Consider the following 57,671-nt stretch of genomic DNA (forward strand, 5'->3'; position numbering starts at 1 on the left):
CAATAAAAACATCAGAAAAAGCGAAAAGCCACGGTTATTGGGGTGCCGTGACTTTTCATACGCTTATAAAAGGAAAGAGTTAGGAGTGCTACATTTTCATGTAGCACTTCTTAACGCTCTTATAATGTTATCACAATTGTCTGACCAATTCAAACATTTTCAGAGTTTTTCGAAAACTGGCATGTACTCAATTGGAGCACTTACCTTCACAGTTCTTTCACCTGCAAATTCTTCACCAGTACTTGTCAATTTCCAATTTCCCTTTGGAAGATAAACTTCTCTCTCAAACTCGTTCAAATGAAGAATAGGAGCTACAAGGTATTTTTCACCAAACATGTACTGATCCTGAATATCCCAGCACTTCTCGTCCTCAGGGAACTCATAGAACATTGTTCTGATAAGTGGTGAGCCATTTGTAGAAGCCTCGTTATAAAGAGATTTGATATATGGCTTTAACTCTTTTCTGATGTCATAGTACTTCTTCATGATCTTGAAGTTGTCATCGCCATAACTCCACATTTCGTTGTCCTGGCCTGTATGAAGATATCCGCCGCCCCAATCTCTGTCATCAAGGGCTGGAATATTGTAAGGACCACGATCGCCATGAAGTCTGAATACAGCAGTATAAACAGCAAACTGATACCATCTGATAAGAAGCTGTCTAAAGTCTGGATCGTTTACATCGTCTGTCATAAATCCGCCGATATCTGTTGTCCACCATGGAATACCTGCAAGTCCCATATTAAGTCCGCACTGAAGCTGATCCTGAAGAGCCTCAAATGTACTTGGAACGTCTCCTGACCATACTACGTTGCCATATTTCTGGCTTCCTGCCCAGGCACATCTTAAAAGGTTCACAGGGTTTTTCTGTCCCTCTTTTACCATGTTATCGTAAAATACACGGCTATATTTCTGTGGGTAGAGGTTACTTACTTCAAGAGCTGAACCATCAATATATCTGAAGTTTTCAAAGTCATATACCCCATAATCAGGCTCAGAGTTATCAAGCCAGAATCCATCGATTCCAAAGTCATAGTAGTTCTTTTTGCAAACTTCCCATACATATTTACTGGTCTCAGGATTGAATACATCGATTTCTACGCAGTCGCCCTGATAATCGTAAGTCTGGAGCGCACCTCTCTCAGTTTTGATGAGAAGGCCTTTTTCAAGCATAGGATAGAAATTCTCACTCTTTCTGTCTACAGAAGGCCATACAGATACGATAACCTTGATACCCATGCTGTGGAGCTCATCTACCATAGCCTTTGGATCTGGCCAGTACTTCTTGTCGAATTTCCAGTCTCCCTGATATGTCCAGTGGAAGAAGTCGATTACGATCTGATCGATATGGATTCCGAGTTCTTTGTACTTACGCGCTATAGAAAGAACCTCATCCTGTGTTCTGTATCTTAATTTGCACTGCCAAAGTCCCATAAGTTCCTCTGGGAACTCACCTGCGTAGCCTGTTGCAGATGCATAGTTTGCTACGATCTCCTTTGGAGTATCAGCTACTGTGATGTAGTAATCCATCTCTTTTGTTGAGTGCATATCCCAAAGTGTCATATTGTTACCAAAAGTAACCTGTCCAACACCAGGGTTATTCCATAACATACCATATCCAAGAGAAGATACAGCAAATGGTACTGAAATCTGTGAGTTTCTCTGAGCTAGTTCAAGAGTGCAGCCCTTAAGGTTCATATTCTGCTGCTGATACTGTCCCATACCAAAAAGCTTCTCACCAGGATTGCTGTCAAAACGCACCTTAAGCTTGTAATTGTCTGAGCCCTGAACTCCCTTCCACTCTCTATTAACGATTTTAAGGCATCTGCTCTCTCTAGAGATAGTTCCATCATAAGAGCGGAAATATTCTCTTAATATAAGCTTATCCTTCTTATAAAAAGACATAACGCCTGCAAAATTCACTTCACAGGAAATATCACCATTAACAATCTTACCGTGAGTTCTGTCTACATCTGTTCCCTCACCAGTTCTGTAAGTAACGTCAAAGGTCTTAACCTCTGCGCTTGTTTCCTTCACTTTTTCTGTTAATGCCCAATCATTGCCTGTGAAATCCTTGAGCATAGTAGCTCTCACTCTAAGTGAATTCTCACCCCAAGCTTCAACCCTAAGTGTCTCACCCTGTCTCTTACAGATAAGGGCATTCTTTTCAGTAATAAACTCCATACAATACCTCACTGTCTTTCTCTTCTGTTAGAAAACTTATTTTTCCTTTTCCCTAAGTAATTTCCTTATAGTTCACATGTTTCTTAATTGTTTCACTTCACCATCTTATCATTGATGGACTACACATACCACAGCTTATTTATGTTTTCTTCGCTGTAATAATGTTGTATGCATAAATGCTTCTCGCAGTAGTGTTAAAAAACGTCGGTACTTAGGTGCTGTTTTTTAGCACCTTAGTATCCGCTACGTTTTTTATCAAGCGAGAGCGTCTACAAGAGGAACATTTATGTATACAACATTTCCCTTCAGTGAAGCCAACACTTTTAAAAAAGCCATGGCATCGTAGATGCCATGGCTCTTATTAACCCATTGTTAGGTGATCAAATTACTTTGAAGCCTTCCAATCGTCGTACTGCTTCTGGAACTCAGCAAGTACATCCTGGTAACCAGCCTCGTCAAGAGCTGCCTGGTACTTCTCAAGTGTAGACTCAACGTCTGCAGGAGCAACACCACCGTTCTCAAGAGCAAATCCGTATGTATCAAATACACCAGCGCAAGCTGTGTACTGAGCCTCTACAGGAGACTTGTCAAATCTGAATCCAGCTGCTGATGATGTGTTAGCACCACCGTTGAACTCATTGTAAAGCTCTGCCTTGTTAGCTGGCTCGTTGTCAAGTGGAGTAACGATTGTAGCATTAGCTGACTCCCACATTGAGTGGTTGTACTTGTCAGATGTCTGTGTTACCTGATGATTTGCATCGTATGTGAAGTCTTCACCTTCGATACCGAATGTGTACATATCAGCAAGTGTTGAATCTGTGTAAAGAAGACCAAGGAAGTCTACACAAGCCTTAGCCTGCTCAGGTGTTGAGTTAGCTGTTACACAGTAGCATGATCCAAGAGCTGATGTTGAGTGAGCCCATCTCTGTGTAGCTGGAACCATTGTTACATCCTGGCCATAACGAGCATCTGCTTCGTCATTAACTGGGATATCTGTCCACCATGAAATAGCCCAATCCTGTGTCTGTGTTGTTGTATCTGTTGTAACCTTTGTGAAGTCATCCTCTGAGATGTATCCCTTGTCTGCCCAATCAGCGATGAGTTTGCAGAACTCAAGGTACTCAGGAGTCTGAATTGTATCAACAACTTCATCTTTTGCTCTATCTACAGCAAAGAAGTTTGTAGCTGAATCTGCTGTGAAGAAATCAAACTTATCAATGTACCATCTGTAGAACATAGCTGTCTTCTGTGTAAGGAATGGATACTTAAGGCCATCTGCCTTAGCGTCAGCGAGCATTGGCTCAAGGTCCTTAAGCTCTTTTACGCTGTTAATATCCCAGTTGTGCTTGTCTACAAGATCCTGACGGAACATGAAGTCATATCCCTCAACGTTGTCCTTGTATACAGGTACGAAATAGATCTTTCCATCATACTTAGCTGCTTCCCACTGTCCTTCAGCCATTGAGCTGTAAAGAGGTGTTCCAGGAAGGAGGTCTGTAAGATCATATACAGCGTTTGCTGGATAAAGATCGTTAGTACCGATTGTTCCTTCCCATGAAGCTGTCCAAAGAAGGTTGATCTCGTTGTTTGCAAGTGCAAGGTTTGCCTTATCTGTGTATTCACCAGATCCGATATCTGTAAGCTTGATCTTTACAGGGATCTTGTCTGCGATATACGCATTGATTGCATCCTGAACCTTCTGAACCTGAGCTGAATCAGGGTTTGCAAGGTTGAATGTGCATCTGTAAACGCTGATTTCTGTTACATCACCGCTTGCTGCAGGTGCTTCTGCTTCTGCTTCTGCATCTGAATTTGAATCAGCTGCTGGTGTCTCTGTAGCTGTTGAATCATTTGACTCTGTAGCTGCAGGAGCTGTGTTTCCGCATCCAGCAAGTAATGAAAGTGACATTGCTGATGCCATAAGTACTGAAATAACTTTCTTCTTCATATTTTCCTCCTTTAATTTAAGAAAATAAATGTATGTGATCCCCCGTTGTTGGAGTTTCAACCAAAATAACCCGCCGCTTTGAACTTTTATACATATTTACAATTTAATAGCAAGGATGTTCTGCTCTCGCTTCGCCTCAAATGGAATTCCTTTTTTAAAGGAAGTTCTGCTCTCGCTTCGCTCGCCAGAATGAACTTCGCTTCTAAGCTCGAAAATACCTCGCTAAGAGCTCAGTTCAGCCTTTAACTGAGCCAACTGTAAGACCCTTGATGAAGTACTTCTGGAAGAATGGATATACTACCATGATAGGTCCGATAACTACTAAAACAGTTGCCATTGTTGCAGAATACTGTGGAATAGTTCCACCCATAGCTGCTCTTGCTGATGCAGGAACGTTTGAGTTGTTGAGAAGGAACTCAATACTCTTCTGAATGTTGATAAGAAGTAACTGCAAAGGCTTCTTAGCATCAGAATCGATGTACAGAAGTGCATTCTGCCAATCGTTCCAATATGTTGTTGCCATCATGAATCCGACTGCTGCAAGTGATGGTTTCATAAGAGGAAGAGTGATTCTGAAGAATGTGTAATACTCTCCTGCGCCATCGATCTTGGCTGCTTCCATAAGCTCTGCCGGAATACTGTTAGCAATGTAAGTTCTCAAAATGATTACGTTCATTGTTGTTACGCAAAGTGGAAGGATAAGGAGCCAGAGACTATCTTTCAAGTGATAGTAACTTGTGAAGATGATATATCCTGAAAGTGTTCCACCATTGAACAACATAGGAATAAGCAGATAGATTGATAAAAATTTTGAAAGCCAGAAATCTTTTCTACTTATTGAATATGCATACATACTCATGAACAAAAGTCCAAGGAATGTACCAGCAACAGTTACGAAAATTGTAACTGCATATGATCTAGCAAGCTGCTGGCCATATCTAAGTACTGTTCCCATACCTGCCAGTGACCAGTCCTTAGGCCAGAACTTAAATCCGTTCTGTACGATACTCTTTTCATCTGTAAAAGCAGCTACGAATGTAAGCTCTACAGGAAGAAAAGCAAATAATGTAAATGCTATAAGAATAATTGCAAGTATAACCTGTCCTACAGTTACCCTCTCTTGCCTGGAAGGCGCTATATCAAGTTTGTGATTTTCTTTCTTTACCGACATCTTTGCCATTTGATTTTACCTCTCTTTTCTAGTCCAATTAGAACAATGCGTTCTCTGGTGCAATCTTACGAACTGCTGTGTTAGCAAAAAGCATAAGCAAAAGTCCGACAATCGACTGGAAGAAAGAAGTTGCGGCAACGAATCCAAAGTTTGAATTCTTGAAGATCGCATTAAGTACATAAGAGTCGATAACCTGTGTTGTCTCATACAGGATTCCACTGTTACGTGTTACCTGATAGAAGAGACCTGTGTCTGAGTGCATTACTGATCCAACTGAAAGAAGAAGCATTACAGTGATCATTGGGATCAATGAAGGAATTGTAATGTTTGTGATCTTCTGCCATGAGTTAGCACCATCAATATCTGCTGCCTCATAAAGTTCTGAATCAATTCCTGCAAGTACTGACATATAAAGAACTGAACCATATCCAGTATCTTTCCAAATCTTAACTACAAGTAAGATGATCGGCCACAGGTTAACAGCTGAATAGAACTTTGTGCTGGAACCAAATGTATGATTGATGATACCTGTATCTGAACTGATAAATGCATATACAATGAACTGAACAGCTGCATAAGAAATGAAGACTGGGATGATCATAAGTGTCTGCATTGTCTTAGCAAGTTTCTTGAATACAAGCTTATCGATCATGATCGCAAGTGTTACATTCAAGAATGTTCCTACTATGGTAAATAAGAGATAGTAGAGAACGGTGTTCCTTGTTATCTGAATGAAAGTAGCCTTTGATGCTAAAAGGAACTTAAAGTTTTCAATACCGTTCCATGGACTCTTCCAAATACCGTCTGCGTAATTGAAATTCTTGAAGGCCATTACAAGACCTGCCATTGGTACGTACATAATAAAGAACAAAATCAGAAATACTGGCAGAGCCATTACTACGTGTGCTCTGTGTTTCCAAGTATTATGCAAAAAAGCTTTCATAATATTCCTCCCGGTCTTACTTAATTTTTGTTTGCAATATTCAGAATTGATTCGCCTTCATCAAGTTCCCCTTCAACTGTTATATGTTCTATAAGAGTTCCTTTAGGGTTATTGATCAGGTCTATCAGTTTGGTAGCCGCCAGGCTTCCTATCTCTTCGGTATCCTGTACCACAGTAGTAAGTCTAGGACTAATCCTTCGGCTTATGTCAATTCCGTCATATCCTGCTACAGATACGTCTTCCGGAATCCTGAGCCCTCTCTGTCTAATTGCATTCAACCCTCCAAAGGCTGCAAAGTCATCAGGATAAAGGATACAAGTTGGAGGATCTTTTAAATCAAGCAATTTGTTGGTCATGGCAAAAGCTGAATCAGTATCTCTATACGGGCTTGCCACTACATACTCATCAGGAATCGTCACTTTGAAATCCTGCAAGGTCTTATAGAAACTTGATAATCTCCCCTGGGTTACCGCAGATTCCAAACCGTGAATGTAAGCAATCTTTCTATGACCTCTTTTATATATGTAGGAAACGAGTTCCCTCATACCGCTAACATTATCAGAAACAATTGAAATCCTGTTACTAAACATATAGTCAATTGTCACAACAGGAATATTGCTCTTGATAAGTTCCTCTACCTGTGGATCCGTAAAATCTACGCAGGCGATCATGACACCATCAAATCCTCTATAAATTGCGTGAGATAAATATGACATGTTGTTAGCTCTTGTCTTATCTCCATTTATAAAAGTGATGTCGAAGCCACTTCTCTCAGCTCTTTTCTTGAAGCTATCAAGCACATGTGAAAAGTAGTCGTGAGTCAAGCCACTGTTCGCCTCATCTACAAATAGGACGCCTATGTTATTAGTTTTATTTGTCTTAAGCGCCTGTGCAGCAGCATTAGGATGATATCCCAGCTTTTCAGCAACTTGTCTAACGTTTTCTTTGGTCTCTTTGCTTATATCGCTGTGATCATTAAGCGCCTTGGAAACCGTAGCTACTGAAACCCCGCAAGCCTTAGATATGTCCTTTAGTGAAACCATTCTTTTTGTCTTACAACCTTTACTTAAATCACTTAATCGTTTTCGCACTTTCAATATACATCAATTTGACACCAAAATCAAGTATAGCTGTTATTTTTTTGTGCATGTTTTATATTTTTGTTTGGTTTGAACAAATTACTTGTCGTTTTTTCATATATATTCCCAAATTTAGTCATTATTTATTAATATTTGATTTAAACGTTTTCGATATGATTCAGCAAACATCAATGTTTTAAGGAAACGTTTATCAGGAAGATGGTTTTTCCGCATAGAATCGCGGTTTTTTAAGGGTTTATTTTTGAAATTTTTCTATTGCGCAAAAGATTTATCCCATATATAATGTGTCTAGAAATTTATCTTAAACGTTTAAGTATTAGGAGGTTTATATGAAGTACGGTTTTTTCGATGATAACGCCCGTGAATACGTGATCACCACTCCCAAGACTCCATTACCCTGGATCAACTATTTAGGTAATAAAGAGTTCTTTTCACTCATATCTAATACATGTGGTGGTTACACATTCTATAAGGACGCCAAACTTCTCAGACTTACCAGATATCGTTACAACAATGTTCCTTATGACAACAATGGTAAGTACTTTTACATCAAAGACCTGAATGAGAATGGTCTTGTTTGGAACCCGGGATGGCAGCCGGTCAAGACAACTCTTGACAGCTATGAGTGCCGTCATGGTCTTGGATACAGTAAGTTTTCATCTTCCAAGAGCAACGTTAAAGCAGATCTTTTAACCTTTGTTCCTATGAATGACAACTGCGAAGTATCTAAGCTTACTATTACTAATAATAAGGATACAGTTGCTAAGCTTTCACTCTTCTCTTATGTAGAATGGTGTCTCTGGAATGCAGATGATGATATGAAGAACTTCCAGAGAAACTTAAGCACTGGTGAAGTTGAGATTGCAAACGGTGGTTCAGTTCTTTTCCATAAGACCGAGTACAGAGAGCGTAGAAATCACTATGCTGTATATGGTGTTAACACAGAAGTTAACGGCTACGATACTAGCAGAGATGCATTCCTTGGTGCATATAACGGACCTGATTCTCCAGACGTTGTTGCAAACGGCAAGTGCACAAACTCTGTAGCAAGCGGATGGTCACCAATTGCTTCACATCAGATTGATATCGAGCTTGCTCCATCAGAATCCAAGACTTTCATATTCACTCTTGGTTACATCGAGAACCCAGAGGATCAGAAGTGGGAATCTTACGGCGTGATCAACAAGAAACCAGCTTTTGCTATGCTTGATAAATATAAGACTGTTGAAGCTGTTGATGCAGCACTCAAGGAGCTTAACGATTACTGGTCAGAGCTTCTTAGTATCTACCACATCAAGTCTTCTAATGAAAAAGTAGACAGAATGGTAAATATCTGGAACCAGTATCAGTGTATGGTTACATTCAACATGTCCAGATCTGCTTCATATTATGAGTCAGGTATTGGACGTGGAATGGGATTTAGAGATTCTTGTCAGGATCTTCTTGGATTTGTACACCTTATCCCAGATAGAGCAAGAGAAAGAATCATCGATATTGCTTCTACTCAGTTCCAGGATGGTAGCGCATATCACCAGTATCAGCCACTTACCAAGAAAGGTAACTCAGACATCGGTTCAGGTTTCAATGATGATCCACTTTGGCTCATTGCTGGTACTAGTGCTTACATCAGAGAGACTGGTGACATTTCAATCCTTAACGAGATGGTTCCTTTCGACAACGATATGAGCGTTGCTAAGACTCTTATGGGACACCTTAAATGCTCATTTGATTTCACAGCAACTCACAAGGGGCCTCATGGTCTTCCACTTATCGGACGTGCTGACTGGAACGACTGTCTTAACCTTAACTGCTTCTCAGAGCATCCAGGTGAGTCATTCCAAACATTCGGTCCTTCAGAAGGTCCTGTAGCTGAATCAGTATTCATCGCTGGAATGTTTGTAAAATACGGTGAAGAGTATGCTCAGCTCTGCGAACTCCTTGGAGATGACGCTGAAGCTAAGCGTGCACGTGAGGAAGTTCAGAAGGTTTATGATGCAGCTATCACAGCTGGCTGGGATGGTGAATGGTTCGTAAGAGCTTATGATGCTTATTCCAATAAAGTCGGTTCAAAAGAGTGTGAGGAAGGTCAGATCTACATCGAGCCTCAGGGCTTCTGCGTGCTTGCTGGTATCGGTGTTAAGGAAGGTCTTGCAGAAAAGGCTCTTAAGAGCGTTAAAGAGAGACTTGATACCAAGTACGGTGTAATGATCCTTCAGCCTGCTTATACAAAATATCACTTAGAGCTTGGTGAAGTTAGTTCATATCCACCAGGATACAAAGAGAATGCTGGTATTTTCTGCCACAACAACCCTTGGATTTCAATCGCTGAAACAGTTCTGGGACACGGTGACAGAGCATTCGATGTTTACAAAAAGACATGTCCTGCTTACATCGAAGACATCAGTGAGATTCACTGCACAGAGCCTTATGTATATTCACAGATGGTTGCTGGTAGAGATGCTAAATTCCATGGACAGGGTAAGAACAGCTGGCTCACAGGTACAGCTGCTTGGACTTTTGTAAACATCTCTCAGTACATCCTCGGTATCTATCCTACTCATAAGGGACTTTCAGTTGATCCATGTCTCCCTTCTGACTTTGGTGATTTTGAATTAACAAGGAAGTACCGTGGTGGTGTATACAACATTTCTGTTAAGCAGAATGGTTCTCAGAAGGGCGTTAAGAAGCTCATCGTCAATGGAAAAGAGCTTTCTGGTAACGTAATTCCTTATGAGGAAGGTGTAAAAGAGTATAACGTTGAAGTAATTATGTAATTACATATTTATGTAAACGAAATAAACCAGTATAAAATCCCCTGCAAACCGCATAAATTGTGGCTTGCAGGGGTTCTTGCATACTTTGTGGCAATTATGATAAAATAGCTTGTTAGTCGGAGGTGAATATGAGCGCAGAACAAAAGCCCAGAAAGCACAGACACAAGAGGCACTATACCTTTATGGTTATCTCAGGTGACTCAGACGGAACAACAAAGCGTCTCCATCTGAATCATTTTAAGACACAGCTTCTTGCTTACACTGCTTTCGTAGTAGCATTAGTGCTTCTTTGCTACATAATCTTTTCAGCAATGACCATACATAATCTAAAGACAATACAGGCTGAACAGAAGTTCCAGATTGAAGATCTCCAAACTCAGAACAGCACTCTGGAAGCTTCAAACGAAAAACTTGTCACAGAGGAACAGCAATTAAGAGCAGCTCTTAATCTTAGACTTGAGAATGAGCAGCAGTCTGCTGAAGAGGCCGAAACCCTTGCTATTCCATCAGGATTTCCTTTAACAGGAACCGCTTCTATGACAAATGCTGTAGACGACACTAATTCAACTACTATTACAAAGATCACAGATGATAACAAAGACGATGCAGTAGGTAATCCTATCGTTCTTTTTGAAGCAGCATCAGGAAGCAACATCATCGCTGCCGGTACCGGTACTGTTTTGTCTGTGACAACCGATGCCAAATTTGGCAATGCAGTCACTATAGACCACGGAAATGGCTATATCTCTATATATAGGTACTCTGGAGATCCTTTAGTTTCTGAAGGTGATGAAATAGCTAGAGGCAACATTCTTTTTGTTGTAGGCAATGATACCACTTTAGGTTATCAGATAATGCAGGATGACAAGTATGTGGATCCTGAAGAGCTTATAGAGATCAACGGTTAAAATTGGAGGAAATAAAATGTTCGGAAACAAGAAAGACTCTACTGAGGATAATACTCTTTTAGAGCAGGTAGGAACCATCATTGGCCCTGGCGCTGTAATCGATGGTCCTCTTACAACAAAGGATTCAACAAGAATCGATGGAACTATCAAAGGTAACGTAACAGTAAGCGGTGCTCTTATCATTGGCCAGGAAGGCAAGGTTATTGGTACAATTTCAGCTCTTAACGTATATGTAGCTGGTGAAGTTAATGGTAACATCACAGCATCACAGGGCAAGATCGAGATCAGTGACACAGGAAGAGTTATCGGTGACATCACTTGCAAGGGTATCATCATCGACGAGAACGCTGTATTCCAAGGCAAATGTGAAATGACCGGAATCGACAAGAACTCAGCTGAAGTCGCCAAAGAACGTGCCGTAGCTGACAAAGAATCATCTAACGCTTCAGCTTCTGAGGAAGAGAATAAGTAATTTAGGTAGTGATACCGGACGTGTGATATGGTTTAAAAGCTCGTCTTGAGCTCCATAGTATTTTTTGTAGGATACATAAAGCATTCAAAATCCCCAGATAGATTTATTTCATGTTATTCAAAACATAAATCTATCTGGGGATTTTTCATGCCATGTATCAACTACAAAAAATAAATCACTCAATCCAAGCTTTTAAACCATATCTCACTGTTCGCTAGTAATACTATAAATTATCAATTCCCTTGTTTGGTACCACTAGCATTCACCTCAACAATACTAATCCTCAATTTCTCGCTTGATTAGTATCACTCGCCATTTATTTGAGCAATACTAACCCTCACTTTTATTCTTGTTTAGTATTACCTCCATCAATTCAGGTAATACTATTCATCAGTCTTTTCCTTGTTTGGTACCACAGCCATCCACTCCAGTAATACTAATCATTGTCGTTTTACACATTTGGTACCATCACTATCTAATCTAAAAATGCAAAAACTTGTTCAAGCGTTTGATGAGTATAAAGGTTTAGCGTGAGCGATTTATTTTTTGCAGCTGATGCATAGCATGAAAAAAGACTGGGAAAATTTGCATTCTGAACGAATGTGAAGCAAATTTTCTCAGTCTTTTTGAATGTTTTATGCATCCTGCAAAAAATACTATAGAGCGAAGGATAAACCTTCATACCATCAAACTCGTAAACCAATCACTGCATTCTTTCGAAGACTAATTCGTAGCCGTCGTCGCCGTAGTTAAGTGAACGGTTAACTCTACTAATAGTAGCTGTAGAAGCTCCTGTTTTTTCTGCAATCTCAAGATAAGTCTTGTGATCTCTGAGCATTGATGCAACTTCAAATCTCTGTGAAAGAGAAAGAAGCTCATTTACTGTGCAAAGATCTTCAAAAAAGCTATAACAATCCTCTTTATTTTGAAGGCATAGTATTGCGTCAAACAGGTGATCTACTGCATCTGTTCTAATCTTCTTGTTCATGTTGCCATTTCCTCCATTCTAGTTTTTTTACCCCATCATAATTAACAGTTTTTCGTCAAAAAAACTTTTGTGCTTAAATATTTTAACACTCTAACCTTTTAAAGTAAAGAGGCGACATAAAAAACTCGAAAAAGCACTAAAAATTGTAATGAATGTACGCAAAATACCAAAAAATGCGCTTTACTTTTGGATTTAACTGTGATAATCTAAATTTGTTGTGGTAGTGTACTATTACAACAGGACGATTATTTTTTATTTTTAGTGGAGGTATTACAATGAACAAAGGTACTGTTAAGTGGTTCAACAACCAGAAGGGTTACGGCTTCATCTCAGACGAGGCTGGAAATGATGTATTCGTACATTATTCAGGACTCAACATGGAAGGTTTCAAGTCTCTCGAAGAGGGCGCTTCTGTAGAGTATGATGTAATCCAGGGCGAAAAGGGACCTCAGGCCGTAAACGTAAACAAGCTTTAATTCTAGGAATTAAGCGCTATTAATCAGACTACAAAGTGCCTTATTCTAAGTATATATATATTTTGAATTTGCAATATTGTACCAATGATTAAGAGAAAAGAGATATCGATTCAATCGATATCTCTTTTTTTCGTTACCCGAAAGGTATCAGTTTTTAGTTAAAAGCATGTCACTGGCAAGCCTTTACTATATCTTCTATTTTCAGTGAGCCGCCAAAGATTTCAAGGGCACTGCCTACTGTTACATCTATCTTGTTTTTACCAAGTTTTTTAAGCTGCTTGATATCAGAAATTGAATGTACACCGCCAGCATAGGTGATAGGAAGCTTAGCCCAATCCCCCAATATAGCTGCAACATTCTCTTCTATTCCATTTCGCTTGCCTTCTACATCAGCTGCATGAACAAGTATCTCGTCGCAGTACTCAGAAAGTGTATCAAGAGTCTCAGCACTTAGATCAACATCTGTCATCTTCTGCCATCTGTCAGTTACGATAAAATATTTATTATCCTGAGCTTTGCAGGAGAGATCAAGAACTATATGCTCTTTTCCAACTACCTTAACAAGCTTCTTTAGATTAGTAAAATTTATCTTGCCATTCTTAAACACATAAGAAGTTACTATAACGTGGGAAGCGCCTGCTTCAAGGAATTCAGCAGCATTGTCAGCTGTGATACCACCGCCGACCTGTAGTAGTCCTGGCGTAGCACCAAGTGCTTCTATAGCCTGCTTTTTGGTTCCCTCGTAGAAAGGACTATCAACCGGATTTAAAAGGATAATATGTCCGCCAGACAGTCCCAGAGCTTTATACATATTTGCATAGAACGCCGCATCCTTGGTTGCTACAAAGTTCTCTTTGGCTACATCTCCTTGGTCCTTAAGCGAACTTCCAACTATCTGCTTTACTTTGCCGTTATGTATGTCAATACAAGGTCTAAAGTTCATCTGTAGTAAATCCTTATCTCTTGTTTAAGTCTACGGTTACATTCAGGCAAGGACATCGCTCATGTCATACATGCCAGCTGATTTACCAGCAAGATACTTAGCTGCTTCGATAGCTCCTTTGCCAAAAATAGCTCTTGAATATGCTCTGTGTGAAAGTGTTACAACCTCATCATGACCAGCAAAGATAACATCGTGGTCTCCTACAATTGTACCACCACGAACAGCAGAAATACCTATCTCTTTGACAGGTCTCTTCTCTCTTCTGGTGCTTCTATCATAAACATACTCATATTCGTTATTAAGAGATTCATTGATGCTGTCTGCAAGAGCAATTGCTGTGCCGCTTGGAGCATCAAGTTTTTGATTATGGTGCTTCTCAACGATCTCAATATCAAAGCCTGCTGCCGCAAAAAGAGGTGATACCTCCTTGAGGACCTTTAAAAGAGCATTTACGCCAACAGACATGTTCGCTGATTTAAGCACTGCTACTTTTGTAGCTGTTTCTTTTACCTTAGAAAGCTGTTGCTCTGAAAGACCTGTTGAGCACAGTACAACAGGAATATTCATTGCTACACAGTGATCAAGAAGTCCATCAACTGCTGATGCATTAGAAAAATCAACGATAACATCTGCATCTACATTGCACTCTGCAAGGCTCTTAAATACCGGGAAATCATAATTATTCTCGCCAAAAGCATCTACACCTGCTACTACCTCGATCTCTGGATCTTCTTTTACCAGATCAATGATCACATGCCCCATACGTCCGTTGCAACCATGCATTATCATCTTTGTCATCTTATCTTACCTCCAGACCAAACTTTACCATCTCTTCCTTGAGCTTAGCCTTATTAGCCTCTTCCATCTCTGTAAGTGGAAGGCGAAGCGGGCCAGCCTCAATGCCGATCATCTTGAGGGCACTCTTTACAGGGATAGGATTAACCTCTGAGAAAAGAGCCTTCACAAGAGGAAGCGCCTTGAACTGAAGCTCTCTGGCTGCTGCATAGTCTCCATCAAGACATTTCTGGCAAATATCATGAGTCTGCCTAGGTGCTACGTTAGAAAGAACTGAAATTACGCCAAGTCCGCCAACAGCCATAATAGGAACGATCTCATCATCATTTCCTGAGTAGAGATCGATGCATCCTTCAGCAAGCTGCATCATTCTGGATGTCTGAGCAATGTTGCCTGTAGCATCCTTAATACCTACGATATTCTTGTGCTCCTTGCAAAGCTTTACAGCTGTCTCTGGAAGGATATTGCAGCCTGTTCTACTAGGAACATTATATAAAATTATTGGAATATTAACTGCATCTGCAACTGCACCAAAATGTGCAAGAAGGCCATTCTGTGTAGCCTTGTTATAATATGGTGTTACCTGAAGGATTCCATCTGCACCGTACTCTTCAGCAATCTTAGAGAGCTTTATTGCTGTTTCTGTACAATTAGAACCTGTTCCTGCAATAACAGGAATTCTCTTGTTTACCTTATCAATACAATACTTCACAACATCCATGTGCTCTTCTTCTGTCATGGTTGCTGCCTCGCCTGTGGTTCCGCAAACAATGATAGCGTCTGTTCCGTTCTTGATCTGGAACTCTATGAGTCTTCCGAACTCTTCATAGTTCACTTCTCCGTTCTCTTTGAATGGTGTTGCGATTGCAACTCCTGCTCCCTTAAAAATTGCCATTTTACCCTCCTTCTGGCTTTGGCGCACTATTTGCAATAGAAAAGGCCCATCAGATATTCTGATGGGCCGTACAAATCTAATTACAGCATGTACTAATAATAAGCTGTTTGATAGCGCCCCATCTTGCGATGACAGTCATAAAGCTATTTACTTTATGCCCAAGTACTTAGCATACAGGTACTAAGCCTTTCGGCGTATTCACCTTTTGTTCTGCTTCTCCTGTGCCTGACACATCTGCAGAATTACTCATTGAATTACGCAACCTCTATCTCTTGTCTTCAGTTTTTTAAATACTACACCAGCAGTCAAGCACCTGTCAATAGATACGCATTTTTTACCATATTATTGGCAGTTATTTTGTTACTTTTCAGGTATTGAACAGTAACGTTATTCTGCGCCAGCGATGGTTACTCCCTCAATTCTGATAACAGAAGGAACAAGATAACTATCGTACTGCTTCATTTCCTTAGAAAGCTTAACATCTTTAAGAAGCTCAGCAAGTGAGCCAGAAACAGATCCTCCAGTTACAGCAGTAACCTTATCTCCATCGTGATAGTAAGCAAGTCTGATCTCACCAGCGATATCTCCTGTGATGTCATCTACGCTGAAATCAGAAAATTCAACTGGTTCAAGGTAACAACCTGTTCTGATCTCAGACTCAGTAGTGTTTCCACCTTCAGCAACGAAGTTTCCTGCAATGAAAGAATCTTTTATTCCAGTATAGTAGCAGTTCTGACAATCTCCCCAGTAATTCTTGGCAACATTATCTACTACAATATCCATATCGTGAACTTCTGCGCCTTCTGAATCAACCGCAAAGTTCTTGGATGAATTTGGAAGCTCCTTAAGAGCCTTGATGGTGATCTTATCACCCTTAACGTCAGTGAGGATTTCTTTTCCTATCTCCCAATCTGAATAGCCTGCGTATTTGAGAGCAGCATTCATCTTGATAGCTACCCAAGCGTAGATCTTGGTTGAATCCTCTGTAGAAAATACTACAGGAGCCTTGTTAAGTGCTGGAGTTGGCTTAGTCTCAAGTCTATCCTTACCAGTTTTTAAGGTTTCTGTGATCTCTTTAACCAGGTGATCCTTGTCACAAGTTCCTGCCTTGTACATACGATAGAGCTCGATCTCATGATCCTTATTTCTGGCATTAACTACAACTTCTACCATTGAATTAGGATATGTGATAGTAACATCAATTCCCTCAGAGTTCACAAATCTTCTCTTGCAAGACTCAGCAAAGATCTCATATGAATTGATGTCTTCGCCGGATGTTTCAGGAATCTGCTGAAGGGCCTCAATATAATCTTTGGCCATCTGCTTTGGATTATATTCCTTGTTTGTAACTGCTACCTGTTTTTTATTTAGCTCATAATATGGGTTCTTAACAAAAGAAGCTCTGACGCAAAGATCTGAAATGATCTTTGCAGCCTCTTCTTCAGTTGCAGTAGGCGCGATCTCCTCAGTTGCTTTTCCAAGGAACTTGCCATCCTCAAGCTTCTTATATACAGTAACTGAGATATGTTCTACGTCACGCACTCTGTTCTGATCAAGTTCGTGTTTGATGAAATAAAACTCCCAAGCTTCTGTAACTTTATCTGTAACGCTCCAGGCATCAGCACTGGACTTTCTTAATAACTCAATAATCTTATCAGTCATGTCATCCTCCCCATTTAGCCAAGTCTTGCTACTGCCTTAAGATATGGACCACCATCTGAAACCTTTGCCCATTCCTTGTAGCCTTTGCCACAAGCTCCAGTACCAAATGAAACATAGTCATTACTTGCCATTGAGATTGATCCCAGAAGGTCAGGCACATAGCCAGTAAGAACAACTGGTGCTACAACCTTTCCGGTAAGCTTACCGTCGATGATCTCATAGCCTCTTGCGATGATACACTGGATTCCCCAATGCTTTGGATCCTCCATTCCAGAGAACATTCCAGATAAAAGATATCCCTTCTTAACTGAAGCGATCATCTCTTCCTTAGTGCTGTTTCCTTTGTCGAACATTGTGTTTGTCATTCTTGTGTAAACCTTATGCTCGAAGTTTTCTCTTTTACCATTTCCAGTAGGCTTGATTCCAAGACGAAGTGCTGCAAGTGCATCGCATACACCAGTCTTGAGGATTCCCTTGTCGATCTCGATAACATCACCAGCAAGAGTTCCCTCATCATCAAAAGCATAGCTGGCAACATCTTTTACGCAGTTCGCACCTTCATGCATTGTTACAAGGTCGGAGCCTACGCGCTTACCGATATATTCTGCTCCGAGAGCTCTCTTTTTAACAAACATATCCATCTCAACGCCATGTCCAAAAGCTTCGTGGGCAATAAGTCCTGAAACCTCTGGAGTAGTGATGATCTCATACTCGCCAGGAATAACCTTCTCTGCTCCAAGGTTATCCATAAGTTCTTTGTATGACTTATCGATCTCGGCGCTCAGATCATCAAAGATTGATGGACCTTCTCTATCAGATATGCCATTGTAAGCCATATCTGTTCTACCATTTCTAGCACCAACAAGCATGACTGCTCCTTCTGAATAAACGTAGCTCTGGCGAAGGTCTCTGTTTGCTGTAAGGAACATCTTACAAACATGTGTAGACTGTGCTCTTAATGTGCAGTCAATGATCTCTTCCGAAAGAGCTACTGCCTTGTCACTAAAGCCCTGAAGTTTCTGCATAAGTGCATTAAGATCAGTTTCTTCTGGAAGCTTTTCTGTTTCCATCTCAACAAAGAGCTCTTCCTTGTCGTCATCAAGCTTAGCAGTATCAAACACTTTAGTATTTGTAGCCTTTAATACCTCAAGCTGAAGGTCAAGAGTACTCTTTATCTTGTCTGCTAATTTATCTACATCTTCATTGTCAAACAAGTTAAAAGAATATTCGCTGTAGAGGCCATCTTTGTAAACCCTTACTACAGTTCCTCTCTCTGTCATAAGAGTATTACCTGTAATACTCTTCATTCTCTGTGATGCTGACATGCTAAATCCAACAGAATCCGTTGAAAGAACGCTTACATAATCGTAACTTTTTCCAAGAAGATCAATAAGCTTCTTAAGACCTGGTGCTATACCAGTTAAATATGATGAAAATCTAGCTTTCATTATTGTTCCTCCCCTTTCCATAAACTTTTTTCATTATATGTACAAATGATGCGCCTTAGCAATAGAATTAACACTTTTTTCAAAAAATTCTCATTAATATATAGTACACATTGTTTATTAATTTTTTTGTTGAAGAATAAAAAAACGCGTGATATACTACTTTAGTTTGGAAACAGTTTGGTTTTAATTATTTGAGGAGACAGTTTTATGAAACAGACAAGAAATGATGTAAGAAACGTAGCTATCATCGCCCACGTTGACCACGGCAAGACAACTCTGGTTGACGGACTTCTTAGACAGAGCGGTGTATTCCGTGAAGGACAGGAAGTTGTAGAGAGAGTAATGGATTCCGGCGATATCGAAAAAGAGCGTGGAATTACCATCATGTCCAAGAATACTGCTATCACATATAAAGATATCAAGATCAACATCATCGACACTCCTGGTCACGCCGATTTCGGTGGCGAAGTTGAGCGAGTTCTTAAGATGGTTAATGGTGTTATCCTTGTAGTTGACGCTTTTGAAGGACCTATGCCACAGACTAAGTTCGTTCTTGGTAAGGCTATGGACCTTGGTCTTCCAGTTATCGTATGTATCAACAAGATTGACAGACCAGAAGCTAGACCAAATGATGTTATCGACGAAGTACTTGAGCTTCTTATGGACCTTGGCGCAGATGACAATCAGCTTGATTGCCCATTTGTATTCGCATCAGCTAAGGCAGGAACATCTTCTCTTTCACTTGATGAGCCTGGTAAGGATATGAAGCCTCTTCTTGATACTATCATCAATTACATCCCTGCTCCTGTTGGTGATCCAGATTCCAGCACACAGGTACTTATCAGCACTATCGACTACAACGAATACGTTGGACGTATCGGTGTAGGTAAGGTTGATAACGGTGTTGTTAAGGTTAACCAGGAAGTTGTAGTAGTCAACCACCACGAGCCAGAGAGACGTATCAAGACCAAGATCAGCAAGCTCTATGAGTATGAAGGTCTTGGAAGAGTTGAAGTTCAGGAAGCTAAGATTGGTTCTATCGTAGCTATTTCCGGTATTGAAGATCTCAAGATCGGTGACACACTTTGCTCAGTTGATAATCAGGTTGCTATTCCATTCCAGAAGATCTCAGAGCCTACAATCTCAATGAACTTCATTGTTAATGACTCTCCTCTTGCTGGACAGGAAGGTAAGTTCGTAACTAGCCGTCACCTTCGTGACAGATTATATAGAGAGCTTAATACAGACGTTTCACTTCGTGTAGAAGAGACAGATTCAACAGACGTATTCAAAGTTTCAGGACGTGGTGAGCTTCACCTTTCAGTTCTTATCGAGACAATGCGTCGTGAAGGTTTTGAGTTCGCAGTAAGTAAGGCAGAGGTTATCTATCACACTGATGAAGCCGGACACAAGCTTGAGCCTATGGAGAAGTGCTACATCGATGTTCCTGATGAGTTCTCAGGAAGCGTTATCCAGAAGCTTGGCGAGAGAAAGGGTGAGCTCGTAAACATGGGCGCTGGTAACGGCGGATATACACGTATCGAGTTCAGCATCCCATCACGTGGACTTATCGGTTACAGAGGTGAGTTCATGACAGATACTAAGGGTAACGGTATCATCAATACTATTTTTGACGGATATGCTCCATACAAGGGAGATATGAACTATCGTAAGACTGGTTCTGTTATCGCATTTGAGACTGGTGAAGCTACTGCTTATGGTCTTTTCAATGCTCAGGACCGTGGTACACTCTTTATCAAGACTGGTGACAAGGTTTACTCAGGAATGGTAATCGGTACAAGTGGTAAGTCAGAGGACGTTGAGGTTAATGTATGTAAGACAAAGCACCTCACAAACACAAGAACATCAGCTTCTGATGAAGCTCTTAGACTTGTTCCACCTCGTGTAATGTCACTGGAGCAGTGCATCGAGTTCATTGATACAGACGAGCTTCTTGAGGTTACACCTACAAGCCTTCGTATCAGAAAGAGAATCCTTGATCCTACACTTCGTAAGAGAGCTGGATTCAAGAAGCAGTAATTTTACTTATAATATAAGCCTACACCTTAAGGGTGTAGGCTTTTTGATTGTCGTATTATCTGAAGATCAAAGTCTGTAATAATCTTTGTCCCCTTCTATTATCTGAAGCTGACCTTCACATTTTTGTGTGAGACCACTTTTTATCTTGTCGAGATCACACTCTTTTACGCAGATATCAAACTGAACATTTGCTTCATATCTGGATTCTGCAATAGAGATATCATTCTGTCCAAGATAATACTGAACATTATTGACCATGTTGTAGCCAACTTCAATAGTCAGCTTCTGAGCATAGACCATCTCTCCCACTTCGCAGTTTGCGATTCCAGCCTGGGCTGCCTGAGTATATGCTCTGACAAGGCCGCCTGTGCCAAGAAGTACCCCTCCAAAATACCTGGTTACTATAACCAGCGTATTGGTAAGTCCAGCGCCAGTTATAACTTCTAGGATTGGCTTGCCCGCAGTACCTGATGGTTCTCCATTATCGCTGCATCTGGTGTTCTCGCTGTTTTTACCAATAACATAGGCGTAGCAATTATGCCTAGCATCCCAGTATTTTTTGCTGATCTCTGCAATCTTCTCCTCAGCCTGCTGTTGACTCTCTACTGCAAAGACATTAGCGATAAATCTGGATTTCTTTTCAACGATCTCGCCAGTTCCGTCTGAAATTACTACTTTGTACGATTCTAAATTACTCATGAGCAAAATTATAACAGATTTAGCCTGCATATGTTACAAATCTTAATTTTAAAGCCCTTTTCTTTATTATATAGGGGATGTATGATATACTAACTTGGTTAAAATGGATTTAAAGTGAGGTTTTTATATGAATTTTGGTAAAAGAGGTATCGTTAAACAAGCGAAAACGCTTAACTCCGGTACCAGCAAATGGGGTAAAAAGCTCAGCCTTTTTGGCTTATATATTATGCTTTCTCTTATCATTGGACTTGTGATCATAGGAGCAAGCGCAGGTATTGGTGTATTCAACGGCATCATTGCTACTGCACCTGATATCGGTAATATCGACGTTACTCCTTCAGGATTTTCTACTTTTGTATATGATACTGATGGCAATCAGATTGCTAAACTTGTATCTACTGACTCTAACCGTATTCCAGTTACTATGGATATGGTTCCAGAGAATCTTACTCATGCTTTTGTAGCTATCGAGGACGAGCGTTTCTACGACCACAACGGTATTGATATTCAAGGTATCATCCGTGCTGCCGTTAGAGGTATTACAAGTGGTCACTTCTCTGAAGGTGCTAGTACGATTACTCAGCAGCTTTTAAAGAATAACGTCTTCTCCGGTTGGACCAATGAGTCCAAGCTTCAGAGTGTTAAGCGTAAGATTCAGGAACAGTACCTTGCCATTCAGCTTGAAAAGAACATGTCTAAAGAGGACATTCTTATCAACTATATGAACACCATCAACCTTGGTTCTAACACACTTGGTGTTCAGGCTGCTTCTCTTAGATATTTCAACAAGCCTGTTAGCGAGCTTACTCTTTCAGAGTGCGCAGTTATCGCTGGTATCACTCAGAACCCTAGTAAGTTCAATCCTATTACACACCCAGAAAAAAATGCTGAGCGTCGTAACAAGGTTCTTAAAAACATGCTTGAGCAGGGATATATTTCACAGATTGAGTACGATCAGGCTATGGCTGATGATGTATATTCCAGAATTCAAAATGTTAACCAGGAGACAGGTGGAGACGATACAGTTAATTCTTACTTTGTAGATGCTCTTACCAATGAAGTACTCGAGGACCTTATGGCAGCTGGCTATACAGAGACTCAGGCTTACACACTTCTTTACAGCGGTGGTCTTAAGATCTACTCAACTCAGGATCCTAAGATCCAGAAGATCTGTGATGATGTTTATCTTGACGAGAGCAACTATCCAGAAGGAACCAAATACCTTCTTTCTTATAAGCTTTCAGTTCAGTCTGCTGATGGAACAGTAACTAACCACAGTAGTGAAATGTATTCAGCATATTACAAAGAGCAGAACAAGAACTTCAATATGCTCTACAGTTCAAAAGAAGATGCTGAAGCTGCTATAGAGGCTTACAAAGAAGCTGTAATGAACGAAGGCGATACAGTACTTGCTGAGAGGATTGATCTTACTCCTCAGCCTCAGGTTTGTATCACTATTGAAGAACAGAGCACAGGTTATATCGTAGCTATGGTTGGTGGCCGCGGAGAAAAGACCGCCAGCAGAACACTTAACAGAGCTACTGATTCGTACAGACAGCCAGGATCAACATTTAAGGTTATTTCAACCTATGCACCTGGTATTGATAGCGCAGGCCTTACTCTTGCCACAGTATTTAATGATGCCCCATTTGCTTATTCAAACGGAACACTTGTTAGAAACTGGTGGGGATCAGAATACAGAGGTCTCAACAATGTAAGAACAGCTATCAGAGATTCCATGAACGTAATCGCAGTTGAAGCTATCACTCTTATCACTCCTCAGCTTGCGTTTGACTATCTCAAGAACTTTGGCTTCTCAACTCTTGTAGAGCACGAAGTCATAAATGGTAAGCCTTTCTCCGATATCCAGCAGGCAACTGCACTTGGAGGACTTACAAAGGGTGTAAAGAACTACGAGCTTAACGCCGCATATGCCGCTATTGCAAACGGTGGTGTATATATCGAGCCTAAGCTTTATACAAAGGTTGTAGACCATGATGGAAACGTTATCCTTGATAATACAGAAGCTAAATCAAAGCGTATCCTCAAGGAGACAACAGCATTCCTCCTTACAAGTGCAATGCAGGACGTTGTAAATGGTGGTACTGGTTCATCTGTTAACTTTGGCACTACTGCTATTGCAGGTAAGACAGGTACAACATCTGATTACGTAGACGTTTGGTTTGCAGGCTACACTAACTACTACACAGCAACTACATGGACAGGTTACGACAACAACGCCAAGATGAAAGATTCTGCTGAAAAGAACTTCTCCAAGACTATGTGGCGTAAGGTTATGTCCAAGATACATGAAGATCTTCCATACTCATCATTCTCAGTTCCTGATGGAATTGTTTCTGCTACAGTATGTTCTAGATCTGGTAAACAGCCGATTGCCGGGCTCTGTGACGGAACTCTTTACACTGAGTACTTTGAGGAGGGCACAGTTCCTACAGCAAGCTGCGATGTACACTATGCTGGTACAATGTGTGCTATTGATGGTCTTCCAGCTACTGAGAACTGTCCATTCAAGACAACAGGCGTATTTGAGCTTACTCCAGAAGTTCCACCAGCACTTCAGTCAGGATTTGTAGATTACACACCTGCTAACTCAGCATATACTACTGTTACAGATGAAAACGGAAACACAACTCAGGTACTTAATACTTGTCACCATACATATGAATTTATGATGCAGGAAGGTATTGATGGTATCTTAGCTCAGGAGCAAGCCGCAGCACAGGCTGCTGCAGCTCAGGCCAATCCAGAAGCAGCCGCTGAGCAACCACCTGCCGAAGCAGTACCAGAGGATGTAGCAGCTGGTAACTAATACCGGACGCTGAGTTTACGTATTGGTACCGGACGAAGGAGATATATAAAAAGTCCTCTGCAGAACTCCGATAGTTTTTCCAGGATACATAAGACATTCAAAAATCCCCCTTAGATTTATTTCATGTTATTCAGAACATAAATCTAAGAGGGATTTTTTCATGCCATGTATCTACTGAAAAACTAAATCGTTCTGCAGAGGACTTTTTACATATTCCCTTCTGCCTGGTTCAGTTATTCAAATATCAAATATTGTATTGTCTTATCGCCTATTTTTCTTATTAACTATTTTCTTAACCGTTCTCTTACTAACTATATTTTTCTTATCTAATAAAAATATGTTTTGAATTTAATTAAGTAATAGTTTATCTAATATTCTTCTTTCTTGTGTAGTAGATAAAGTAGAAGAAGAATAAGACTGATGTGGTTATCCAGGTAAGTGGATAGCTAAATTCTACAGTTTCTACTGTTTTGCTTATAGGGAAGGCAATTAGTATCCAGGCTACACGAAGGATGCAAATACCGCCTAACGTGATGATCATTGGTACAAAGGCTGTTCCCATTCCGCGGAGGACTCCGGAGAAGACTTCTACACCGATGTAAGTGAAATAAAAAGGTGCAAGGAAGCGTATCATCTGGATCCCTACATAAATTACGTTGACGTCTTCTACGAAGATTCTAAGAAGGATGTCGCCGTGCCAGTACAATAAGTAGCTAAGAGGAATTGTTATTGTAAGAGCTATGATAAAGGCTGTTCTCATGCTCTTATGTACTCTATCATATTTGCCCGCACCAAAGTTCTGACCTGCAAAGGTTGTAACCGAAGTGCCAAGACTGCTTATGGTCATCCAGAACAGAATATCTATCTTTCCGTAAGCTGCCCAAGCTGCTGTATACTCCTTACCAAGTTCATTGATAGATGTCTGTATCAACATATTTGAAAGGGTGTACATAGTTGACTGAATACCTGCTGGAAGACCTATGCGAATTATACGCCTTAGCATGCCCATATCGAGGCGTATTTTATTTATGGCTAGTTTATACGTGTCATTACTTTTAACCAGCATAATGAGGACGATAATAGCGCTAATCAGCTGACATAGTATTGTTGCAACAGCGACACCAACAACACCCATGGTAACACTGACTTTTCCCATACCAAGTCCAATGACAAAAAACATATCCAGGATGATATTTGCAAAGCAACTAATGATAAGCACTATCAGAGGCCTCTTAGAGTCTCCTACAGCCCTTAAAATACCTGCCCCCATGTTGTATACAAGGTTTGGTATCATGCCAATGAAATAGATCCTTAAATACACTGCTGAAGCATCTACAATCTCTGATGGTGTCTTCATGATATCAATGACCCATCCCGCTGTAGCAAGGCCTATAACTGTAATAGCAGCACCTCCTAAGATAGCCAAAGCAATAGCTGTATGAACTGCCTTAGAAACCTCTTCTGTGCGGCTTGCTCCATAGAACTGAGCAATTACAACTGTCGCACCAGATGAAAGTCCAATAAAGAAACCAACAAACAGGTTCACAACTGTTGCTGCAGATCCTCCTACAGCAGCTAGTCCATCAGGGCCAACTACTCTACCTACTATCACCGCATCTACCGTATTGTATAACTGCTGAAAAAATGCTCCGAGCATCAAAGCAAAGAAATATGACAACATACTGGTCCAGATAGGACCATTTATGACTTTATTCTTGGTACTTTCCATAATTTAGATCTCCATATAAAAAAACAACACACTACTATTATTACGCAAAAAAAATGTGGAAAGCAATACACTTCCCACCTAATCATAAACAAAATGCGGATGACAGGACTTGAACCTGCACGTCGGGGACACTAGAACCTAAATCTAGCGCGTCTGCCAATTCCGCCACATCCGCATAATACTTGCCGTTATGTAATTAAAACCTCGGAAAATTTCCAAGGTTTTAAATAATGAGACATGGGGGATTCGAACCCCCGACAACTTGATTAAAAGTCAAGTGCTCTACCACCTGAGCTAATATCCCATATCATATTTGTACTTCTTCGGTGCATAACTCCGTCACACCTAGCTGGGCTAGCCGGATTCGAACCGTCGTATGCAGCAGTCAAAGTGCTGTGCCTTACCGCTTGGCGATAGCCCAAGATTGTAAGAGCTTTGCGCATCTCGCTGGAGCAATTACAAATAGGGTGGCTAGTGGGACTCGAACCCACGGTCTCCAGAACCACAATCTGGCGCGCTAACCAACTGCGCCATAGCCACCATAATAAACAAAAAGGGATTTGTACTATTCCATATTTGCTAATCAAGTACAACCCCATGGCTTACACATGATAAGATTTTAATCTTCCAAGTGTTCAAATGTGCCCGAAGGGATTCGAACCCCCGACCCACGGCTTAGAAGGCCGTTGCTCTATCCAGCTGAGCTACGGACACATGTAACAGATACTCATTGTAAAAGTGCTCTGTACCCAAGCATCGTACCAAGTACTTTGCTCAAGCGGGTGATGGGAATCGAACCCACGTATCTAGCTTGGAAGGCTAGTGTTCTACCATTGAACTACACCCGCATGTAAATCACATTCTATATGTAAATTAAGAAACTCACCGGCTTTAAGAAAAATCAACCAGTGATATTTCTTAAAAGTCGGGGTGACAGGATTCGAACCTGCGACCCCCTGCTCCCAAAGCAGGTGCTCTAGCCAAACTGAGCCACACCCCGTCTCGCTTTGCGTTATGCCCTAAGCCGTAACGCGAGATTTATTATATAATGATTTTCACTACAATGTCAACACATTTTTTCAAGTTTTTTCTAAGTTTTTTTGCGTTCTTATAAGTACTTTATTTCATATTCTATTTCATGGTTATCATCCACTGAAAGCACGATGTAGCTTGGTCTTCGGCCCTCCTGTCTTGGGTAAGAAAGACTGCCAGGATTGAACACATACACTCCGCCAATAATTTTTGCCACCGGTTTATGTGTGTGTCCAAAACAAATAATATCTGCTCCTCTTGATATTCCTTCGCTCCTAATATACTCAAGATCCATACTTACCATGTAGTTATGTCCGTGAGTTACAAAAAAAGTGTGGCCATCAAGTTTAAACTCCAGCTCTCTACTCAAGTTCGAGAAAAAATCGTTATTGCCTGCAACGAAATAAACCGGACAATTTGCAGCAAGCGCATACTTGCCTTCAGAGCCCTCAAAATCTCCGCAATGGATGATTCCATTTAATGGCTCTTCTATGTCCAAAACGTCATAAAAATTATCATCTCTCCCATGTGTATCACTAACGATCAAGTACTTACGCATTCCAAAACTCCCCGCTGCCTTTTATGATATCTTTTCCCTCAGAAGTTTCTCCATCTCCCTAAGTGCCTTACCTCTGTGGCTGATGGCATTCTTCTCCTCCGGAGAGATCTCTGCACTGGTCTTTCCATATTCAGGCAAATAGAAAATAGGATCATATCCAAAACCGTTTTCTCCGGCTATTTCATAGCCTATTCTGCCCTCAATGGTACCAAGTGTTGAGAGACTGCTTCCATCAGGTAAAAAAGCTGATATAGCGCAAACAAACCTGGCTGTACGCTTTTCATCAGGAACACCATTTAATCTTTCAATGAGATTGTTGTTCTTTTCTGTATATGATGTATCTTTTCCCATATATCTAGCTGAATAGATTCCAGGTTCTTTGTTAAGATAATCGATCTCAAGTCCAGAATCATCTGCAAGAACTATAGTTTCTGCTGCCTTTTCTGGTTCTTTTGCCTTGAGTTCTTCATATACCGCCTTAGACTTGATAAGAGAATTCTCAGCAAATGTTGTGCCGTTTTCCTCTACATCACCTTCTACTCCTGCTTCCTTCATGGAAAGGATCTCTACTCCAAGATCTCCTAATATCTCGCGGATCTCAATCATTTTGTTCTTGTTTCCAGTAGCAAATACTATTCTCATTTTTTCTCCTCAAAAGCCTCCAGGATTGCCTGATACACTCCCTCAGCTATTTTTTTACTATCATCAGCGCCGGAGTACTCTTTGCTTATTTCTACTCTGGCTGCTGGAACTTTTGTACAGCAAAGGACCTGATCGCTTCCGTCATCCTCAAACACGCCTTCAGCTGAAGCTCCTAACTTATATGCACAGTTTTTTTCAAGGATGTTGGCAAATTCGGCGTTATTAAAGTCTCTCAGGAAATACTGCCCGTTGTAAAAAGACGATACACCCTTTCCGCCAAGCTTAAGCTCCACAACAAAATCCGCCCCGCTATCCTTTATAAGAGCGCATCTTTTCTCAATATCAGCTTCATCATCAGAAAGTCTCGTGTAATAAAACTTGATATTATTGTCATCGTCTGTTGTTGCAATACCGCGTACAGCAAGGGACATATCAAGCAGGGCCTGACTATTTCCTGCCCCCTCACTTTCACAGTCCACAACTACTATATTTTCATACATATCTTTTGGTTTTGCAAAAGAAACTTCTATAGTGCTGTTTTCTGTGAGAGAGCTGGCATTTGCGTATAAACCGTCAAATTTAAAATCCAGACAAACGCTTCCCGTGTCATTCTCAGCATAGCAAACAGCGCTTTCTAAGATATCAAGATCCGTCAGAACCGCGTTATCAAGGTAAAACCCTTCTTCGCGGCTCTCAATGTAGATCTTGAGTTCGTGATCGATATATTTATCTTCAAGAATGATATCATCAGAGCTGACAGTCTTAGCAAGCGGAATAATGAGCTTGCCAGATTGACTATCCGTAACATTCCTATCTATGAGAATGTTGTAGGAATCCTCAGCATTTCCTCTATCCACATGAGTTCCTGCAGCATCTGTGATCATAATATGCTTGGTTGCTGATCTTTGCAGCATCACAGCAATAGAAACTACCCCAAAGACGGCTGTTCTGATCGCCATCTTTTTCATTTCCGAATTATTCATTATCTGATCCTATCATAAGTTGCAATTAGTTACTTGTTCTCTTTGGTGGCTTTGGTCCCATGTACTGATAAAAATAGGTCCTGATCATGCCGTTATAGATCTTTCTGTTTTTATCAGCTTTTTTACCAATATATTTCTCTGCCTGCTCAAAGCCGGTAATAAGGTACATAGACCATGAATCAAGAGCCTTGTATCTCTCTCCAATAGTCTTATAAAGAGCTGGAAGCTCCTTCTGATCACCAATTCTCTCACCATACGGTGGATTGGTAATGATAAAGCCATACTTTTTCCTGTGGCTAAGATCTGCAATGTCCCTTGCCTGGAAATGGATAAGATGATCTACTCCAGCTTTCTTGGCATTGATCCTTGCAATCTCGACCATCTCAGGATCAAGGTCATAGCCTTGAATATCTGTCTCAACATCAGTAATGATCTCGTCTCTTGCCTCATCACGGACATCCGCCCAGTTCTGAGGAGTGATGAGATGCTTCCAAGTCTCAGCTGTAAAGTGTCTATTCATACCTGGTGCAATATTAGCAGCCATCATGGCAGCCTCAATAGGGAATGTACCACTACCACAAAAAGGATCCACAAGTATCCTGTCTCCGTGCCATGGTGTCAGCATAATAAGTGCTGCAGCAAGGTTCTCAGCTATAGGAGCCTTAGACTCAAGTCTACGATAGCCTCTCTTGTGCAGTGAATCTCCAGTTGTATCAAGAGCTACAGTAACTTCGTCCTTCAAAAGAAAAACTCTGATAGGATAATCTTCAGCGTCTTCCTTGAACCAGTCTGTGTGATAGCTCTGTTTCATTTTCTCGACGATGGCTTTTTTCATGATGGACTGGATATCTGATGGACTAAAGAGCTTACTTTTGACACTAGAAGCCTTTTTTACCCAGAATTTTCCTCTCTCGGGAATAAATTCTTCCCATGGAAGAGCCTTAGTACCCTGATAGAGTTCCTCAAAGGTCTCAGCATGGAAGCTTCCTACCTTGATAAGAATTCTCTCAGCTGTTCTAAGTCCGATATTGGCGCGGCATACAGCATCAGCATCTCCAGCAAAAGAGATCCTGCCGTCCGAAACCTCAGTAATATCATATCCCAGATCGATTATTTCTTTTTTCAGTACTGCTTCAAGACCGAAATGGCATGGAGCAATTAATTCAATTTTTTTCATCATAGATTAAATTATACAATATCCATTCTTTTTTTTATAGAAAAAAAGGATGCATCTGAAACCAGATGCATCCATTCTAATGTGCGTGACAGGATTCGAACCCACGACCTTCTGGTCCGTAGCCAGACGCTCTATCCAGCTGAGCTACACGCACTCATGTCTTGCGACAACATGTTATATTATATTCGCGGCAAATATCTTTGTCAACAATTAATTCTCATAAGGTGAATAGCCACCATTTTCTGCCGCTTCCTCGGCTTTGGTCTGGTTTACAAGAGCTTCCATGTCAGGTCTTGCAAATTCAAAGCATGCCAGTACTTCAGGTGAAAATACGCCGCATTCTCCATCCTTGATCATCTCAAAGGCTTTATCCAAAGGATATGCAGACTTATATACCCTATCACTCACTAAGGCGTCGTAAACGTCAGAGATTGCTGTAAGCTGAGCTGCTATAGAATTTTCTTTTCCCCTAAGTCCATCAGGATAACCGCCGCCATCCCATCTCTCATGGTGATGCCTGCAGATATCAAGACACATCTCATAGTACTCTTTTTCCTGAATGTCTTTTAACCTTTCAATGATCTCACATCCTCGTGTTGTGTGAGATTTCATAACCTCGAACTCTTCAGATGTAAGTCTTCCAGGCTTTAGAAGAATCGAATCCGGAACTGCTATCTTACCTATATCGTGCATAGCAGAAGCCTGAGTCATGACGTCTATAATATGCGGTGTCAGTCCAAGATCCGGATAATTGTTCATAGCAGTAAGAGCCAGGATACGCACAAAGCCCTTGATACGCTTTAGGTGGTATCCTGATTCCATACTTCTGAATTCAACAATCGTAGCAATAGTGTCTATAACCTTCTCATTGCTGGACTGCAATTTTTCTTCCTGCTTTTTAAGATACAAATACTGCTTCTTGAGGACTCTGGTCTGATCATCTACTTGAATTTCAAGATTATTCTTGTGATCATAGAGCTCTATAGTTCTAGATACTCGTCTATCAACGATAACAGGATCAAAAGGCTTATGTATAACATCAGCAGCGCCCTTCTGATAACTGTTTCTCTCAGCCTCAGTAGAAGTATCTGCTGTGATCATAAGTACAGGGATAGTCTCATTTAAATTATCCTTTTCTGTCATAGCCTCCAAAACAGCGTAGCCGTCCATTTCTGGCATTACAATATCAAGAAGGATAGCAGCAAGCTTGCCTTCGTTTTCTTCCATCATCTTGATTGCTTCTATGCCATTTCCAGCCTCAAGGATATTATATTTTTCTTTGAATATCTCTGCCAGAATGCCTCTGTTGATTTCATTATCATCAACAACAAGAATATAGCGATCTGCCATACATACCTCCGTCAAAAGAAGTAGTGAAGTATTAGCGCTCTACTATCGCAGCACATCCCATTCCGCCGCCTACGCAAAGAGTAGCAAGACCCTTGTGTGCGTCACGTCTCTGCATCTCGTAAAGAAGTGAAACAAGGATTCTATTTCCTGAGCATCCTACTGGATGTCCAAGAGCGATAGCGCCACCGTTTACATTGAGTACATCATTGCTAAATCCAAGGTCATGCTGAACAGCAACTGACTGTGCAGCAAAAGCCTCATTTGCTTCTATAAGTTCGAAGTCACCGATTGAATATCCTGCCTTCTTCATAACCTTCTGTGTAGCAGCTACTGGTCCGATACCCATGATGCTAGGCTCAACACCTGCAAGCTCACCAGCGATCCATGTTCCTAAAGGCTTAACTCCGAGCTCTTTTGCCTTCTCTTCACTCATAACGATGATCGCAGAAGCTGCATCATTGATTCCTGAAGAGTTAGCTGCTGTAACTACGCCGCCATCTTTCTTGAATGCTGGCTTAAGATGTGAGATACCTTCAGCAGTAACGCCCTTTCTTGGTCCCTCATCTGTATCAAATACGATAGTACCTTTCTTGGTCTTGATCTCTACAGGTACGATTTCTTCTTTGAACTTACCTTCTGCAATAGCCTTTTCAGCCTTGTTCTGTGACCAGGCAGCAAACTCATCAAGCTGCTCTCTTGTAAGGTGCCACTGCTCAGCAATGTTCTCAGCTGTAATACCCATGTGATATCCGCCAAATGCATCCGTAAGAGCATCCTTGATCATAGCATCCTGAAGCTCGCCTGATCCCATTCTGTATCCATAACGGCCCTGCTGCATGAGATAAGGAGCCATTGACATATTCTCCATACCACCTGCTACGATGATATCTGCATCGCCCATTCCAATGAGCTTAGCAGCAAGGTTTACGCAGTGAAGTCCTGATCCGCAAAGTACGTTGATAGTTGTTGCTGGTACCTCTACAGGAATACCTGCATTGATAGCTGCCTGTCTAGCTGGGTTCTGTCCAAGTCCTGCCTGGATTACACATCCCATGTATACTTCATCAACCTGCTCTGGTTTAACGCCCGCTCTCTTAAGAGCCTCCTTAACAACGATTGCTCCAAGAGCTGGTGCTGGTGTTGTTGATAATGTTCCGCCCATTGTTCCGATAGCTGTTCTACAAGCTCCGGCCAAAACTACTTTTCTTGCCATATTATGTTATCCTCCGTTTTTGTGAATTAAAAGAAGTGGTAGAGCCCACTATGACCTCATACCACTTTTATTCTACCATTACTAGCCCATAGGCTCAATGATTTTACATATTTTTTATCGTTTTATTGAATATAATTATCGAGTATTTAAACTGAGCGGAAGCTCTAGACCATGAGTTTCCAGAAGTTCTTTATCACGCAATATCGTATTAGTATCCCCATCAGCAATAATGCGGCCTTCATCCAAAAGAATCGTCCTCTTGCAGGTATCCATGATGAAATCAAGGTCATGAGAGGTAATGATCTTAAGAACATCTAGTTCATTAAGTATACCTATCAGATTTCTTCTGTTCCTAGGATCAAGGGCGATAGAAGGTTCATCCATGATGATGATATCAGGTTCCATGGAAAGGATCGTAGCTATAGAGGAAAGCTTTTTTTCGCCGCCAGAAAGCTTATAGGTGTGCTTATCTCTAATATGTGTAGCATGTACCTTCTCAAGAGCTTCAGTAACTCTTCTTTGGACCTCGTCCTCAGAAAGCCCATAATTACGAGGACCGAAAGCTACGTCATCTTCTACTTTAGACAAAAAGAGCTGACTATCAGAGTCTTGAAAAACAAATCCCACATGCTCTCTGATATGATTTAAGTTCTTTTTATTGACTTCATGGCCCGCTACTGTGAGCTTACCTGTGTAATCAAGCTTAAGCCCCACTAATATCTTCATAAGAGTTGACTTGCCGATTCCATTTGCTCCTATAATGCCTATGCTCTCACCATCTCTTGCCGTCAGGCTTATATCCTGAAGCACATTATTTCCATCCTCATAGGTAAAACTTAAGTTTTCAATTTTTAACAGTTCTCCGTGTATACCAGTCTTCATAAAATAACTCTCCACCTGATCAAAATAAAGATTACAATCCATACAACAGGAAAGATAATGTCTGTTTTCTTAACCTTCTTTTTGACTGTGTTAAAATCCCCTTTAAAGCCTCTAAGAAGCATACTTTCATATACTCGTTCTGCTCTGTCCATACTGCGAAGCAGCCACTGACCCACAAGAGTTCCCCAGGCGCTATAGTGGATACCTTTTTGTGATGGAGCTCTCAGGCTATAGGCCGTTGTTATCCTTCCAGCCTCCTCTGCCATAACTCCAAAATATCTGTATATCAGCATTATGACTAATATCATTATCTTAGGCATTTTTATACATCCAAACGCATAGCAGATGTCATCGATAGAGGTTGTTATTATAAGAGAATATGCTGCAAGCACAGTATACACCCCCTTTATTACAAGGGTGAGCATAGAAAGCATTCCAGTAGTTATTCCAATTTTACCAATATAGAAAAGAACTGTTTTATCAAAAAAAGGATTGAATATACCAACAAATATTACTAGAGGCAAAACCAGCCTCATTCGGTATATCCCATCCCTAAAAGACAGGTCACCTATCACAAATATAAACACAAGATACACTGACATAAGGATCAGTGTAACGATATCATACTTGTTAATAGATGCCACTAAAACTATGTATAAAACGCTAACAAGCAGCTTTCCCAAAGGATGAAGTTCATTCATCCAATGAGAACGCTGCTGCATTTCTTGAATTTTACTTAGTTCATTTAAATTCTTTTCAATAGAACTCATTTAATAAATCAGCTATTAGTTCGAAGCCTCTTTTTTCTTAAAGAACTTGAACGCATAGCATGCTCCTACGGTAATAAGGACAACTACTATTGCTCCTACTATACCAGAAAAGCTTGTGCCGAGTACAGACTCACTATTAGAAAATGCATAATCAGGAAGAAGTGATGTTGTTTCCTGAATATCTGCTGCTGTTTCATAAGCTCCGCCAGTTACCTCTAATTCTGATGTTCCGGCAACCTGTTCCATAGACCACTCAAGTCCATCTGGGAAAGCTGAAGCAAAGAGTGAAACGATGCCGCCGCAGATTGCTGCAAGTACTGCAATAACAATAATAGTATTCTTGAATGATAACTTTCCTTCTCTGGCTGTTGTCTCTTCACCAAGGCCCCATAACAGTTCTGGTCTAGCCTCATATACAAAAACAAGCACTGCAGCTGTAATAAGTCCCTCAACGAATCCAATAGCCAGGTGAATCGGCTGCATAGTAGCTACAAATACTGAGAATGGAAGTTCTGTTATACCTGATAAAAGAGTCTCAATAGTAACTGAGAAAGCTCCCATCTGAAGTGTCAGCACGCATCCTATAATTGATGCTGCGATTATCTTTGCCCTTGAGGCGCCTTTTTTCATGAATGGCTTCCATATCAGAAGCGCTCCAACAAAGCACCCGTAAAAGGCCATATTCCATATATTACATCCTAAAGCCAGTAATCCTCCATCTGCAAATAAGAGGCACTGTACCAGTAATACTCCGATCATAGTAAGGAATCCAGCGAAAGGTCCAAGCATTGCTGAAAGCATCATTCCTCCGCAAAGATGTCCTGAAGAACCTGTTCCAGGAATTGTGAAGTTGAGCATCTGTGTTGCAAATACAAAGGCTCCCATAACTCCCATTACCGGAATCTTCTTTGGGTCATTTTCTTCTCTTACTTTTTTAACAGAAAGACCTGCTGTTCCTGTTGATAAAACATACATGGTGCCCGCAACTGCTGGTGCAACCAACGCATCTGCCATATGCATAATTCTTTACCCCCATGGTACTCAAATTCTTGTTTTCGAAACTCATATGCGCGCTATATAAGTTTATGTGTATATTTGTCTGGATATGAACAAAATACACCTTGGCAACATAATGAGTATAATTCAAGAAAAACAAGGCTCACAAGCCCCCTAGGGGGTTATAAATTTAGCGATTTTTATGTTCTTCAAAAAGTTTCCTGATTGCAACGTCATATGGTGCCTTGAGAACTCCATACTCAGTTACGATTCCTGTGATCAGTTCATTATCTGTGACATCAAAGGCAGGGTTATATACCTTAACGCCCTCTGGAGCCATGCGCTCTTTGTACCACATCTCTGTGACTTCCTCAGGTTTACGCTGCTCAATATTAATATCATCGCCAGTCTTGGTGTTAATATCGATAGTTGAAGTTGGTGCGCATACATAGAAAGGTATTCCATATCTCTTAGCCACAGTTGCAACAACGCTTGTACCAATCTTGTTGGCAGCATCACCATTAGCCGCAACTCTGTCACAGCCTACAAATATAGCATTTATAGCCCCTGTCTTCATAAGTGAAGCAGACATGTTATCGCATAAAAGAGTTGTGTCTATTCCGGCAGAATGAAGCTCAAATGCGGTAAGTCTTGCTCCCTGTAAAAGAGGCCTTGTCTCATCGCAGTATACCTTGATATTCATGCCCTTTTCATGAGCAAGATACATAGGCGCTGTAGCAGTTCCATACTTGCAGGTAGCAAGCTGGCCAGCGTTGCAATGTGTCAAAAGTCCATAGCCATCCTTTATGAGCGTTAAGCCATTTTCACCAATGCGTCTGCAAACATCGATATCCTCAGACTTGATCCTCTCAGATTCTGCACGCATCTCTTCTACAGTTTTTGATAGGTCAAAAGACTTACCGGCTCCTGTAAACTCAACTACATGGCTTTCCATACGCTTAAGAGCCCATGAAAGATTAACAGCTGTTGGTCTTGAAGAATTGAGATAATCACTCTTTTCCTTAAGCTCTGCCATAAATTCTTCATAGCTGGCAGCTTCTGAATGCTTCATAAGAAGATACAGTCCAAATCCGGCAGTGACTCCGATAGCTGGTGCGCCCCTTACCTGTAAAAGATATATAGCATCCCATATCTCTTTGCCTGTATGAAGTCTTATAATCTCAATAGTACCTGGTAAAAGAGTCTGATCTATGATCTCAATGGCATCATCCTCATCTACAAGTGCAACCGTCTCGTAATCTAAAATGCTTTTCATATTCGCTCCTTATAGTTTCCCCATCAATTCTTCTGCCACTTCACTGCCGTGCTTTGCAGCATATGAAGCCCACTTCTTAGCTTTAGTGAGATTTTTTTCTCCAAAATCGCCTTTATAATATCCAACTGCAATCTTCTCTGCAGCCTCTATACTTCCTTTGCCAGCCTTATCAATAAGGTCTAGTAGTTTTTGCTTCTTATCCATTTTGATCCTGCTTTCTAAAAATTAACTTTAGTAATTATATACTAAAAAAGGAGCTCAGGCAAAACCTGAGCTCCTCAATAATTCTATAAATTAGTTCTTAGAAGCAAGTGCTTCCTTGATGCTCTTTGTAAGAGCTGGAACGATCTTGTTAAGATCTCCAACAACACCATAATCAGCTACATCAAAGATAGGAGCGTTCTCATCCTTATTGATAGCGATGATGATATCTGACTCTTCCATACCTGCAACGTGCTGGATTGCTCCAGAAATACCAATTGCGAAGTAGAGCTGTGGACGAACAGTCTTACCTGTCTGACCTACCTGAAGATCCTTTGGCTTCCAGCCTGAATCTACAACGGCACGTGAGCAAGAAACTGTTCCGTTAAGAGCCTCAGCAAGGTCATCAAGAATCTTGAAGTTCTCTGCAGAACCAACTCCACGACCACCAGATACAAGGATCTTTGCAGCCTGGATATCAGCAACTGAAGAAGCTTCCTTAACGATCTTAACGATCTCTGTATAGCAGTTATTCTCTTCGAAACCTGGGTTGAACTCAACAACCTCAGCCTTAGCACCCTTAATAGGATCAATCTTCTGCATAACGCCTGGACGTACTGTAGCCATCTGAGGACGGAAGTCTGGGCAAGCGATTGTAGCGATTGTGTTACCGCCGAATGCAGGTCTTGTCATAAGGAGCTGTTTGTGCTTGGTCTCTCTAGCTGGTGATGGCTCAAGAGGGAAATCACCAATCTCAAGACTTGTACAGTCAGCTGTAAGACCTGTATGTACTCTTGATGATACTCTAGGGCCAAGATCTCTACCAATTGCTGTAGCACCAACAAGGAGGATCTCTGGCTTGTACTCATTGATAACAGATGTAAGAGCGTGTGTGTAAGGCTCTGTTCTGTAATCCTTAAGTGCTGGATCATCAACTACGATTACTCTATCTGCACCATACTCTGCAAGCTTGTCAACAAGACCCTTAACATCGCTTCCAAGAAGTACAGCAGTTACTTTTTTCTCATCAAGGTCATTAGCAAGATCTTTTGCCTTGCCAAGAAGCTCAAGCGCGATGCTTGAAAGCTCATTGTCTACCTGCTGAGCAAATATAAATACACCCTTATATTCTTCTAAAGACATGACTTTTCTCCTTTTTCTTAAACAAATTTTAGATGACGTGCTTCTCTGTAAGCTTACCTACGATATACTGAACTGCTTCGTCAGCTGAATCAGGAGTAACCTTTTCACCCTGACCCTTCTTAACCTTATCAGAAGCCTTTGCGATCTGTGTAGGTGATCCCTTAAGACCAAGGTTAGAATCGTCAACATCCTTAAGATCTGCTCTTCCCCAAACTGTAACTTCCTTGTCGAAAGCATCAAAGATTCCGCCAGGAGTCATATATCTAGGCTCGTTGAGCTCTGAAAGAGCTGTTACAAGACAAGGCATCTTAGCCTTTACGATGTGATATCTATCCTCGAACTGTCTCTTAACTTCTACAGTTCCAGCCTTCTCATCAACCTTAATCTCTTCTGCGTATGAGATTACAGGAAGGTGAAGGTGCTCAGAAATCTGAGGACCAACCTGAGCTGTATCACCATCGATAGCCTGACGGCCTGTGATGATGAGATCATAATCAAGATTTCTAAGTGCTCCAGCAATTGTTGAAGATGTTGCCCAAGTATCAGCACCACCGAGTACTCTATCTGTTACAAGAACAGCCTTATCAGCACCCATTGCCATAGCCTCTCTAAGAACAGCATCAGCCTTAGGAAGTCCCATAGTAAGAACTGTAACCTCTGCGCCATACTGATCCTTTAATCTAAGTGCTGCCTCAAGACCTGCTTTGTCATCAGGGTTCATGATAGCAAGCATTGCACCTCTATCCAATGTTCCATCGGGTTTGAACTTAACGCCGCCCTTTGTATCAGGGACCTGCTTAATGCAAACTACAACTTTCATTTTATTGTCTCCTTCTATTATTCTCAAAATAAGTGATTACTTTAACATTGCACCAGAGATAACCATTCTCTGAACTTCTGAAGTTCCTTCGTAGATCTCTGTGATCTTAGCATCACGCATCATACGCTCAACTTCGTACTCTCTGATGTAACCGTAACCACCATGGAGCTGTACAGCCTTAGTTGTAACATCCATAGCAACTTCTGCTGCGAAAAGCTTAGCCTTAGCAGCTTCTACAGAATAAACATCTTTCTTCTTCTTTGCATCTGCTGCAGCATAAACAAGAAGTTTAGCAGCTTCGCACTGTGTTGCCATGTTAGCAAGCTGGAACTGTGTATTCTGGAAAGCGCCGATAGCTCTACCGAACTGCTTTCTCTCCTTTACATACTCAACTGTTCTGTCAAGAGCGCCCTCTGCAATACCAAGAGCCTGAGCAGCGATACCAATACGTCCGCCATCAAGAGTGTGCATAGCAATTGGGAATCCCTTTCCACGAGCACCAAGAAGGTTCTCTGCTGGGATATGGCAATCCTGGAAGATAAGCTCGTATGTTGATGAGCCACGGATACCCATCTTGTTTTCCTTTGTACCGAATGTGAATCCAGGAGTTCCCTTCTCAACGATAAATGCTGAGAACTTCTTCTGTTTTCTGCCCTTTTTGTCCTCTACGATATCTGTATAAGCGATGATGATATAAACATCAGCAACTTCACCGTTAGTGATAAAGCACTTAGATCCGTTAAGAACCCACTCTTTACCATCTTCTGTAAGAACTGCCTTTGTCTGAACGCCCTGAGCATCTGTACCAGCCATAGGCTCTGTAAGACCAAATGCACCGAGCTTCTCGCCCTTTGCAAGAGGTACAAGGTACTTCTGCTTCTGCTCTTCTGTACCATATGTAAGAATAGGATCGCAGCAAAGTGATGTGTGAGCAGATACGATAACTGCTGTTGTACCACAAACCTTTGCAAGCTCCTCTACACACATAACGTATGTAAGAGGGTCACAACCCTGTCCGCCATACTCCTTAGGGATAGGAATACCCATGAAACCATACTTCTGCATCTTCTTAACGGTTTCCATTGGGAATACCTCTGTCTCGTCAACCTCTATTGCGTTTGGCTTTACTTCTTTTTCTGCAAAATCTTTGAAAAGAGCTCTTGCCATTTCATGTTGCTGATCAAGCTGAAAATCCATTATATTTTCCTCCATTTAATAAAATATTACATGCGATCTGTAGGAACCTTGTTTCCATCTGCATAGTTGTAGAATCCGATTCCTGTCTTAACACCAAGCTTCTTACCACGAACCATCTTACGAAGGAGTGGGCAAGCACGGTACTTGCTGTCACCTGTCTCTGAGTAAAGAACATCCATGATTGCAAGAACGATATCAAGTCCGATGTAGTCACCGAGCTCAAGTGGTCCCATTGGGTGATTGCAACCAAGCTTCATAGCTGTGTCAATACCCTGAATATCTGAAACGCCCTCTGAATATACGAAGATACCTTCGTTGATCATAGGAACAAGGATTCTGTTTACTACGAAACCTGCAGCTTCGTTAACCTGTACAGGTGTCTTTCCAAGGTCTTCAGAGATCTTCTTGATCTTGTCAACCATGTCGTCAGGTGTGTTAGCACCCTGGATAACTTCAACGAGCTTCATAACAGGAGCTGGATTGAAGAAGTGCATACCAATGATAGGCTTTGAAAGGCCTGCACCGATCTCTGTGATTGAAAGAGATGATGTGTTTGATGCAAAGATGCAATCAGGATTCTTAACAATGTTCTCCTGAAGCTCTTTGAAGAGGTTCTTCTTGATATCCATAACTTCAAGAGCAGCCTCAACTACAAGATCAGCATCTGCACAGATATCGTTAAGACCTGTCTGGATCTTACCTGTGATCTTATCAGCTTCCTCCTGAGTCTTCTTTCCCTTAGCAACCTGCTTATCAAGACCCTTCTTGATCTTAGCAAATCCGCCCTCTGCAAACTCAGTCTTGATATCGCAAAGATATACTTTCTCTACGCTCTCAGCCTGAGCAAATGTCTGAGCAATTCCTGATCCCATTGTACCTGCGCCAATAACAGCTACTTTCATTTTAAAATCCTCCTATAATGTTTATTATCTATGAAAAAGTTATGCGTTCTTGAATGCAACAACCTTAACCTTAGCTGGGTCGTCTTTCTTTCTAAGGAAGTTAGCCATTCCTTCTCTCTGATCTTCTGATTCGAAGCATGAACCAAAGAGCTTCTCTTCGATTACAAGTGCGTTGTCGATATCTGTCTGAAGACCATCGTTGATTGCCTTCTTGCATGCTCTAACAGCGATAGGAGCATTAGCAGCGATCTGAGAAGCCATCTTCTCTGCAGCTGCAAGGAGCTCTTCCTGTGGATATACAGCATTTACAAGGCCAATTCTGTAAGCCTCGTCAGCCTTGATATTACGTGCTGTGTAGATGAGCTGCTTAGCCATTCCAGCGCCGATAAGACGAGCAAGTCTCTGTGTTCCACCAAATCCAGGTGTGATTCCAAGACCAACCTCTGGCTGACCAAACATAGCATTCTCTGAGCAGATACGAATATCACAGCTCATTGAGATCTCGCATCCGCCGCCAAGTGCAAATCCGTTGACTGCAGCAATTACAGGAAGTGGGAACTGCTCGATCTTGCGGAAAATATCATTTCCCTTCTTACCAAAAGCTTCTCCCTCTGCCTTAGAAAGTGTGCTCATCTCTCCGATATCTGCTCCAGCAACAAATGACTTGTCCCCAGCGCCTGTAAGAACAACTGCTCTTACTACGTTAGTATCAATGCTGTCGAAGGCAGCCTCAAGGTCATCAAGAACCTGTGAGTTAAGAGCGTTGAGCGCCTCTGGACGATTGATTGTTACGATTGCAATTTTGTCTTTAACTTCGCAATTAACAAAACTCATATCATTCTCTCCTTTACGTTGATAAAGCCTGCAGCGTGCTAACACACAGCAGGCTATTAATTATCAGATTATTCGTACTTCTCGACGATTGTAGCGCAGCCCATTCCGCCACCGATGCAAAGAGTTGCAAGACCCTTCTTAGCATCAGCTCTTCTACCCATCTCGTGAAGAAGAGTAACAAGAATACGGCATCCTGAAGCTCCAACTGGATGTCCAAGTGCGATAGCACCACCGTTAACGTTAACCTTGCTCATATCGAATCCAAGGTCCTTAGCAACTGCAACTGACTGAGCTGCAAATGCCTCGTTAGCCTCGATAAGATCGATGTTGTCAAGTGAAAGACCAGTCTTATTAAGAACCTTCTTTGTAGCAGCTACAGGTCCGATACCCATGATTTCAGGTTCAACACCAGCAAGTGCTCCGCCTACCCATGTAGCCATAGGCTTGATTCCAAGTTCTTTAGCCTTCTCTTCGCTCATTACAACAACTGCTGCTGCGCCATCGTTGATACCTGAAGCGTTACCAGCTGTAACAAGACCGCCCTCTTTACCAGAGCAGCATTTAAGCTTTGAAAGGCTCTCAGCTGTTGTGCCAGGACGAGGGCCCTCGTCTGTCTTGAACTCAACGATTTCCTTCTTAACCTTTACAGGAACAGGAACGATCTCATCGTTGAACTTGCCTTCTGCCATTGCCTTTTCACACTTCTGCTGTGAATTAGCTGAGAACTCATCGAGTTCTTCTCTTGTAAGGTGCCATCTGTCGCAGATATTCTCTGCTGTGATCATCATGTGATAGTGATTGAATGCATCTGTAAGAGCATCGTTTACCATTGTATCTACAACTGTACCGTTGTTCATACGATATCCGAAACGTGCATTTGGAAGTGCGTAAGGAGCCATTGACATGTTCTCCATACCACCAGCTACAACTATATCAGCTTCGCCTGCTTTGATGAGGTCAGCTGCCATATTGACACAGTTAAGACCAGAACCGCAAACTACGTTGAGTGTAACTGCAGGAGTCTCGATTGGAAGACCTGCCTTGATTGATGCCTGTCTTGCTACGTTCTGTCCAAGACCTGCCTGAATAACGCATCCCATAAGGACTTCATCAACCTGCTCAGGCTTTACACCAGCTCGATTAAGTGCCTCCTTAATAACAATAGATCCAAGTTCTGCTGCAGGAGTATTGCTGAGAGCTCCGCCCATCTTACCGATGGCTGTTCTAACAGCACCTGCGATAACAACTTTCTGTGCCATATTAAATTCCTCCATAATGTTTTTTGTAGATTATCCTATGCTGGAAACCAGCGAATAATCACATTGATAAATTTTTATCAGAACAGATTAATTCTAGCATACACCTTAGACAAATGCAATAAAAAATAACTCCCTTTCGGGAGTTATTTTATAAAAAGTCAATAATTTGATATTTTTTTAACAGTATTTAATTTTCAGGCTCGATCAGTCCGTATGTATTTCCTTTTCTCTTGTACACTACATTAACCTGATCAGTTTCCGCATTAACAAATACAAAGAAGTTATGTCCGAGAAGTTCCATCTGTACACAAGCGTCCTCAGCATACATAGGCTTTGGGTCGAATTTCTTCATACGCTCGATCTTGATCTCTTCATCATCCATATACTCGCTGTCAATGAACTCTTTCTTGAAGTTGCTGGCCTCTGCCTGCATCTTGTCAACAAGTTTGCTCTTGTATTTCTTGAGCTGTCTCTCTATGACCTCTTCTACAAGATCGATAGATGCATACATGTCGTTGCTGATCTGCTCAGCACGAATGATCTTACCTTTTACGGGAATGGTAACCTCAATCTTATGCCTTTCCTTGTCCACATTAAGTGTAACGTTAGCAATTGTGTCAGGAGTGAAATACTTTTCAAGCTTTCCAATCTTTTCTTCAACTGCTGCCTTTAATCCGGGTGTCACATCAATGTTCTTTCCTACGATAGTAAATCTCATGCAATCATCCCCTTTGCTACCACCATAGCCAGCTAAAATTCACTGACTAAAGGCTTTTTATTTATGAAGATATTATACCATTTCAGAAAGTGTATATGCAATTCAATCCGGTTCATTTTACTTTTTGTGAGAAATGCACAAATAAATATCTATTGCTTTTTATTGTGTAAAATACATTTGTAATTAACCTTTTTTGTGGACATTGTGGATAACTTCGTGTATAAGTCCAAAAATCAGCATTTGCTCCCTGTGGATTGTGGATAACTTTTGAACAATGTATGAAAAAAAAATTATTTTTTGATGTTGACTTTTTCCTTTATGTGCAAATTGGAGAATTTTACTTTCTGCAGATCCTTAAGGTGACAAGGCTACAAGGTGGTATTGTCACCTTTAAGACTTTTCCACATGCCTCAAAGCCTTCAAATTTCTTTTCCACAACCTTTCCAGGATTTTCAAAATCATTGTAATCCTTCATATTTCCTGACAAGATGGCACCTTCAGCTGATGCAACTTCCATTTCTCTAAAATCAATCTCAACGATATTATCCTTATCAACATCAATATTATTTAGAGAAACAGTTATTATTCCATCTTTGTCAATTGATACTGATTCATTTACATTCGAAGCAACATCCTCACCTATACCGATCTTTTCATCTCCCTCAAGGTAACTCTCAAGAAGATCAGCGTCCTGATGATGCCTATACATATGAAATACATGATAGGTTGGAGTCAGCACCATCTTGTCATCCTCAGTAAGGATAACTGACTGAAGCACATTTACTATCTGAGCAAGGCATCCCATCTTAACTCTGTCAGAATGCTTATTGAAAATATTGAGCGTGGCACCAGCAACCTGAGCGTCGCGCATAGAATTCTGCTGAAAAAGAAATCCCGGATTAGTACCCTCTTCCACATCATGCCAGCATCCCCACTCATCAACCAGCATAGCAATCTCTTTATCAGGATCGTACTCAGACATAATATGGTCATTTATAGTAATGATCTCATCCATATAATATGCCTTGCGCATAGCCCTATAATATTCTTCTTTTGAGAATTCTTTTGCACTGCCCTTATGTTCCCAGTCATTTACAACAACATAGTAATGAACAGAAAATCCGTCCATGAAACCATGGGTTCCCTTTGGCGCAGGATGTCTATAGCAGGTTTCAAGAATTTCTCTTGTCCACTTGTAGTCATCTGCATTTGGTCCGCAGCAGACCTTTTTGATGGGCTTATTTCCATTGTAGCAGCGAACATAGGTCTGATAATTTCTGTATTTATTGCCATAATAGTCAGCAGTCATATTGCCGCCGCAGCCCCAGTTCTCATTACCAACGCCAAAATAATCAACAGTCCAGCCTTCCTCGTGCCCATTTTCTTTTCTAAGGTCAGCCATAGGAGAAACGCCGTTAAAGGTCATATACTCAACCCACTCGCTCATTTCTCTTACTGTGCCACTTCCAACATTACCATTAACATAGGTTTTGCAGCCAAGCTGCTTACAAAGTTCGAAATACTCATGGGTTCCAAAGCTATTATCCTCAATAACTCCGCCCCAATGGGTATTTATCATCTTCTTTCTCTTTTCCTTTGGACCAATACCGTCCATCCAATGGTACTCGTCAGCAAAGTTTCCACCCGGCCAACGAAGTACTGGAATCTTAATGTCTTTTAACGCATCGACCACGTCTCTGCGCATGCCGTTGACATTATCAATCTTCGAATCATCCCCTACATAAAGCCCACCATAGATACATCTCCCCAGATGCTCACTAAAGTGGCCATAAACCTCAGGCTCTATGTGACTTAATCTGTGATCTTCATTTATGTGTAATTTCATATATAACCCCTTATTTATCCCTTAACGCCGCCAAGTGTAATACCTTTAACAAAGTTGCCCTGTATAAAAGGATAAGTTACAAGAATTGGTAAAACGCCTACAGTCGCCATGGCCATCCTGACGGAAACAGATGGTATGGAGGCAAGACCTATTCCAGCATCCTGAATATGAGCACTGTTCTGGGACAGATACTGAATATTCTGCATCATCCTGTTAAGCAGATTCTGCACTGAGTATAGGTCCGTTCTCTTTGTCAGATAAATATAGCCATTCATCCAGTCATTCCAGTACGCAATACCTGCGAAAAGACCTATCGTAGCGACTATAGGCTTTGAAAGCGGAAGTACAACGCTAAGGAAAGTCTTGAATTCCGAAGCGCCATCAATATAAGCAGCATCCAGGATCTCATTTGGAATGCTACTACAAAAATATGACTTCATAAGAAGTACGTTAAATCCATTCATCAAAAGTCCCGGTATCAGAAGTGCCCAGAAGGTATTTTTGATACCAAGTGTGATTGAATAAACCATGTATGTTGGTACAAGTCCGCCATTAAATAACAAGGTAAAAAATACAAGGAATAACAGTACAGATCTTCCCGGAAGTCCTGGCTTGGACAGAGCATAAGCCAGCATAGTTGTAATAGAAAGAGCTATTACTGTTCCTACTATTGTCAGGATAATAGATATGCCATACGCATGAAGTACTGAATTGCCCGTCTTAAAGATGTATTCATAAGCATACACACTCCATTTTTCCGGAGTAAAAGAATATCCATTGGCAATAAGAGTGTCGTTATCCGTAAATGATGAGATAACCAAAAGTACAAACGGCACCACTGCAAGGGCAGACAAGATTATCATCACAATATGAGCAAATATCTGAAAATGTCTTTCTTCTCGAGTTCTCATTTTATCGTCCTTCCTGTCTACTTTTTAGAACAATGCATATTCCGGATCTATCTTTTTAACGATCAGATTAGATCCCAAAACCAGAATAAAACCTACAATAGACTGATACAGGCCAGCTGCAGAAGACATGGACATATCCCCGAGCTCCAAAAGTCCTCTGTAAACGTAGGTATCAATTGTGTTTGTGACACTAAATAATGCACCCTGGTTCTGTGGAACCTGGTAAAAGAGTCCAAAATCTGAATAAAAGATCCTTCCTATTGCCAAAAGAGTCATCATTATAATAGTAGTCTTTAAAAGAGGAATCGTTATCTGGAAAATCTGTTGCCACTTGGAAGCTCCGTCAATAGATGCTGATTCATAGATACTTCTATCTATTCCAAGAATGCTGGCAAGATAGATAACACAGTTGTAACCAATTCCCTTCCAGGCACTTACAAATACCAGAATAAATGGCCAGTATTTCTTTTCCATGTACCATGATACAGGGTCCATCCCAAGAGGCTTTAATATTGAGTTATTGATGAATCCATTTTCCGTAGAAAGAAATCCAAATACCAGATAGCTTACGATTACCATAGATATCATGTATGGCAAAAGAATAAAGGACTGATATGCCTTTTTAACCTTGGATGTCAATTCCGCCAACAAAATAGCTACAAATATTGCAAGTATTGTGTTGACCAGGATAAACACCAGATTATACACGATAGTATTTCTTGTGATTACAAAGGCATCCTTGGTAGCAAAGAGATACTTGAAGTTCTTAAAGCCCACAAAGTCTGATCTGAAGATACCTTTTTTTGCATTAAATTTCTTGAAAGCCAGAACCAGACCAGGAAGTGGAAGGTAATTGTTTATAAAAAGATATATCAGTCCCGGTGCAGCCATGATATATAAAGGAATATATCTTTTAATGTTTTTTCGGTTAGTCTTTTTTGAAGGCATATTATCACCCTTTCAAGTAATTCGTCTTAAAAGAAAAGCCCCCGAAAGAATCGGAGGCTTTTTATCATTTTTAATTGATTCCGTTCTCCTTAGCCCAAGCATCAAGAGCTTCCTGCTTGGCAGCCATATATTCATCAAGTCCAGCAGCCTTAAGTGCATTCTCAAGATCTGCGATACCTTTTTCAGGTTCTACGAAACCATAAACAACAGATGGTCCAAACTCATCGTAAGCATTCTTAAGAGCTGTGTACTCAGATGCATAATCTGAATTGTCCCATGTGAAGCCAAGAGCTTTTGACTTACATGCACAGTTGTCATTGAAATCCGAGATCTGCTGACCAAGGTCAAGTGGATCTCCCTGCCATACATATGTTACGTATGGGTTAGGCATAAGCCAAAGAACGTTTGGATAATACTCTGAATTGTTTGCATCAACGCCATCAGCATATGTGATAGTTCCATCAGAGTTAACCTGGAAATCTTTTCCTTCCTGTCCCCAGCACATAAGTGTTTCGATTGTTGAATCTGTGTAAAGAGCATTGAGTACCTGAAGTGTAGCTACAGGATCTTCTGTGTTCTGGTTTACACACCATGGGAATGAAGAAATTGATGAAGAACTCATAAAGCTCTCACCTACATCAAATACAACCATATCTCTTCCGCACTCACCAGAGATCTGTGTCTTATATCCAGGCTTGCAGCAAGCCATCATAGCCATATATGATCCAGATTTAACCTTTGCAGATGCACCTGTTGTATCTGTAAGAGCATCCTGTGAAAGGTATCCAGCCTGATTCCAGTCATACGCTCTCTGTACCCACTCTTTGAAGATATCTGATGCATAAACATCTTCGATCTTAAGTGAGTTCTGTGGATCAAGAAGTGTTCCAAAGTAGTCACCACCAATGTTATCTACTGAGCTACCCTGTGTAAGCTCGTTATCCTGGATAGCCATTACGTACTTATCAGGATATTTTGCATGTAACTGGCTGTAGATCTCGTTGATATCATCCCATGTAGCCTTAGGATAGCCAAGGTCACTAAGTGGAAGCTTAGAAACATCATATCCTATACCATCAAGGTATTCCTGTCCTACGCATACCGCGCAAGTTTCAATAGCGTAATCCTTGATTGGAGGTGTTCCATATAAAACTCCGCCAACTCTGCAGGCATCAAGGTAGTCCTGACGAACCTTTTCCTTTATACCGCCGCAATAATCATCAAACATTCCGTTTTCTTCAAGATCAAGAGTATAGCCATTATTGATAGATGAACTATATCCAAGAATACATGTTGAGAAGATATCTACCTGCTCACCAGATGAAAGCATAAGCTTCATGTCATCTCCATAAGCAGCTGAATCAATGATCTGAAGTTCAACGTCAAGTCCAAGTGTCTCTTCTGTATAAGCGCAAAGAGCTTCATTTACTCTATCAAGGCCTGCTGGTCTACCTGTCCAGTCAAAGAAAGAAATAACAACCTTCTGATACTTTCCTGACTTCTCAGCTTCTGCCTTTCTATCAGCGATTGCCTGAGCAGCCTTATCTGACTCTACTGCGTCGCCGCCTTCGCTTGTTGCCTCAGTCTCATCAGCACTCTCTGTCTTTTCCTGTGACTGAGCCTGTTCACCTGTCTCAGTTGCTGCACTGCCACATCCGCTTAATACCATGGCTGCAGTTGTTGCACTTAGCAATAAAGAAGCAATTTTCTTTTTCATAGCATCCTCCATAATTTAGCAACAATTCATATTCATTTTTCTTCCAGTTATGTTAATCGATTAACTTGATAAGTAAAATATATGACAACCCAAATGGGTTGTCAACATGATTTCGTGCAAATAATATACAGTTTGTTAATAGATAATGAATATAGCAAAAGATTATTGTGCATTTTTAACAATGCTTAAACGTTTTACTATGATTTACAGTTCTAAAACTGATTCTCTGTCGATCAAACGACACGGAACCTTGATCTCATCAGGTACTTCCTTGCCTTCCATCTTGTCAAAAAGAAGTTCTACAGCTCTTTTACCAATCTGCAGACGGTCAATCCTCATGGTTGTAAGACGTGGTGTCATGAAATCAGATATCATCTCATCATCAAATCCTACGATTGATATATCTCTTCCAGCCTGCTTGCCATTTTCAAAAAGATATTTGTAAACACCACCAGCGTTTCTATCACTCATACAAAAGATTGCTGTAATATCCTTGGACAGCAATTCTTCTGCAGCTCCATAGCTAAGTTCCTTGCCCCATCCTGCATAGCATACAAGTTCAGGATTGTACAATATTCCTGCATCAAAAAGCGCCTTCTGATAGCCCAGAATTCTGAGCTTGGTATGGATATTCTCCTGTTCACCTGCCATAACGCCGATCTTGGTATGGCCTTTCTTGATAAGGTGCTCAACTATAAGCCTTGCCCCTTCTTCATCATCGATTACTACAGATGGCACATCTTTTTCTTGAGAATATGCGTAAGCAAGAACTGATGGTATCTGGTATTCACTTGGGAACCTGTGAATATTACGGGCATGACCAGCAACATAGACAATTCCATCCACTCTGATGGATGCCATCTCCTGAACCGCCGGATCCATGACCGAGTAGTACATCTTTTCATTGTCAAACCAAAGATCCTGCCATCTGGAATACAGACGAAGGTTCTGAACTATAGTCCTGTAGCCCCTTTCTTCACATACTTCCATGATACCCTCAATGATCTCAGGAGTAGTGAACTGAACTATATCCTCTGCTATTACGCCTATAGTCTGAGTCTTTTGTTTTCTAAGGCCCTGAGCTACATAGTTCAATTTGTAGCCTCTTTCCTTGACTACGGCCATTACCTTTTCTCTAGTTTCTTCGCTAACTTTATTCTTGCCATTAAGAATATTTGAGACGGTAGCTGTAGAAACCCCACATTCTTTAGCTATCTCTTTTAAGGTTATCATTTTAATTTCCTGCCTCTAACATCAAAAAATCACAGTACCCACCTGCGGTTAATCGTTTTATTTATTTTATTATACAGGTGGGATTATTGCAAGAAAAGAATGATCCTCAGCTTCATTTCATGTGCTCCTAGTTCATCTATATAAAGATTATCAGCAGAGTAGTGCTAATAATCCATATGAAGCAAGCCCCAGACTTGCAGCGCAGCAGCTTGGTGCATCAATAAAAATATCCAGTTTAGTCGCCCTGAACCAAAAACCAACGAGCTGGAATACTACCGGATTCAATATCACGCACCATATTGGAGCATAGATAAAGCCCATAATAATAAGCACTATGACAGCGATCGCCGGAATGATGACCAGCATTGAATAAAGCGTAAAAAACGGTACATAAATCTGCTTAAATACTGACTGGATCACATCTTCAGCAAGCTTCTCATCTGCTTTTGCTATGATCTTTCTGTATATTGTTGGCTGCTGGCACAGGAAAGTATGGATCATAAATCCCCCCATTGCCCCGATCAGGAAAATTATAGAAAGCACTGTTGAAATGACAGGATGTTCAGCATGAAGAGTCATCATGAGCGCAATAAACCCGCAGGAGTACATAGGTACTGCAAACATCGCAAGAATATCAGACCACACAAACCTCCAGTGGGCCATATTTTTCCATTCGCTGTCAATGACGCCCATCTTACCAAGTTTCTTATTGTTCGGTCCCTTTAAATCCAACAAAAGATCTGCAGTAGCACAAAGAAGACCACCAATAATTCCAATTACTGCCAATATAGTATTCATTTTCTTTTCCTCTGTTAAAAGCTCAGTAGCACTCCTCTACTGAAAACTCTCCTTCATTTTTCAAAGATCCACTCATCTTAAGAAAGCCTCAACCATAAAATTCTCATGGTCTTGCTTCGAACCTTTTTCATAAGACTCATGTTATCAGCAAACAAAAAACAGCCCCGGGCTTACACTCATTTGGGGCTGTTTTACACTGATATTCAGATTAAGGAATTCTTACTCAGTATATTTATATCTTTTCATAATCTGACCAGATATTATACAGATGGTTGTTCCTGTCACACCCAGAATAAACATCATCATTGCGGCGCCTGATCCCTTTCCGCTTCCGAAAAGAAAAGTCCAGAACGGATCATTACTTTTCAATGCCATAAACGGTTCGCAGATCTTGTCTACAAAGAGTCCACCAAGGAAAAGACCTATTGGAATAGTAAAGAACTGCAGAGTATTTCTGCAGGCATATACTCTTCCCTGAAGCTCTATTGGAATAACATTGCGCATTATTACATTCTGGTTGGCTGCCATGAGTGGAACAAACACCCATCCTATTATCTGGCCTATGCACCATAAAACAGAGCTTCTTGCAAAGGCCAGTAAAAAGTTCTCTATCCCCAGTGCAAAAAGCATCGTGAGATATATGACTCTTACCCTGTCCTTGGGCTTTGGCAAGATCATTGGAAGGAAACTTCCTGCCACCATGGCCAGTCCTGAGCATGCTGTTACGATTCCATAAACATTGTTACCTTTTTGAGGTATAACAAGGGCCGGAAGTACAGCATCAAAGGCTGAAGCTGTGAGGTTAACACCCGCCATAAACAGTATTACAGTAAGTATGAGTGGAGTTTCCTTTAGGAACTTTAGTCCCTCCTTAGCCAGTTTGATCACGTTTTCGTCCTTACTTGTTCCGTCCTTGATCTCTGGCAATTTTATAAAGAACAATAATGCCACAAATGCTATGGCAAAAGACAAAAGATCTACCGCAATAACCGTATCAAGGCCTGCCAGTCCATAAAGAGCAGCCGCTATGAGCGGATTGCCAATTGAAATAAGCGAACGGGACAATTGCTGAAAGCCACTGGTCTTTTGATAATGCTCTTTTGGAACGATAAGTGAATATGCCACTTCTGAAGCAGGCTGCTGAACAGTGTTCATGAGACCCGAAAAGGCATTGATGGCATATAGGTGCCACATGGTCAGCGTATCAGTTTTGTACAGTACAAATACAACAACCGTTGTAAGTGCCGCTAAAAGATCGCATATGAGCATGGTTTTCTTTTTATCGAATTTATCTGTTATTGCTCCGGCAAAAATGCTCATAATGACATATGGCGCATATGTACAGATTGTAAGTGCTGCAGTACTCAGCGCTGATCCAGTCTTTTCATACATCCACAGTGTCAGCGCAAATCCAGTTATTGCACTTCCAAGCTGTGACAAACTCTGTGTTATCCAGATTATGTAAAAATCTCTTAATTCCTTTATTCTGTTTTTCATTATTATTTAACCTCCATACAAATATTTTTCATCTGCATGGAGCATATACACTACAATTGATCATGTCCTTCCTCCTTCTTGTTATTATAAACGGATATCATTCTATTGACATCACATTCTTTTTCCAACATATCAGCGCAATAATCACTATGTATATTGCTGACAGTACAACATAAAACCTATAAGCAACACAATTGTCGGTGCCCACGCGCAGATATTAGATAAAATCCTCATTACAACCGGCGGGCAATGGAATACCATATTTCTTATTGTAAACAGTGAATCTCGGTCCCTCTTCTCCGATCTTTCCATTAGGCTCAAATCCACATTTCTTCAGGACTTTCTGAGACGCAACATTGTCAGGATCTGTCTCAGCTTCTATAGCAATTATCCCTGGATGGTCAAATGCCCATTTTAATGCCAGCTTAACAGCCTCTGTCGCATAGCCATTTCCCTGAAACTCCTCAAAAATTCCATATCCGATTTCAGGGTTTTCTTCCTCAAGTCCTTTGAAGCACAAATCTCCGATGTGCGTCCCATCTGTCTTTTCTATCATCCACATAGCATACCAGTCCCACTGGTCTGGATGCGCAAGGCACCCATCAAGCATTTCACCATATGCCTTCTTAAGTTCATCATCCTTTTCTGCCAGGATGCTGTTCTCCATCTGCTCTCTATTGGCAGGATAAATCCTTATTCTATCTGTTTCCATCTTAATTCTCCAATTGTTAATCAAAAATCTGTCCGGGAAGCTTTAATTTTTCTCCATTTTTCATCGTTAAGAAATTAAAAGCTCACCAATTTCTATATGTGGATTCCTATATCTGGCGGAACTCTTCTCTCTATTATGGTGTATAGCATTCTTAGCCTATCATCCCTTCAGAAACTTGATCACATCATTCTTTTTATTTATTTTTTCAATGATTGACGTATCTAATGAACCCAATAAATCTTCAAACTGAATCTGCGACTTTCTTCTTATTTTCTTAAGTATCTCAGTGTCTTTCAGCTTTCTTGCAGCTTCACTCTTTGGATATCCCTGCCCAAACGGTTCAGAAAAGAGCGCTTTTATTGTTTTATCAAAGTTTTCAACGCCTGCCCAAGTATAATCTTCGCCCAATGGAAGTGAAATAGCATTACCATTATTGATCTGTGCAAACAGATAAGCGTCCTTTGGAGTAGGCGCATATCCACAAATTACTCCAGGCATACTGTTACACGCCAGCATCATTCCCTGTCCGGATGAACAACCGGTAACAACAAAGTCAACTGCGCCGCTTGAAAGTAGCAAACCAACAAGAACCGAAACATCTATATAGGAGTACTTTTCCTGCTCATCTAAAGTACAGCCAAAGTTTATGACTTCAGCATCTTTAGGGGCATATTTTTTTACAGTATTGAAAATAAGCTCATTTTTTTCAGCCTGAGAGCTCGCTTGAATTATTCCTATTCTCATAACGTCATCCTTAATGTCCTTGTTTTCCATAAATCCCCCTGTCATAGCGTGAATTTCTTTAACTACAACACATTTCTTCCTGTTTTACACTTACTTTTTTTGTGCGAATCATGCATGCGTTATAGCCTGCATAATGAATTCTTCATTCTGATTATCCTCGAAAAATTTCCCCTGAACAAAGAAGGTAGTGTCTTCCTCATGAAGCTCGCTTTTTTCAAAACCACCGGTGTTCTTCGGAGTAAAGCAAAGGACAACTTTCTTTATCTTAGATCCAAATGCCCTGATCACTTCATCTACTGCCCCATTCCCAATGATGGTATGTAAGATAAGTGTATCATCCTCCATTTCAGCAATGGCATAGCTACCACATTCCTCAATATAGAACAAGTTTTCCGTCATAAACTGTGAAAGATAGAACATATATAGTCCGGAATTTCCTACCATATACAACTGTGCGTTCTGCTCATTTGTATCAAGTATCTTAATAGCCCTGTCAAAATCATCCTTACCCTTAAGCGGAATATTTTGGGCTTTGCATTCATCGGATATTGTCACTTCTTTTGTATACTGATATTCCTTTGCTTCTTTAAAACCAAATTTAGGATAAAACTCAAGTACAGAATCATTGGCGAAGAGGTAGATTCCATCAACTTTCCCGTCATAATCTTTCATAACCTCTTCCATCAAGACTCTGGCATACCCTTTTCCTCTATGATCATTGTCCGTCATGATTGTACCAAGTTGGATCAGCTTTACAATTTTACCCTTATAATTCATATTGCAGGCGTTGACTGAAACATTTGAAACAACCTCTCCATCTATTACTACAGAATATGGAATGTAGTTATCCTTCCAAAAACCGTTTTGATACCAATTTTCAAAATTTAGCCCAAAGGTCTTTTCGGCAAGTCTGTTAAAAGATGCCCTAAGAGCATCATTGTTCCTGTAATTCTTTTCTATACAATAATTCATAATTTCATTCTCCATAAAAAAGCCGAATGATAGTTCTCACTACCATTCGGCCAATATTCATAAGAATTAGAAGATTCTTCTGACTGCAAGTACTGTACGGTAATCAGCATTTGAAATCTTGATACCTGTAGATGCTGTTGATGCATGAACAATCTGTCCATTACCAATATAGATAGCTACATGACCTGAGTAACATACGATATCACCAGGCTGAGCATTTGCAAGTCCATCTACAGCTGCACCTACGCTTCTGTCTGCACCAGATGAATGAGGAAGACTAACACCGAAGTTAGCGTAAACACTCATTACGAATCCTGAGCAGTCAGCACCATTTGTAAGTGATGTACCGCCATATACATAAGGATTGCCAACAAACTGCTGAGCAAACTGTGATACAGCAGATCCGATAGAGCTTGTATCTGTTGTATATGAGCTAGCTGAGTTATAGCTTGTCTTACCTGAAGATTCAGCATTCTTGGAAGTACCTTTTCTTGCGGCTGCCTGAGCTGCTTCTCTGGCTGCCTTTTCTTTTGCAAGTCTGGCTTCCTCTTCTGCCTTTGATTCAGCTTCTACAAATTCTGTAGAAAGTGTTACGTAGTCAAGTGATACATAACCATCACCTTCCTCGATACTAACCTTAACCCATCCGTCAAGCTCTTCTTCGACAACAAGTTCGTCTTCGATAGGAACAAGTCCAAGGACCTCTTCATCAAGTCCCGGGCCACTTCTAACTTTAAGAGTTGTAGTTGTAACTGTTGCAATTCTAGTTCCAACTTCCTTGGCAAGTTCAACAGCATCTTCGCCAGTTACGCAATATTCTGCTTTGACGTAACCTTCAACTGTACCAGATTTGATCTTGTACCAGCCGTTTTCCTCTTCTATGAAAGTACCTACTGACTTGTCATATAACTTACCAATGATCTCACCGTCTTCTTCACTAGGAAGATCGCGGACATTTACATAATCATTAACCCTTGCAATAACAAGGCTCTTAAAACGCTCTTCTTCGGCTTCTTCTGCTGTAGAAGCACCTTCAGATGCGCTATCTTTCTTACTAATTACTGCGCCTGTAGCGCTCTGAATATCTTTAAGGATGTTTTCCGTAATAGTTGATGCCAGCGGTGTTTCATCAGTAACTGCTGATGAATTAGCAATTTCACTGTTCGCCTCCTTGCTAGTACTTACTGAGCTGGAATTATCAGTCTTTGGTGAGTTCTCATCAACAGACTGCTGAAGTGCTGAAAGAGAAACCTGATTATCACCAAGCGCATATGTTATACCTGCCTGTGGCAGAACAGTTTTTACCTTATTGGATGATGCCGCTGAAGCATCAATACTCATATTGGAAAATATAAGGGCAGCTGTCATACCAAGAACGGCAAGCTGCTTTGCTCTATTTTTCAAAGTGGGCCTCCAAATCATCAAAATCAATTGTTACATTTTTTTTCACATTTGATATAAATATACGCCTTTTGATCATTTTTGTCAAATTTTATCAATTTTTCATATCACTTTTCTTTGCCCACCAGGAAGTCCTGAACCGCAGTAACAGCGTTTGCGCCGTCTGCTACAGCCGTAACGATCTGGCGCAATCTCTTTTGTCTAGAATCACCAGCCACAAATATACCCGCCTTCGAAGTTGCACAATCTTCTCCTGCAATTACATATCCTTTTTCATCAAGTTCAACAATATCAGCAAAAAGATCTGTGGAAGGATGTATACCTATAGCAACGAATATACCATCAACATCGAGTTTCTGCATTTCTTTGGTCTTAACGTTCTCTATCTGCAGGTGAGTAACCTTATCTTCGCCGTCAATCTCTTTTACTACGCTGTCCCAAATTACTTCTACATTATCAAGGCCAAAGAGCTCTTCCTGAAGGATCTTGGTTGCTCTGAGCTCATCTCTTCTGTGGATAAGGTAAACCTTGCTGCAAAATCTTGCAAGGAATATAGCATCCTCAACTGCCACATCACCGCCGCCGTTAACAGCTGTGACTTTGCCTCTATAGAATGCTCCATCACAAGTTGCACAGTATGATACACCCTTACCGATGTATTCTTCTTCACCAGGAATGCCAAGTTTGGAGTGATGGGCACCTGTTGCAAGAAGTACCGTGTGAGTTTCATATGAAGAGTCCTCAGTCACAACCTTAAATACTGGTGCCTTGGTATCAGAACCTTCTGAAACACATTCAATGCCAGTTACAACGCCGTCAACAAACTCTGCGCCGAGCTTATCAGCATGCTCTCTAAACTTCATACCAAGATCAAATCCGTTAACTCCTGGGATTCCAAGGTAATTATCCACCTCATAGGTATCAATTATCTGG

49 protein-coding genes, 8 tRNA genes and 1 riboswitch (1 of these 58 running past the window's edge) are annotated in these 57,671 nt (G+C 40.9%); of the genes, 6 read left to right on the forward strand and 51 right to left on the reverse strand.

From position 1 onward, the window contains the following. Nucleotides 1-159: 159 nt before the first annotated feature. From BUA02_RS02715 to BUA02_RS02735, 5 genes are all read right to left on the reverse strand, one after another. Nucleotides 160-2,184 carry a glycoside hydrolase family 31 protein gene (locus BUA02_RS02715; protein WP_072700748.1) on the reverse strand — a complete coding sequence of 675 codons (2,025 nt, stop codon included), beginning with the start codon at nt 2,182-2,184 and terminating at the stop codon, nt 160-162. A 385-nt stretch (nt 2,185-2,569) separates the two neighbouring features. After that, the gene (locus BUA02_RS02720; protein WP_072700752.1) at nt 2,570-4,132 is read right to left on the reverse strand and encodes an ABC transporter substrate-binding protein; all 1,563 of its coding nucleotides are present in this window, start codon (nt 4,130-4,132) and stop codon (nt 2,570-2,572) included. A gap of 235 nt (nt 4,133-4,367) precedes the next feature. Next, nucleotides 4,368-5,312 (reverse strand): carbohydrate ABC transporter permease, encoded by a 945-nt coding sequence (locus BUA02_RS02725; RefSeq protein WP_083572617.1) that lies wholly within the window; start codon nt 5,310-5,312, stop codon nt 4,368-4,370. 28 nt (nt 5,313-5,340) lie between these two features. Next, the gene (locus BUA02_RS02730; RefSeq protein WP_072700754.1) at nt 5,341-6,246 is read right to left on the reverse strand and encodes an ABC transporter permease subunit; all 906 of its coding nucleotides are present in this window, start codon (nt 6,244-6,246) and stop codon (nt 5,341-5,343) included. Nucleotides 6,247-6,266: 20 nt separating this feature from the next. Further along, nucleotides 6,267-7,289: a LacI family DNA-binding transcriptional regulator gene (locus BUA02_RS02735; protein WP_071176845.1), complete on the reverse strand. Its 1,023-nt coding sequence runs from the start codon at nt 7,287-7,289 to the stop codon at nt 6,267-6,269. Nucleotides 7,290-7,675: 386 nt separating this feature from the next. On the opposite strand from BUA02_RS02735, the gene BUA02_RS02740 reads away from it, so the two are divergent. From BUA02_RS02740 to BUA02_RS02750, 3 genes are all read left to right on the forward strand, one after another. Further along, the gene (locus tag BUA02_RS02740) at nt 7,676-10,120 is read left to right on the forward strand and encodes a glycoside hydrolase family 94 protein (protein WP_072700756.1); all 2,445 of its coding nucleotides are present in this window, start codon (nt 7,676-7,678) and stop codon (nt 10,118-10,120) included. 128 nt (nt 10,121-10,248) lie between these two features. Continuing rightward, nucleotides 10,249-11,028 carry a murein hydrolase activator EnvC family protein gene (locus BUA02_RS02745; RefSeq protein WP_072700758.1) on the forward strand — a complete coding sequence of 260 codons (780 nt, stop codon included), beginning with the start codon at nt 10,249-10,251 and terminating at the stop codon, nt 11,026-11,028. A 16-nt stretch (nt 11,029-11,044) separates the two neighbouring features. Beyond that, nucleotides 11,045-11,500 (forward strand): bactofilin family protein, encoded by a 456-nt coding sequence (locus tag BUA02_RS02750; RefSeq protein WP_071176848.1) that lies wholly within the window; start codon nt 11,045-11,047, stop codon nt 11,498-11,500. A gap of 703 nt (nt 11,501-12,203) precedes the next feature. Here BUA02_RS02750 and BUA02_RS02755 read toward each other — a convergent pair. Continuing rightward, nucleotides 12,204-12,488: a YerC/YecD family TrpR-related protein gene (locus BUA02_RS02755; RefSeq protein WP_071176850.1), complete on the reverse strand. Its 285-nt coding sequence runs from the start codon at nt 12,486-12,488 to the stop codon at nt 12,204-12,206. A 275-nt stretch (nt 12,489-12,763) separates the two neighbouring features. On the opposite strand from BUA02_RS02755, the gene BUA02_RS02760 reads away from it, so the two are divergent. Continuing rightward, nucleotides 12,764-12,964 (forward strand): cold-shock protein, encoded by a 201-nt coding sequence (locus BUA02_RS02760; protein ID WP_013281837.1) that lies wholly within the window; start codon nt 12,764-12,766, stop codon nt 12,962-12,964. 169 nt (nt 12,965-13,133) lie between these two features. On the opposite strand, the gene hisA is transcribed toward BUA02_RS02760, so the two are convergent. The 5 genes from hisA to BUA02_RS02785 form a co-directional block, all read right to left on the reverse strand. After that, nucleotides 13,134-13,907 carry a phosphoribosylformimino-5-aminoimidazole carboxamide ribotide isomerase gene (hisA, locus tag BUA02_RS02765; RefSeq protein WP_072700760.1) on the reverse strand — a complete coding sequence of 258 codons (774 nt, stop codon included), beginning with the start codon at nt 13,905-13,907 and terminating at the stop codon, nt 13,134-13,136. A 42-nt stretch (nt 13,908-13,949) separates the two neighbouring features. Continuing rightward, nucleotides 13,950-14,705, reverse strand: a complete 756-nt coding sequence (gene dapB, locus BUA02_RS02770; protein WP_072700762.1) for a 4-hydroxy-tetrahydrodipicolinate reductase — start codon at nt 14,703-14,705, stop codon at nt 13,950-13,952. A 1-nt stretch (nt 14,706) separates the two neighbouring features. Next, a complete protein-coding gene (gene dapA / locus BUA02_RS02775) occupies nt 14,707-15,597 on the reverse strand; it encodes a 4-hydroxy-tetrahydrodipicolinate synthase (protein WP_072700764.1) in 891 nt (296 codons plus the stop codon). Nucleotides 15,598-15,700: 103 nt separating this feature from the next. Then, a riboswitch (Lysine riboswitch) is annotated at nt 15,701-15,873 on the reverse strand. Nucleotides 15,874-15,984: 111 nt separating this feature from the next. After that, nucleotides 15,985-17,259 carry a metallopeptidase TldD-related protein gene (locus BUA02_RS02780; protein ID WP_072700766.1) on the reverse strand — a complete coding sequence of 425 codons (1,275 nt, stop codon included), beginning with the start codon at nt 17,257-17,259 and terminating at the stop codon, nt 15,985-15,987. Nucleotides 17,260-17,273: 14 nt separating this feature from the next. Continuing rightward, entirely contained in the window at nt 17,274-18,707 is a 1,434-nt protein-coding gene (locus BUA02_RS02785; RefSeq protein WP_072700768.1) for a TldD/PmbA family protein, read from the reverse strand. A gap of 207 nt (nt 18,708-18,914) precedes the next feature. Here BUA02_RS02785 and typA point away from each other — a divergent pair, with 207 nt between their 5' ends. Further along, entirely contained in the window at nt 18,915-20,747 is a 1,833-nt protein-coding gene (gene typA, locus BUA02_RS02790) for a translational GTPase TypA (protein WP_072700770.1), read from the forward strand. A 66-nt stretch (nt 20,748-20,813) separates the two neighbouring features. On the opposite strand, the gene BUA02_RS02795 is transcribed toward typA, so the two are convergent. Continuing rightward, on the reverse strand, nt 20,814-21,446 hold the full coding sequence (locus BUA02_RS02795; protein WP_071177519.1) for a YigZ family protein: 633 nt from the start codon (nt 21,444-21,446) through the stop codon (nt 20,814-20,816). A 127-nt stretch (nt 21,447-21,573) separates the two neighbouring features. Here BUA02_RS02795 and BUA02_RS02800 point away from each other — a divergent pair, with 127 nt between their 5' ends. Beyond that, the gene (locus tag BUA02_RS02800; RefSeq protein WP_072700772.1) at nt 21,574-24,276 is read left to right on the forward strand and encodes a transglycosylase domain-containing protein; all 2,703 of its coding nucleotides are present in this window, start codon (nt 21,574-21,576) and stop codon (nt 24,274-24,276) included. Nucleotides 24,277-24,640: 364 nt separating this feature from the next. Here BUA02_RS02800 and BUA02_RS02805 read toward each other — a convergent pair whose 3' ends face one another. From BUA02_RS02805 to trxB, 39 genes are all read right to left on the reverse strand, one after another. Then, nucleotides 24,641-26,005 carry an MATE family efflux transporter gene (locus BUA02_RS02805; RefSeq protein WP_072700773.1) on the reverse strand — a complete coding sequence of 455 codons (1,365 nt, stop codon included), beginning with the start codon at nt 26,003-26,005 and terminating at the stop codon, nt 24,641-24,643. A gap of 94 nt (nt 26,006-26,099) precedes the next feature. After that, a tRNA-Leu gene (locus BUA02_RS02810) sits at nt 26,100-26,180 on the reverse strand. A gap of 56 nt (nt 26,181-26,236) precedes the next feature. Beyond that, nucleotides 26,237-26,309: transfer RNA gene (locus BUA02_RS02815), tRNA-Lys, on the reverse strand. 45 nt (nt 26,310-26,354) lie between these two features. Further along, nucleotides 26,355-26,426: transfer RNA gene (locus BUA02_RS02820), tRNA-Gln, on the reverse strand. Between the two features lie 45 nt (nt 26,427-26,471). Next, a tRNA-His gene (locus tag BUA02_RS02825) sits at nt 26,472-26,545 on the reverse strand. A 100-nt stretch (nt 26,546-26,645) separates the two neighbouring features. Then, nucleotides 26,646-26,719: transfer RNA gene (locus BUA02_RS02830), tRNA-Arg, on the reverse strand. Between the two features lie 63 nt (nt 26,720-26,782). Beyond that, a tRNA-Gly gene (locus tag BUA02_RS02835) sits at nt 26,783-26,853 on the reverse strand. Between the two features lie 77 nt (nt 26,854-26,930). Continuing rightward, nucleotides 26,931-27,005 (reverse strand) — tRNA-Pro (locus tag BUA02_RS02840). Between the two features lie 108 nt (nt 27,006-27,113). Continuing rightward, the gene (locus tag BUA02_RS02845) at nt 27,114-27,596 is read right to left on the reverse strand and encodes a metallophosphoesterase family protein (protein ID WP_071176859.1); all 483 of its coding nucleotides are present in this window, start codon (nt 27,594-27,596) and stop codon (nt 27,114-27,116) included. Nucleotides 27,597-27,617: 21 nt separating this feature from the next. Next, nucleotides 27,618-28,238 (reverse strand): RdgB/HAM1 family non-canonical purine NTP pyrophosphatase, encoded by a 621-nt coding sequence (gene rdgB, locus BUA02_RS02850; protein WP_071176860.1) that lies wholly within the window; start codon nt 28,236-28,238, stop codon nt 27,618-27,620. Continuing rightward, nucleotides 28,235-29,221: an N-acetylmuramoyl-L-alanine amidase CwlD gene (locus tag BUA02_RS02855; protein ID WP_072700775.1), complete on the reverse strand. Its 987-nt coding sequence runs from the start codon at nt 29,219-29,221 to the stop codon at nt 28,235-28,237. Before BUA02_RS02855 ends, rdgB begins: the two co-directional genes overlap by 4 nt. Nucleotides 29,222-29,246: 25 nt before the next feature. Further along, nucleotides 29,247-30,398, reverse strand: a complete 1,152-nt coding sequence (locus tag BUA02_RS02860; protein ID WP_072701217.1) for a THUMP domain-containing class I SAM-dependent RNA methyltransferase — start codon at nt 30,396-30,398, stop codon at nt 29,247-29,249. Between the two features lie 80 nt (nt 30,399-30,478). After that, nucleotides 30,479-30,552 (reverse strand) — tRNA-Arg (locus BUA02_RS02865). A 56-nt stretch (nt 30,553-30,608) separates the two neighbouring features. After that, nucleotides 30,609-31,748 (reverse strand): HD domain-containing phosphohydrolase, encoded by a 1,140-nt coding sequence (locus BUA02_RS02870; RefSeq protein ID WP_072700777.1) that lies wholly within the window; start codon nt 31,746-31,748, stop codon nt 30,609-30,611. 31 nt (nt 31,749-31,779) lie between these two features. Further along, nucleotides 31,780-32,961 (reverse strand): acetyl-CoA C-acetyltransferase, encoded by a 1,182-nt coding sequence (locus BUA02_RS02875; protein WP_071176863.1) that lies wholly within the window; start codon nt 32,959-32,961, stop codon nt 31,780-31,782. Between the two features lie 135 nt (nt 32,962-33,096). Next, complete coding sequence (locus BUA02_RS02880; protein ID WP_072700779.1) at nt 33,097-33,843, reverse strand: energy-coupling factor ABC transporter ATP-binding protein; 747 nt, start codon at nt 33,841-33,843, stop codon at nt 33,097-33,099. Continuing rightward, nucleotides 33,840-34,613 carry a cobalt ECF transporter T component CbiQ gene (cbiQ, locus tag BUA02_RS02885; RefSeq protein ID WP_072700781.1) on the reverse strand — a complete coding sequence of 258 codons (774 nt, stop codon included), beginning with the start codon at nt 34,611-34,613 and terminating at the stop codon, nt 33,840-33,842. The genes BUA02_RS02880 and cbiQ overlap by 4 nt, the downstream gene beginning before the upstream one ends. A 15-nt stretch (nt 34,614-34,628) precedes the next feature. Then, a complete protein-coding gene (locus BUA02_RS02890; RefSeq protein ID WP_072700784.1) occupies nt 34,629-35,633 on the reverse strand; it encodes an energy-coupling factor ABC transporter permease in 1,005 nt (334 codons plus the stop codon). A gap of 166 nt (nt 35,634-35,799) precedes the next feature. Then, nucleotides 35,800-36,885 carry an S-methyl-5-thioribose-1-phosphate isomerase gene (mtnA, locus tag BUA02_RS02895; RefSeq protein WP_072700786.1) on the reverse strand — a complete coding sequence of 362 codons (1,086 nt, stop codon included), beginning with the start codon at nt 36,883-36,885 and terminating at the stop codon, nt 35,800-35,802. 9 nt (nt 36,886-36,894) lie between these two features. Further along, entirely contained in the window at nt 36,895-37,089 is a 195-nt protein-coding gene (locus BUA02_RS02900) for a hypothetical protein (protein ID WP_071176868.1), read from the reverse strand. A 90-nt stretch (nt 37,090-37,179) separates the two neighbouring features. After that, the gene (locus BUA02_RS02905; RefSeq protein ID WP_072700788.1) at nt 37,180-38,229 is read right to left on the reverse strand and encodes an electron transfer flavoprotein subunit alpha/FixB family protein; all 1,050 of its coding nucleotides are present in this window, start codon (nt 38,227-38,229) and stop codon (nt 37,180-37,182) included. A gap of 28 nt (nt 38,230-38,257) precedes the next feature. Next, nucleotides 38,258-39,049, reverse strand: a complete 792-nt coding sequence (locus BUA02_RS02910; RefSeq protein WP_071176870.1) for an electron transfer flavoprotein subunit beta/FixA family protein — start codon at nt 39,047-39,049, stop codon at nt 38,258-38,260. Nucleotides 39,050-39,085: 36 nt separating this feature from the next. Beyond that, entirely contained in the window at nt 39,086-40,246 is a 1,161-nt protein-coding gene (locus tag BUA02_RS02915) for an acyl-CoA dehydrogenase (protein WP_072700790.1), read from the reverse strand. 26 nt (nt 40,247-40,272) lie between these two features. Beyond that, nucleotides 40,273-41,148, reverse strand: coding sequence for a 3-hydroxyacyl-CoA dehydrogenase family protein (locus BUA02_RS02920; protein ID WP_071176872.1), 876 nt, complete (start codon nt 41,146-41,148; stop codon nt 40,273-40,275). A gap of 39 nt (nt 41,149-41,187) precedes the next feature. Next, the gene (locus tag BUA02_RS02925) at nt 41,188-41,982 is read right to left on the reverse strand and encodes an enoyl-CoA hydratase-related protein (protein WP_071176873.1); all 795 of its coding nucleotides are present in this window, start codon (nt 41,980-41,982) and stop codon (nt 41,188-41,190) included. Nucleotides 41,983-42,050: 68 nt separating this feature from the next. After that, a complete protein-coding gene (locus tag BUA02_RS02930; RefSeq protein ID WP_072700792.1) occupies nt 42,051-43,241 on the reverse strand; it encodes an acetyl-CoA C-acetyltransferase in 1,191 nt (396 codons plus the stop codon). A gap of 187 nt (nt 43,242-43,428) precedes the next feature. After that, nucleotides 43,429-43,959, reverse strand: coding sequence for a ribosome hibernation-promoting factor, HPF/YfiA family (gene hpf / locus BUA02_RS02935; protein WP_072700794.1), 531 nt, complete (start codon nt 43,957-43,959; stop codon nt 43,429-43,431). Nucleotides 43,960-44,296: 337 nt separating this feature from the next. Further along, complete coding sequence (locus BUA02_RS02940) at nt 44,297-45,805, reverse strand: alpha-N-arabinofuranosidase (RefSeq protein WP_072700796.1); 1,509 nt, start codon at nt 45,803-45,805, stop codon at nt 44,297-44,299. A 14-nt stretch (nt 45,806-45,819) separates the two neighbouring features. Continuing rightward, a complete protein-coding gene (locus tag BUA02_RS02945) occupies nt 45,820-46,716 on the reverse strand; it encodes a carbohydrate ABC transporter permease (protein ID WP_072700798.1) in 897 nt (298 codons plus the stop codon). 24 nt (nt 46,717-46,740) lie between these two features. Beyond that, entirely contained in the window at nt 46,741-47,664 is a 924-nt protein-coding gene (locus tag BUA02_RS02950) for an ABC transporter permease (RefSeq protein WP_072700801.1), read from the reverse strand. A 70-nt stretch (nt 47,665-47,734) separates the two neighbouring features. Beyond that, nucleotides 47,735-49,381, reverse strand: a complete 1,647-nt coding sequence (locus BUA02_RS02955) for an ABC transporter substrate-binding protein (RefSeq protein ID WP_072700803.1) — start codon at nt 49,379-49,381, stop codon at nt 47,735-47,737. 204 nt (nt 49,382-49,585) lie between these two features. Further along, nucleotides 49,586-50,614, reverse strand: a complete 1,029-nt coding sequence (locus tag BUA02_RS02960) for a LacI family DNA-binding transcriptional regulator (RefSeq protein ID WP_072700806.1) — start codon at nt 50,612-50,614, stop codon at nt 49,586-49,588. Between the two features lie 150 nt (nt 50,615-50,764). Then, entirely contained in the window at nt 50,765-51,412 is a 648-nt protein-coding gene (locus tag BUA02_RS02965; protein ID WP_072700807.1) for a DUF6796 family protein, read from the reverse strand. A 219-nt stretch (nt 51,413-51,631) separates the two neighbouring features. Continuing rightward, nucleotides 51,632-52,909, reverse strand: coding sequence for an MFS transporter (locus BUA02_RS02970; protein WP_071176881.1), 1,278 nt, complete (start codon nt 52,907-52,909; stop codon nt 51,632-51,634). 217 nt (nt 52,910-53,126) lie between these two features. Then, nucleotides 53,127-53,621: a GNAT family N-acetyltransferase gene (locus tag BUA02_RS02975; RefSeq protein WP_072700809.1), complete on the reverse strand. Its 495-nt coding sequence runs from the start codon at nt 53,619-53,621 to the stop codon at nt 53,127-53,129. 159 nt (nt 53,622-53,780) lie between these two features. After that, nucleotides 53,781-54,395, reverse strand: coding sequence for an RpiB/LacA/LacB family sugar-phosphate isomerase (locus BUA02_RS02980; protein WP_242946458.1), 615 nt, complete (start codon nt 54,393-54,395; stop codon nt 53,781-53,783). A gap of 78 nt (nt 54,396-54,473) precedes the next feature. Further along, nucleotides 54,474-55,337, reverse strand: a complete 864-nt coding sequence (locus BUA02_RS02985) for a GNAT family N-acetyltransferase (RefSeq protein ID WP_072700811.1) — start codon at nt 55,335-55,337, stop codon at nt 54,474-54,476. A 66-nt stretch (nt 55,338-55,403) separates the two neighbouring features. Further along, nucleotides 55,404-56,741 (reverse strand): C40 family peptidase, encoded by a 1,338-nt coding sequence (locus BUA02_RS02990; protein WP_242946459.1) that lies wholly within the window; start codon nt 56,739-56,741, stop codon nt 55,404-55,406. A 104-nt stretch (nt 56,742-56,845) separates the two neighbouring features. Continuing rightward, a protein-coding gene (gene trxB / locus BUA02_RS02995) for a thioredoxin-disulfide reductase (RefSeq protein WP_072700815.1) crosses the window boundary here: on the reverse strand, nt 56,846-57,671 show its 3' portion. The gene runs 113 nt beyond the window's last position; the window shows 826 of its 939 coding nt (coding positions 114-939); its start codon lies beyond the right edge, outside the window; the stop codon is at nt 56,846-56,848.

The sequence above is a fragment of the Butyrivibrio hungatei DSM 14810 genome (assembly GCF_900143205.1).
GTDB classification, from domain to species: Bacteria; Bacillota; Clostridia; order Lachnospirales; family Lachnospiraceae; genus Butyrivibrio; species Butyrivibrio hungatei.

What these genes read in the sequence shown, in the direction of transcription:
- BUA02_RS02800 (WP_072700772.1), top strand. Translation starts at nt 21,574, where the DNA reads ATGAATTTTGGTAAAAGAGGTATCGTTAAACAAGCGAAAACGCTTAAC.
- BUA02_RS02925 (WP_071176873.1), bottom strand. Translation starts at nt 41,982, where the DNA reads ATGAGTTTTGTTAATTGCGAAGTTAAAGACAAAATTGCAATCGTAACA.
- BUA02_RS02955 (WP_072700803.1), bottom strand. Translation starts at nt 49,381, where the DNA reads ATGAAAAAGAAAATTGCTTCTTTATTGCTAAGTGCAACAACTGCAGCC.
- BUA02_RS02755 (WP_071176850.1), bottom strand. Translation starts at nt 12,488, where the DNA reads ATGAACAAGAAGATTAGAACAGATGCAGTAGATCACCTGTTTGACGCA.
- hisA (WP_072700760.1), bottom strand. Translation starts at nt 13,907, where the DNA reads ATGAACTTTAGACCTTGTATTGACATACATAACGGCAAAGTAAAGCAG.
- BUA02_RS02855 (WP_072700775.1), bottom strand. Translation starts at nt 29,221, where the DNA reads ATGAATAATTCGGAAATGAAAAAGATGGCGATCAGAACAGCCGTCTTT.
- BUA02_RS02720 (WP_072700752.1), bottom strand. Translation starts at nt 4,132, where the DNA reads ATGAAGAAGAAAGTTATTTCAGTACTTATGGCATCAGCAATGTCACTT.
- BUA02_RS02750 (WP_071176848.1), top strand. Translation starts at nt 11,045, where the DNA reads ATGTTCGGAAACAAGAAAGACTCTACTGAGGATAATACTCTTTTAGAG.
- BUA02_RS02730 (WP_072700754.1), bottom strand. Translation starts at nt 6,246, where the DNA reads ATGAAAGCTTTTTTGCATAATACTTGGAAACACAGAGCACACGTAGTA.
- BUA02_RS02910 (WP_071176870.1), bottom strand. Translation starts at nt 39,049, where the DNA reads ATGAAAGTTGTAGTTTGCATTAAGCAGGTCCCTGATACAAAGGGCGGC.
- BUA02_RS02880 (WP_072700779.1), bottom strand. Translation starts at nt 33,843, where the DNA reads ATGAAGACTGGTATACACGGAGAACTGTTAAAAATTGAAAACTTAAGT.
- BUA02_RS02945 (WP_072700798.1), bottom strand. Translation starts at nt 46,716, where the DNA reads ATGAGAACTCGAGAAGAAAGACATTTTCAGATATTTGCTCATATTGTG.
- BUA02_RS02970 (WP_071176881.1), bottom strand. Translation starts at nt 52,909, where the DNA reads ATGAAAAACAGAATAAAGGAATTAAGAGATTTTTACATAATCTGGATA.
- BUA02_RS02905 (WP_072700788.1), bottom strand. Translation starts at nt 38,229, where the DNA reads ATGTCTTTAGAAGAATATAAGGGTGTATTTATATTTGCTCAGCAGGTA.
- BUA02_RS02915 (WP_072700790.1), bottom strand. Translation starts at nt 40,246, where the DNA reads ATGGATTTTCAGCTTGATCAGCAACATGAAATGGCAAGAGCTCTTTTC.
- BUA02_RS02715 (WP_072700748.1), bottom strand. Translation starts at nt 2,184, where the DNA reads ATGGAGTTTATTACTGAAAAGAATGCCCTTATCTGTAAGAGACAGGGT.
- typA (WP_072700770.1), top strand. Translation starts at nt 18,915, where the DNA reads ATGAAACAGACAAGAAATGATGTAAGAAACGTAGCTATCATCGCCCAC.
- mtnA (WP_072700786.1), bottom strand. Translation starts at nt 36,885, where the DNA reads ATGAAAAGCATTTTAGATTACGAGACGGTTGCACTTGTAGATGAGGAT.
- dapB (WP_072700762.1), bottom strand. Translation starts at nt 14,705, where the DNA reads ATGACAAAGATGATAATGCATGGTTGCAACGGACGTATGGGGCATGTG.
- BUA02_RS02805 (WP_072700773.1), bottom strand. Translation starts at nt 26,005, where the DNA reads ATGGAAAGTACCAAGAATAAAGTCATAAATGGTCCTATCTGGACCAGT.
- BUA02_RS02725 (WP_083572617.1), bottom strand. Translation starts at nt 5,312, where the DNA reads ATGGCAAAGATGTCGGTAAAGAAAGAAAATCACAAACTTGATATAGCG.
- BUA02_RS02860 (WP_072701217.1), bottom strand. Translation starts at nt 30,398, where the DNA reads ATGAAAAAAATTGAATTAATTGCTCCATGCCATTTCGGTCTTGAAGCA.
- hpf (WP_072700794.1), bottom strand. Translation starts at nt 43,959, where the DNA reads ATGAGATTTACTATCGTAGGAAAGAACATTGATGTGACACCCGGATTA.
- dapA (WP_072700764.1), bottom strand. Translation starts at nt 15,597, where the DNA reads ATGGCAATTTTTAAGGGAGCAGGAGTTGCAATCGCAACACCATTCAAA.
- BUA02_RS02760 (WP_013281837.1), top strand. Translation starts at nt 12,764, where the DNA reads ATGAACAAAGGTACTGTTAAGTGGTTCAACAACCAGAAGGGTTACGGC.
- BUA02_RS02740 (WP_072700756.1), top strand. Translation starts at nt 7,676, where the DNA reads ATGAAGTACGGTTTTTTCGATGATAACGCCCGTGAATACGTGATCACC.
- BUA02_RS02845 (WP_071176859.1), bottom strand. Translation starts at nt 27,596, where the DNA reads ATGCGTAAGTACTTGATCGTTAGTGATACACATGGGAGAGATGATAAT.
- BUA02_RS02975 (WP_072700809.1), bottom strand. Translation starts at nt 53,621, where the DNA reads ATGGAAACAGATAGAATAAGGATTTATCCTGCCAATAGAGAGCAGATG.
- rdgB (WP_071176860.1), bottom strand. Translation starts at nt 28,238, where the DNA reads ATGAGAATAGTATTTGCTACTGGAAACAAGAACAAAATGATTGAGATC.
- BUA02_RS02735 (WP_071176845.1), bottom strand. Translation starts at nt 7,289, where the DNA reads ATGGTTTCACTAAAGGACATATCTAAGGCTTGCGGGGTTTCAGTAGCT.
- BUA02_RS02960 (WP_072700806.1), bottom strand. Translation starts at nt 50,614, where the DNA reads ATGATAACCTTAAAAGAGATAGCTAAAGAATGTGGGGTTTCTACAGCT.
- BUA02_RS02870 (WP_072700777.1), bottom strand. Translation starts at nt 31,748, where the DNA reads ATGGCAGATCGCTATATTCTTGTTGTTGATGATAATGAAATCAACAGA.
- BUA02_RS02980 (WP_242946458.1), bottom strand. Translation starts at nt 54,395, where the DNA reads ATGGAAAACAAGGACATTAAGGATGACGTTATGAGAATAGGAATAATT.
- BUA02_RS02890 (WP_072700784.1), bottom strand. Translation starts at nt 35,633, where the DNA reads ATGCATATGGCAGATGCGTTGGTTGCACCAGCAGTTGCGGGCACCATG.
- BUA02_RS02780 (WP_072700766.1), bottom strand. Translation starts at nt 17,259, where the DNA reads ATGACTGATAAGATTATTGAGTTATTAAGAAAGTCCAGTGCTGATGCC.
- BUA02_RS02875 (WP_071176863.1), bottom strand. Translation starts at nt 32,961, where the DNA reads ATGGCAAGAAAAGTAGTTTTGGCCGGAGCTTGTAGAACAGCTATCGGA.
- BUA02_RS02920 (WP_071176872.1), bottom strand. Translation starts at nt 41,148, where the DNA reads ATGAAAGTAGCTGTTATTGGCGCAGGTACAATGGGATCAGGAATTGCT.
- cbiQ (WP_072700781.1), bottom strand. Translation starts at nt 34,613, where the DNA reads ATGAGTTCTATTGAAAAGAATTTAAATGAACTAAGTAAAATTCAAGAA.
- BUA02_RS02940 (WP_072700796.1), bottom strand. Translation starts at nt 45,805, where the DNA reads ATGAAATTACACATAAATGAAGATCACAGATTAAGTCACATAGAGCCT.
- BUA02_RS02950 (WP_072700801.1), bottom strand. Translation starts at nt 47,664, where the DNA reads ATGCCTTCAAAAAAGACTAACCGAAAAAACATTAAAAGATATATTCCT.
- BUA02_RS02745 (WP_072700758.1), top strand. Translation starts at nt 10,249, where the DNA reads ATGAGCGCAGAACAAAAGCCCAGAAAGCACAGACACAAGAGGCACTAT.
- BUA02_RS02965 (WP_072700807.1), bottom strand. Translation starts at nt 51,412, where the DNA reads ATGAATACTATATTGGCAGTAATTGGAATTATTGGTGGTCTTCTTTGT.
- BUA02_RS02985 (WP_072700811.1), bottom strand. Translation starts at nt 55,337, where the DNA reads ATGAATTATTGTATAGAAAAGAATTACAGGAACAATGATGCTCTTAGG.
- BUA02_RS02795 (WP_071177519.1), bottom strand. Translation starts at nt 21,446, where the DNA reads ATGAGTAATTTAGAATCGTACAAAGTAGTAATTTCAGACGGAACTGGC.
- BUA02_RS02785 (WP_072700768.1), bottom strand. Translation starts at nt 18,707, where the DNA reads ATGAAAGCTAGATTTTCATCATATTTAACTGGTATAGCACCAGGTCTT.
- BUA02_RS02930 (WP_072700792.1), bottom strand. Translation starts at nt 43,241, where the DNA reads ATGGCACAGAAAGTTGTTATCGCAGGTGCTGTTAGAACAGCCATCGGT.
- BUA02_RS02900 (WP_071176868.1), bottom strand. Translation starts at nt 37,089, where the DNA reads ATGGATAAGAAGCAAAAACTACTAGACCTTATTGATAAGGCTGGCAAA.